Origin of the sequence: Paenibacillus sp. XY044, assembly GCF_002257645.1 — a bacterium.
In the GTDB taxonomy this organism is placed as follows: Bacteria; Bacillota; Bacilli; order Paenibacillales; family Paenibacillaceae; genus Paenibacillus_AQ.
The window spans coordinates 172,343-230,013 of the sequence record NZ_NQMO01000001.1 but is presented as its reverse complement, the minus strand read 5'-3'; the positions used below and the strand labels follow the sequence as shown (position 1 = coordinate 230,013).

Below are 57,671 nucleotides of genomic sequence, written 5' to 3'. Positions count from 1 at the left end.
TTCGCTCCCGCCGTCTTCGCACCTGCTGTCGCGCCAGAAATGTTTTGAAATATCAGGCTCATCTTTGTTTTCACCTCCTTTCGCGCGCAGTACTACATTCATGTACCCTGTTGAAAAGAAGCTCTGGTTGAAAAGAATCACTACTTGCTGCCCAGCAATTTGTTGAGAATGACAGCGCTCGTTTTCTGGTCTGTTTTGCTCATCGAATCCAAAATGCTTGACCGTGTCGAATCTGCGACGGCGCCCAGAATCGTCAGTACTTTCTCCGGACTGATCTTGTACATCGCCAGCAGCAGATTGGCCGCGCTATCCGCGTTCATCGACCCGAACGTCTGGCTGATTTGAGCCTTGTCGAGCCCGGTTGACGTTGGTGTCGTCTGCGCGGCGCTGTCCTTGTTCACCCTGGACTGAAGCGCCGCGATCGCCAAATCGCTGGATGACACGGAATCCTTCATCTTCAGCGTGATATCCGCCGCCATTTTCGGATCCATCTTAGCGAGGATGTTCATTCTACTATCCGCATCCATGGCGTTCAGCAGCTGAACGACCTCCTCCGTAGTCATGTTCTGCAGTATCGGCGCCGCTTTGCTCGGGCTCATACCGGCGTACATTTTCGCCAAATTCTTAACCTGCTTCTCATAATCATCAGCCGTGTTTCCGGCCTGCGCATCCGCAGCCTGCGAGCTGCTTTCCTGCAGCTGATCGATTTGCGTCTGCAGCGAATTGATTTTGCTGTCCTGCTGCTGCTGGTCTTCCTTGGCCTTCTGAAGATCCGCTTCCTTGGCGGCCAGTTGGCTTTTCAGCTCCTTGATCGTTGCGGTCGCACTCTCCACCTGTGCTTTGGTTTTGTCCAGCTTGGCCGCTTTTGGATCCTTGACCGGATCCGGGACCCAATTTTTCACAACCGGAATTTTGTTGGCAACGCCGAGCACTTCGTTCCGCACATTGGTGTTCAGCAGCATCAGAAGCACGCCCAGAAGCACCACCGTAAAGATGATTGGTATGACAAAAAACAAAAACCGTTCAAATCCCCCTGTTGATTCTTTCTCTAGTTCTTCAAAATCTGTTCGTGCCACAGTTGTTCCACCCCCCAGCCAGCAGCTCTATATCCACTTTCGCTCATCTCGCCCTTGCGCTCATGGCGAACCGCACGGTCGCCATCTCGTCAAGCTCGTTCTGCTCATGCAGGAGCGCCTGCTGCTGAAATGCCGTCTTTGCTTTGTCCCGTGCTTTTAACCAAACGTTTTCATCCAGCATCTTTGTGGACAAATGATTCTGCTGCATCTGAACCTTCATATTGGCTCTGTTCACTTCCACATGCTTCATCCGGATGCATTGGTCCAAATATTCGACATACGCCTGAATTTCCTGAATCATGGAGACGGGGACGCACTGACCGGCGGCTTCCTGAAGCTGCTTGGCCATGTTCTCCCGGATGTCCAGCAGTTCCCCCAGTGATTTTTCTTCCGCCTGGAGCTTGCCGATGGCGCTGGACAGCATCCATTCCGCTTGGGTACGTTCGTTGCTTTTGAGGTCGACAATTTTTTGGAACGCGTACTGAAATCTCATCCCTTAAGTTCATCTCCTTGAAAATTCGGAAATCAAACGTTCTTGAACCTGGTCCAACGTCACTTTTTCGTCTACACGCTGCTTGGTAAAATCCCAGATGGCCTGGATGGAATCGATGGCTTCATCGATCTGTTCGTTTGAGCCTTTTTGGTAAGCGCCGATGTTGATCAGGTCCTCGGATTCTTTATATACGGCCATCAGCCGCTTCAAATTATCCGCAGCGTCCGTCTGCTCTCGCGGCGCGATATCCTTCATCACCCGGCTGATACTGGCCAGCACGTCGATCGCGGGAAAATGACCCTTGTTCGCGATACCCCGGTTCAGCACGATGTGCCCGTCCAGGATTCCCCGCACCGCATCCGCGATCGGCTCGTTCATGTCGTCTCCGTCGACGAGCACGGTGTAGAAGGCGGTAATGGAACCCTGCGGCCCCGTTCCCGCCCGTTCGAGCAGCTTCGGCAGGCTCGCGAACACCGACGGCGTATAACCGCGCATCGCCGGCGGTTCGCCAATCGCCAGGCCTACTTCCCGCTGCGCCATCGCATAGCGAGTCACGGAATCCATCATCAGCATGACGTTCATGCCCCGGTCCCGGAAATATTCAGCGATGGTCGTCGCGATCAGCGCTCCCTTGATCCGGATGAGCGCAGGCTGGTCGGAGGTGGCCACGATGACCACCGAGCGCTGCAGCCCCTCGGGACCCAGGTCCCGCTCGATAAAATCGAGCACTTCCCGTCCCCGCTCGCCGATCAGTGCGATGACGTTGACATCCGCCGCGGTGTTGCGTGCGATCATGCCCATCAGCGTACTTTTCCCAACACCGGATCCTGCGAAGATCCCGACCCGCTGCCCTTTGCCGATGGTTAACAGGCCGTCGATCGCCCGAACACCGATGCTGATCGGCTCAAGTACCCTCGGCCGATTCAGCGGGTTAGGCGGCGTGTTATACGTCGAGCTGTGCGGCATTCGGGTCGGAATCAGCGAGCCGTCGAGCGGCTGCCCCAAACCGTCCAGAACCTTGCCAAGCAGCTCGGAGCCTACCTGAACGCTAAGCGGCTTGCCCGTGCCGACCACATCGCAACCCGGTCCGATCGACTGCAGCTCACCAAGCGGCATGAGCAGAACCTTATTGTCGCGAAAGCCAACAACTTCCGCCTGCAGCGGCTTGGCGCCTTTGCTCGGATAAATGTAGCAGACGTCCCCGACGCTGGCGTCCGGCCCTTCCGACTCGACCATCAGTCCGATGACCTGGGTGACTTTTCCGTTGATCCGGACCGGATCGATGTTCCGCAAATGCTCCATATACCGTCCGCTGTCAAGCACCTTCATCTTGGTCTCTCCGTTCCCCTTCATCCAGAGCGATGCGTATCAGCTCTTTTTTGATTTCGGTCAGCTGCGTTTCCACGCGCGCGTCGACGCTGCCGAAAGAAGAGCGGATGACGCAGCCATGGTCATGGACCGTGGCATCCGGCAAAATTTGCAGCTCCGCTTGCGAATCGATCGCAACGCTCAGTTCCTCCCGGGCGGCCTGGACAAAAGCGAAGTGCTCGGGCGCCACGCAGAGCGTAATCACACCCTGCTCCCGTTTGCGGGATAAGTTCTTCCGAATCAGATCAATGGCATAATCCTGATCTACGGTCAGCTGCTTGTCGATCACCTTCTCGGCGATGGCACAGCTTAGATCAACAAGGAAGGGCTCCGCCTCCTGAATGATCTGCTCCTTGATCATATAGGCATGCCGTAATACAGACTGGGCTTCAGCCATCATTTCCTGAAGCTTGGCCTGCAGGTCCGCCTCCGCTTTCTCGGCGCCCTCCCGGTATCCTTCCGCATAGCCTTCCGACTTCACCGCTTCGATCAGGTGCTCGTCCTGCTCTCTGCGTTCTTGCCACCAGGCGTTGATCTTCTCCTCGTTCTCGGCCAGAATCCGCTGCGCCTCCTCCGATGCCTCGCGGATATGACTCTCCGCGAACTCCTTGGCATCCTGCAGCATCTCCTGGCTGAGCCGTTTGCTCTCTTCATCCGCCTGGGCACGGATCTCTTCAATCTGGACCTCATCCGCTTCCGCAGCCTGCTCCGGCTGTGCATAATGCTTTGCCAGCTCCAGCCGCTTGAGGGCTTCCACCGGCACGTACTGCGAAGATTTAATCAAATTAGACAATGATGTCATCTCCTCCGCCGCGGGCGATGATGATCTCCCCGGCTTCTTCCAGTCTGCGGATCGTGCCTACGATGCGGGTCTGAGCTTCTTCGACGTCACGCAGCCGCACAGGCCCCATATACTCCATCTCTTCCTTGAAGGTTTCGGCCATCCGCTTGGACATGTTGCGGAAAATGACGTCCCGCACTTCTTCGCTCGCCACCTTGAGGGCAAGCTGCAGGTCCGCATTCTCGATGTCGCGGATGATCCGCTGAATGGAGCGGTTGTCGACGTTGACGATATCTTCGAACACGAACATTCTCTTCTTGATTTCTTCGGCGAGCTCCGGATCCTGAATTTCGAGCGAATCGAGGATCGTGCGCTCCGTTCCCCGGTCGACCCCGTTCAGAATCTGGACGATCGATTCGATGCCGCCGGCATTCGTGTAATCCTGCGTCACGGTTGCCGACAATTTCTGCTCCAGCACGCGCTCCACCTGGGCGATGACTTCAGGCGACGTGCTGTCCATGACCGCGATTCTTCTGGCCACATCCGCCTGCTTCTCCTGCGGCAGGGAGGACAGGATCGCCGCCGCCTGCTCAAATTGCAGGTAAGACAGCACCAAGGCGATCGTCTGGGCATTTTCGTTCTGTATAAAGTTCAAAATCTGGTTCGGATCCGCTTTGCGGGCAAAATCGAACGGGCGTACTTGCAGCGTCGCCGTCAGGCGGTTGATGACCTCAAGCGCCTTCTGCGAGCCGAGCGCCTTTTCAAGGATTTCCTTGGCGTAGTTGATGCCGCCCTGAGAAATATATTCCTGAGCCAGACAGATTTGATGGAACTCGGACATGATCAGGTCCTTTTCCACACTGTCCACTTTGCGTACATTGGCGATTTCCAGCGTCAGCTGCTCGATTTCGTCGTCACGCAAATGCTTGAAAATTTGTGCGGACACTTCCGGTCCCAGCGTAATGAGCAGGATGGCCGCCTTCTGGCGCCCGCTCAGTACCTGGCTGTTTGCTTTTGCCATAAATCCACCCCCTATTCATCGGCGAGCCATGTACGCAGCAGGTTGACGAATTCATCCGGCTTTCTCTTCGCCAGCGTCTCCAGCTGTTTCCGCACCTGACTTTCGTTCGTCACGCTCTCCAGATTAATGGAAGGAAACTCTGCCGCAGGCGGCAGCGGAAGATCTTCTTCGATTTCCTCTCTGTTTTTGCGGCGGCGGTAAATCAGGTAACCTCCACCCGCAAGAAGCGCGAGCGCGGCCAGGCCGATTCCCCACAGCATGCCTTTGGAAAGCTTGATTCCACTCGGCTGGGTAACATTACCACTGAAAGGTTGTGAATAGACCGAAACTTTTTTAGCCAAATCAGCGTCTGTATATGTAATACCGGAATCGGCAAGCGATGCCCTTACGATATTCACCAAGATATTCTGAATGGCATCTCTGGTTTGTTGATCTACACTGGTTTGACCTGTTGGTGGTTCAACAGCTACGTTTATGGTTAAATCTTTTACGGTATAGGGACTGGCGACAATGTCTTTGGTAATATGGTTAACCTCGTAATTGATCGTCTTGGACAAATCCTCGGAAGTTACATCTCCTGTAGACGAGTTACTTGGATACCCCGGCACCTGGGTCTGACCCGTGCCAGCCACTCCGCTATCCGGACTGCTCTTACCCGTATAATTCTTCGAAATTTCCTGGACGCTGATTTCGATGCCTTTCATGTTTTCGGTATCTACCGGTGTCACCATGTTTTCCTTGCTCTGAACTTTGTCGAAATTCAGCTTGGAAACGACAAGGACATCGACTTTATTCGGTCCCATGAACTGGCTCAGAAATTCTTTAACGTTCTGGCGCACTTCGCTTTCGAACTTTTTCTGAAGCGCGAAATTTTCTTCGACGGACGAGGACAGCGTTCCTGAACCGCCTTGTGCCGACGACAGCAGCTCCGTGTTGCCTTCCGATTCGGTGATGGTGATATTCTCCACCGGTAAATTCGGTACGGCGGTCTTAACCAAGTTGAAGTACCCGTCGATCGTTTGCTGGCTTGGATGATAGCCCGGCTTAAAGGTAAGCACGACAGAGGCGCTTGCTTTCTCCTGGTCTTCTTCGCTTGCAAACACACTTTCCTTCGGCAGGTTTACCAGGACTTTAGCCTTATTTATCCCATTCATGCTGGTAAGCAGCTGCTCGACCTCGCCGTTCAATGCGTTGTTGTATTTGACATTAAACTCGCTGTCGGTTGTGCCGATCGACGATGATTGATCGAATGTTTTGAATCCGATGGATCCGTTCTGAATGAGTCCCTGCGAGCCGACATCGACCTTGATGCGGGCTGCCTGCGTGCTTGGTACCGATATGGATTGTCCGTCAGGACTCAATTTATACGGAATGTTGTTCGTCTCGAGGTAGCTCATGATTCCCGCAGAGTCGCTGGCGTTCAGATCCTTGAAAGCCACTTCATACTCCGTTTTGGAAAACTGCATGGTCAACACGACAATGGCGATGATGATAAAAGCAATCGTAGAAATGAATAAAATTTTCTGTTTTTTGCTGAATTGATTCCAGTACTGAACGACTTTGTCCTTATACTGGACGATTCTTTCGTTCACAACGTCACCCACCCCACCCGAAAACTTAGCAAAAATCTATGAATGAATAGGTTCAGGCGATCCGCCATATCCTTTGTTCACTCTTATATCTGCAGCCTTTAAATTTGCGTCCGCATGATCTCTTGGTACGCTTCGATCGCTTTATTCCGAATTTGTGTCGTCAATTCCAGGCTGAGAAGCGCTTTTTGCGAAGAAATCATCACCTGGTCTACGTCGACTTGTCCGAGCATGTATTGATTGCTCATTTCTTCGGCGGCTTTCTCCTGCCCGGCTACCTGATTCAGCGCATTATCCAAATAGGATCCGAAATCACTGAGAGATTGGGCTGGCGTCTTGCTTGCACTAGAAGCGCTTTGTTTCATTTCGAGCGGTTGGATCGTTTGTGTCGAAAACATCGAGTTTTGAATCATCAATGTCCCTCCTTACCTGCTTTTAATTGTACGAACTAGGATTAACGACCTATTTCCAAGGCCTTGGTGATCATCGCTTTCGAGGAATTCAGCGCAGTGACGTTCGCTTCGTACGATCTAGTAGCCGAAATCATATCAATCATTTCTTTGGCGATATCCACGTTAGGCATGTACACGTACCCTTCCGCATCAGCATCCGGATGAGTCGGGTTGTATACCGGCTTCAGCGGCGTCTGATCCTCCTGGATTGCGGCCACTTTCACTCCCTGTCCTGCATTTTGTCCGTTCATTTGTGCTTTCAGCATAGTTGAGAAGTCCGATTCATTCTGCGAAAGCACGACCATTTTGCGCCGGTACGGCACCGCTTTGCCATCCACCACCGATGCTCTCGTCGTTTCCGCATTCGCAATGTTGGATGAAATGACGTCCATCCGCAAACGCTGTGCCGTCAGTGCCGAGGCGCTGATCCCAAAGCTGCTGTTCATGTTCATCCGCGATTATCTCCCTTCAATAGCTGTCCGCATCATTTTGATCTGGTCGTTCATCTGCTGGATATAGGCATTGTACTGAAGCTGATTATCAGCCAGTGCGGACATCTCCCGGTCAATATCCACATTGTTCATATTGTTGTTCATGGCTGTCGATTGGTCCTCCGTTACAACTGGATCCGGGACCGAATTCGTAGGACCTATGACGAAGTGCCGGGGATCGGTGACCCTGCCGCGAAGCTGAGGCGCAGATCCATTTATTTCCTGCTGAAGCAGGCTTTCAAACGACACTTCGGACCGCTTGAAATAAGGCGTATCGACATTGGCAATGTTGTTCGCAATGACCCTCTGGCGCGTGTTTGCCGCCTGAAGTCCGCCTTCCAAGCGTTGAAAGCTGACGCTGTTCAGCAAATCCATTCCGCATCCCCCTTATTTTCCATAACTTTACTGTTTCGCCTCGGGGAACTTTCTTCCCAATTTCACTTTTTTTCGACAAAAGTCCTTAGAAATATTGCTTGTTCTAGGTCTAAAGTAGAAAAAATTACTATATTGTCGTATATCCTAAGTTTCTTAAAGATTGGGACATATTACAATAAGAAAAAAGCCCTATCTTTTCCCAGAAAGAAGGTCTTTGTTCTTAATTTCTCTGAAAACTTTGCTAAATCTTTGCAGGATAAGGGTTTATGGGCTTACATAGGACAGGGCTGATGTCACAATTCGATAAAAACTCAAGCGGAGTAGTCCTAGAATTTCAGATTTGCGAAAGTGTCGCAAAATAACGTCTCTTGTGTATACGCTTACCAGAATCGCTCCCCTTGTCGGCTTGGTATTCATTGCGATATCTGGACTGTCTTTCCTTTCTCCGGTCATCTTCTCTGACCACAACAAAAAGACATGCCCGGAGGATGTTCATCCTTCTGACATGTCCACGAAACGACAATTTTGTCGGTTTATAATATATATTGGCTCAAATCGCGATCCTGGGCGATGTCGGCCAGCTTCTCGCGCACGTATTCCGGCGTAATGATCATGTTCTCTAGAGTCAGCTCTGGAGCCTCAAACGACAAATCCTCGAGCAGCTTTTCCAGAATCGTATGCAGTCTGCGCGCGCCGATATTCTCGGTGTTCTGGTTAACGGTCGCGGCAATTTTGGCGATTTCCCGGATCGCTTCCGGATCGAATTTGACCTCGATGTCCTCGGTTTTGAGCAATTCCGTATACTGCTTGGTCAAAGCGTTCTTCGGCTCGGTCAGAATCGACACGAAGTCGTCGAGAGTCAGGCTGCTCAGCTCCACGCGGATTGGGAAGCGGCCCTGAAGCTCGGGAATGAGGTCGGACGGTTTCGCGATATGGAATGCACCCGCTGCGATAAAGAGGATAAAATCCGTCTTTACCGGTCCGTATTTAGTCATGACCGTCGATCCTTCCACGATCGGGAGAATATCCCTTTGGACACCTTCACGGGACACGTCAGGCCCCGTACCTTTGCCCTGGCTGGCAACTTTATCAATTTCGTCGATAAAGATAATACCCGACTGCTCGGCACGAAGAACCGAATCGGCGATAACGTCGTCCATATCGATCAGCTTCGTCGCTTCCTCCTGCGTCAGCACCTTGCGCGCTTCCCGGATCGGCAGCTTCCGCTTCTTCGTCCGGCGGGGCAGAAGGCTGCCGAACATTTCCTGCATGTTCATGCCCATCTGGTCATTCCCTTGCCCGGCCAGCATATCCATCATCGTCGGCGAGTTGTCTTCAACGTCGATTTCGATCATGTCATCTTCTAGGCTGCCGGACTGGAGCTTAAACTTCACCTGGCGCCGGCGTTCGGCCACGGTGCTGTCCTGCTCCTTATCCTCCTCGGTTTCTTGCGCATTCTGGTTGCCGTTGCCGAACAGCATTTCAAACGGGTTGCGCTGCGCCTTGTTTTTACCGGCAGGCGGAACGAGAATTTGCACGATTCGGTCGTTGGCGAGCTCTTCCGCCCGGTCCTTTACTTTCTCCGTCCGCTCCGCTTTGACCATGCGGATGGACGTTTCGATCAAATCGCGGACCATGGATTCCACGTCGCGGCCGACGTATCCCACTTCCGTAAATTTGGTGGCTTCGATCTTCACGAAAGGCGCATTGACCAGTTTCGCCAAACGTCTGGCGATTTCGGTCTTGCCCACCCCCGTCGGACCGATCATCAGGATGTTCTTCGGGACGATTTCGTCCCGAACGTCCTCCGGAAGCCGATTGCGGCGGTAACGGTTTCGTAGTGCGACGGCGACGGATTTCTTCGCCTGCTTCTGGCCTACAATGTATTTATCCAGTTCGGCCACGATTTGTCTTGGCGTCATACTTTGGTTATCCATATGCATTCCTCCACCCTTACAACTCTTCCACAATGATATTTCCGTTGGTGTATATGCAGATTTCCGAAGCAATTTGCAAAGCTTCCCGCGCGATATCCTTCGCTTCCAAGTCTTGGGCGTGACGCTTCAGCGCCCGTCCGGCAGAGAGTGCAAAATTGCCTCCTGAGCCAATCGCCAGCACGTCGTCGTCCGGCTCGATAATTTCACCGCCCCCGGAAATGAGCAGCATGCCGGTTTTATCCATAACGATCATGAGTGCCTCAAGCTTGCGGAGAACGCGGTCCTGGCGCCAGTCCTTGGCGAGTTCCACGGCGGCACGCTGCAAATTGCCGTGATGCTCCTCCAGTTTGTTCTCGAATTTTTCAAAAAGGGTGATGGCATCCGCCACAGAGCCTGCAAAGCCGGCAACAACCTGGCCTCTGTACAGGCGGCGCACCTTTTTGGCGGTCTGCTTCATAATGACATTTTCACCGAAGGTCACCTGGCCGTCACCGGCGATCGCCGCTTTTCCGTTATGGCGTACAGCGCAAATGGTTGTCGCATGAAAAGATAAATCCATACCTACAGACCTCCTAATCTATACTTCCTGATGTTCAGTTGCTAGTTCGGCTTCCCGGATGAACGCGGCAATCGTCTCCAAAGCCCGATTGGCCAGCGCCTCGTTCTTTTCTTTTTTGTTACGGATTTTCTTCTCCAGTTTCGGCAGCAGGCCGAAGTTGGCGTTCATCGGCTGGAAGTGCTCCGAATCTGCAGTCGTAATATAGTGAGCCATGCTGCCAAGTGTGCTTGTGTCAGGGAACACGACAAGGTCCTGGCCAAGCGCCTTTCTCGCAGCATTGATGCCCGCTATAAGCCCGGAAGCGGCAGATTCCACATATCCCTCTACCCCCGTCATTTGACCGGCAAAAAACAGGTTCTCATTCGTTTTCAGCTGATAGGTCGGTTGGAGCAGCTTCGGCGAGTTGATGAATGTGTTCCGGTGCATGACGCCGTAGCGCACATATTCCGCATTTTCCAGTCCCGGAATCATGGAGAATACGCGCTTCTGCTCGCCCCATTTGAGGTGGGTTTGGAAGCCGACCAGATTGTACAGCGTGCCTGCAGCATTATCTTGGCGCAGCTGCACAACCGCATGAGGAAGTTCGCCCGTATGCGGGTTCACCAGCCCCACCGGCTTCATCGGCCCGAACAGCGCCGTTTGCTTGCCCCGTTTCATCATGACCTCGATCGGCATGCATCCTTCGAAGTACACTTCCTTCTCAAACTCTTTCAACTGCGCGACTTCCGCATTGACCAGCGCGTCATAGAACGCGTTGAACTCCTCTTCGGTCATCGGACAGTTTAAGTAAGCCGCTTCGCCTTTATCGTAGCGGGAAGCCAGGTATACTTTGCTCATATCGATGGAGTCTTTCTCTACGATTGGAGCTGCCGCGTCATAGAAGTAGAAATACTCTTCGCCCATGAGCGCTTTAATCTCTGCGGAGAGCGCAGGCGAAGTCAGCGGGCCTGTGGCGATGACGACGATCCCTTCTTCTGGTATATGCTGAATTTCTTCATTTACGACTTCAATCAGCGGATGGTTATGGAGCGTGCTCGTAATATCCCCGGAAAAACCATCGCGGTCCACCGCCAGAGCTCCTCCGGCAGGAACCGCATTTTTGTCGGCGGACTTCAGGATCAGCGAATCCAGCATCCGCATTTCTTCTTTGATGACGCCGACTGCGTTACTGAGCCCGTTGGCACGCAGCGAATTGGTGCAGACGAGTTCGGCGAATTTGTCCGTATGGTGCGCTGGCGTCTTCACAACCGGACGCATTTCGTATAACTTCACGGGAACCCCCCGGCTCGCGATCTGCCAGGCAGCCTCGCTGCCTGCCAGACCTGCTCCGATGACGGTTACCTGCTGTACTTCTGTCAACTTCATTACCCCCTGCTGTTTACAGTTACAAGATTTCTTCGTTGTCTTCGTTATCTTCCAGGGGCTCGGTATGATCGCATGCCGTGCATTGGAGCCGTACTCCCTGTTTGTTGCGCTTCTCGACCATCAGGGAGCCGCATTTCGGACAAGGCTTCGGCGACGGCTTATCCCAGGATACGAAATCGCATTCCGGATAGCGGTCGCAGCCGTGGAAAATCCGCCCCTTCTTGCTTCGGCGTTCGACCACGTGCCCTTCCTTACATTTCGGACAAGTGACTCCGATATCCTTGACGATCGGCTTCGTGTTCCGGCATTCCGGAAATCCGGAGCAGGCGAGGAATTTGCCGAACCGACCCAATTTGTATACCATCGGTCTGCCGCATTTGTCGCAAATTTCGTCGGACACCTCGTCCTCGATTTCGATTTCCTTCATTTCTTCCTCGGCCACTTCCAAGCGCTTTTCAAAGGAAGAATAAAATTCGGCCAACACCTTGACCCAATCCTCAGAGCCTTCCTCGACATGGTCGAGGTCGTCTTCCATGTGGGCCGTAAATTCCACATCGAGAATTTCCGGGAAAAACTGTTCCATTTGCTCAATGATCAATTCACCCAACTCGGTTGGAATGAACTTTTTTTCTTCGATCGCCACGTAACCGCGCTTTTGGATCGTCTCCAGCGTCGGCGCATACGTACTTGGCCGTCCGATCCCGAGCTCCTCCATCGCCCGGACCAACCGGGCTTCGGTATAGCGCGGAGGCGGCTGCGTGAAGTGCTGCTTCGGTTCGATATCTTCCTTCTTCAGCTTATCACCCACGGTCAGCGCAGGCAAAAACTTCTCTTCTTCCGTTGTGCCGTCGTCGTTGCCTTCCACATATACCTTCATAAAGCCCTGGAAGCGGACTTTCGAACCGGTTGCGCGGAATACGGCAGGCCCGGCGGCGATATCGACGGAAAGCGTATCCAGTATGGCAGAAGCCATCTGACTGGCAACGAAACGTTCCCAAACGAGCTTGTAAAGACGGTATTGATCACGGCTCATGAACGCCTTCACCGAGTCGGGATCGCGCATAACCGAAGTCGGCCGGATCGCTTCGTGGGCATCCTGGGCATTCGCCGATTTTTTGGAATACTCCCGCGGAGATTCGGGGACAAATGTATCGCCGTACTTCCCGCTAATAAATTCCTTTGCTTCCTCCTGGGCCGATCCGGCAATCCGGGTGGAATCCGTACGCATATAAGTGATGAGACCGACGGTCCCTTCTTTCCCAAGCTCTACGCCTTCGTACAGCTGCTGGGCGACGGACATCGTTTTCGCGGCACGGAAATTAAGCTTCCGGGCAGCTTCCTGCTGCAGGGAGCTTGTTGTAAACGGAGGCGAAGGATGCCGCTGGCGTTCCTTCTCCTTCACTTCGCTGACTTTAAAGGTGGCCCCTTTAATGGCCGCGAGCACTTCGTTCACTTCATCCTCGCGCGACAGTTCTTTCTTCTGGCCGTTCAGCTGCTGGAATTTCGCTTCAAAAACGGAATCTCCTTTAGCGAGCTGGGCCGTGATGGACCAGTACTCTTCCGGTATGAACGCGTTGATTTCGTTTTCCCGGTCGATGATGATCTTGACCGCCACCGATTGGACACGGCCCGCGGACAGACCCTTCTTCACCTTTTTCCACAAAAGCGGACTGATCTTGTAACCGACGAGCCGGTCCAGAATGCGTCTGGCCTGCTGGGCGTTGACCAGGTCCATATTGATTTTGCGCGGCGTTTTAAATGCGTCCTTGACTGCCTGTTTCGTAATTTCGTTAAACACGACGCGGCAGCTCTCCGTATCGTCCAACTCCAAGGCATGGGCAAGATGCCAGGCAATCGCTTCACCCTCACGATCGGGGTCGGCTGCGAGATAAACCTTTTTTACTTTTTTGCTGGCGTCCTTTAATTCCTTTAATACGGAGCCCTTTCCGCGAATCGTAATATATTTCGGATTAAAATCATTTTCGACCTCAACCCCGATTTGGCTCTTCGGAAGATCACGAACGTGACCCATCGAAGCCTTTACGATAAACTTGCTGCCTAAATATTTGCCGATCGTTTTCGCTTTGGCCGGCGATTCCACGATGACAAGTGAGTCAGCCATAGGTTCATCCCCCTTTCCGAACAATTCTGTGAATCGTCGTCAATAAACTCTTGTTATATAAGCTTGTATATAGCACCAGATAATTGGGTAATCTGCTTTTTTATGATTAAAGATAACAGAACTGAATGCAAATGTCCAAAATCCCATCCGGTTCGCTGCAGCAGCTCATCCAATGTGGACGGCCCTTGTTCCAATATATGGTATATCGCAAGCTCATCCATTGTCAAATGATCTGCAGACTGCCGCGTGTCCTCTAACATCTGACGCTCCCTATTGTATGTATCTTCAAACCCTTTTTGCAACCATGAATCATATTCCTCGATCACGTCTTCGGCATTCAGCACCATTTTGGCGCCTTGTTTAATCAAATTCAGCGCCCCCCGGCTCTTGGGCGAAGTGACCGGCCCAGGTACTGCAAACACATCCCTGCCGGTTTCAAGGGCAAGGTCCGCCGTTATCAAAGATCCGCTGCGCGAATCCGCTTCGACGACCAGCGTCCCGAGCGTCAAGCCGGCGATGATGCGGTTGCGCTGAGGAAACAAACCGGGATGCGATTTGGTCCCCGAAGGGTATTCCGTCAGAATGAGTCCACTCTGGGCTATACGCTCATACAGTCCTCTATTCTCTGGCGGATAGATCACCCCGTGTCCGGTTCCCATCACCGCGATCGTGCTTCCGCCACAGGCAAGAGCGGCTTCATGGCAGACACTGTCGATGCCTCTGGCCATGCCGCTGACGATCGTGAATCCAGCCGAGCTGATGCCCTCCGCCAGCTCCTGGCCGACCTTGCGGCCATAGGCCGTCGGTAAACGTGTCCCGACCATGGCGAGACCGGGCGTTTGCAGCAATCCACGTTTTCCGGTACAGTACAATACCCATGGCGGCTCTGCAATCTCCTTCAAATACGGAGGATAATCCTCATCCAAAAAAGTCAGGATGCCAGAGCCTCCCTCAAGCTTACGGGATTTCAGTTCTTCGATCAAATCGGGTGTGATCCGTTCAGATAAAAGCTTCGCCTTTTCCTCCGAAAAACCTGCTTCCTCCCAATCTCTACTATTATAATAAAGCATGTCTCCGGAGAACATACCCTGCCCGCGCAGCCTGGCAATGCTCTTCCTTCCGACCCCTTCCGTCTCGTGCAGTGCGATCAGCAGCCATCGTTCGTCCTTCATGCGATTCCCGCCCCTCCTTATATTTTCCAGTTTCCCTGTGTTAAAAACACAAAAAAGCAACCCTTTATTCCCCGGATGGAGAAATAAAAGGTTGCTTACCTTTGAACCGTAAATGACGGCCGGTTTAATTAGTGAGTCGTGCACTTTTCCAGCAGGCCGCGCTCTTCCAGAACGCTTACCAGCGTAGAGCCCATTTCCGAAGGCGTCGGAGCGACTTTGATGCCGCACTCTTCGAGCTTGGCGATCTTTTCTTTCGCCGTACCCTTACCGCCGGAGATAATGGCGCCCGCATGTCCCATGCGTTTGCCCGGAGGCGCGGTAACGCCGCCGATAAAGCCGACGACCGGCTTGGTCATGTTGGCACGGATCCATTCCGCTGCCTCTTCTTCCGCCGTACCGCCGATTTCGCCGATCATAATGACGGCATAGGTGTTCGTATCGTCGTTAAAACGGCTCAAAATATCGATGAATTCCGAGCCTTTCACCGGGTCACCGCCAATGCCTACCGCGGAGGACTGGCCGATGCCGCGGGTCGTCAATTGATGAACCGCTTCATAAGTCAGCGTTCCGCTGCGGGATACGACGCCTACATGGCCCGGTGTATGGATGTAGCCCGGCATAATGCCGATTTTACATTCGCCTGGAGTGATGACCCCTGGGCAGTTCGGTCCGATCAGAACGGTCTTCTTGCCTTCCATATAGCGGGACACTTTCACCATGTCCAGCACCGGAATGCCTTCCGTAATACAGATGACCAGGTCCATCTCCGCATCGACGGCTTCCATGATGGAATCGGCCGCAAATGCCGGCGGAACGTAGATAACGCTCGCGGTCGCGCCAGTCGCTTCCTTGGCTTCTACGACCGTGTTAAATACGGGCAGGCTGACCGTTTGGCCGTTCTCCAGCGTAATGTCAACCTTGGTGCCGCCTTTGCCCGGAGACGTTCCTCCGACCATTTGCGTGCCGTAGTCAAGGGCGCCTTTCGCATGGAAAAGGGCGGTTTTGCCGGTGATGCCCTGTGTGATTACTTTTGTATTTTTATCGACCAAAATACTCACGTTTGTTCACATCCCCTATCGTATTTTACAGATTCTATTTTACGAGTGAGACAATTTTTTGGGCGCCGTCAGCCATAGAGTCGGCAGGCACGATGTTCAGGCCGGATTCAGCCAGAATTTTCTTGCCCAGATCCACGTTGGTTCCTTCAAGACGCACAACAAGAGGCCGGGTCAGGCCGAGCTGCTTGGCAGCTTCAACCACACCCTCGGCGATCACGTCACAGCGCATGATTCCGCCGAAGATGTTGACGAAAATACCTTTGACCTGCTCATCCGACAGGATGATCTTGAACGCCTCGGTAACCTTCTCCTTCGTGGCACCGCCCCCTACGTCGAGGAAGTTGGCCGGGTCTCCGCCGTAGTACTTGATAATATCCATCGTTGCCATGGCAAGGCCTGCGCCGTTGACCATACAGCCGATGTTGCCGTCGAGAGCTATGTAGCTCAGGTCGTATTTGGAAGCTTCGATTTCTTTCTCATTCTCTTCGTCCAAGTCGCGAAGCTCTTGAATGTCTTTGTGCCGGAACAGTGCGTTGGAATCAAAGTTCAGCTTGGCATCGAGAGCCATGACGTTGCCGTCACCCGTTACAACCAGAGGGTTGATTTCCGCGATGGAGCAGTCTTTGTCTACAAAGGCGTTGTACAGCGCGATCATAAACTGAACTGTTTTGTTGACCAGCTCGTTAGGGATGTTGATGGCATAGGCCAGTCTGCGTGCTTGGAACACCTGCAGGCCTACGGCCGGATCCACCACTTCTTTGAAAATTTTCTCAGGCGTAGCAGCGGCAACCTCTTCGATTTCCGTTCCGCCTTCTTCTGATGCCATCATCACGACACGTCCGGTAGCGCGGTCAACGACGACGCCGACGTAATATTCCTTGCGGATATCGCAGCCCTCTTCGATCAGAAGCCGTTTGACTTCTTTACCTTCCGGGCCTGTCTGATGCGTTACGAGCACTTTGCCGAGGATTTCCTCAGCGTAAGTACGAACCTCGTCCAGGTTCTTGGCCACTTTGACGCCGCCGGCTTTACCGCGGCCGCCTGCATGGATTTGCGCTTTGACAACCGTTACTTGGCTGCCCAGGGATTTAGCGGCTTCAACCGCTTCTTCCACGGTGTAGGCCACCTTTCCGTTCGGGACGGCAACGCCATACTGCTTTAACACTTGTTTTCCTTGATATTCATGGATATTCATTTACGGTATCCTCCTATCAACATGACTGCTACAAGGCGGGTTCTGATATCTCTTGGAAAATAATATAAACCCAAGCTATTGTAACATGTTTTTAAAACGCTTACCTTAAGAAACTGCGTTTCCATCGACAGCTTTTTGATATCGGTTTAATCCGTTTGAGAGAATATTTGGAATTTGATGGTAAAATACGCCCGCAAAGTACGTCTTACATCCGATATTTTTCCATGCGGCCCCGCTGAACATTTATAATTCTATGACCTAAAAAAAGAGCGACGGATTTGCAGATGCGTTTCTGCAAAAATCGCTCTGATCTTCACAATTTACCCTCATGCTCCTCGTTGCTGTGATGGACGCGGTTCAACAGCGTCTTGAACTGGCCCAGTAAATGCCCGAATTCATTCTCGTTCAGGCACAGCTCCTGCTGCATGGCAGTTGGAACGTTTAGCGCCTTCTCCTTGAGCATGTTCCCTTCGTCCGTCAATGTGATGATGACCTTCCGTTCGTCCTGGGCAGAGCGCTCACGGTGAATGAGGCCTGCGGCCTGCAGTCTCTTCAGCAGCGGCGTCAAGGTCCCGGAATCCAGGAAAAGAGCCTCCCCAAGCTCCTTCACGGTACACTGCCCCCGCTCCCAAAGCACAAGCAGGACCAAATACTGGGAATATGTCACACCGAGCTTCTCCAAATGGGGCTGGTACAGCTTGGTGATTTCACGCGAACATGCATAGATGGTAAAGCACAGCTGATTTTCCAGCTGCAGCTGCGGATTCATTTCACTTGGTTTCATCACTTTCGTCTTCACCTGCCTTCTTGTCATAATATTATCATAATTTTGTCACATTATCATGGTAATTGCGCCATATCTTTTGTGGGGACAATTGATGTCATACAATTCCATTGTATACTTTTAAATTTTAAACAACAAATCAATTGTTAATCACAACATAACTAACTTATCGATACATCCTGCACCTATGCCCTCCTTCTTGACTTTTGCCGCCTGCAGACCTACAATTTTTGTAAATCAAAGCGAAAATAAGGAAGCACCTTTTTTCCGTCAATAACGGTGATGAGTTCTAATTTTTAGAGAATCCGCCGGGGAATAGGGGTGCTTTATTGTATGTATGGAAAAATGCACAGTACATGTTTATACGGAATTGACGGAGTCATCATTCAGGTGGAGGTCGACATTTCCAACGGCCTGCCGCAGACGAGCATTATCGGACTTCCAGACTCCGCCATCCGGGAAGCGATCGAGCGCGTTCGCGCCGGCATCAAAAATTGCGGCTTCTCCTTCCCGCTTCAGCGCGTCACGATTAATCTTGCGCCGGCTGACCTGAAGAAGGAAGGTTCCGCTTTTGACCTGGCCATTGCCTTGGGCATTCTCGTGACGAGCGGACAGCTCCTGCTTCCGCAAGACGAGAAACTGCTACTCATCGGCGAAATGGCACTCGACGGCAGCCTGAGGCCCGTTAACGGCGTTCTGTCCATGGTGGACAGGGCGAAGCGCGAGGGATTCACCGCCGTTCTGCTGCCGGAAGCGAATGCCGAAGAGGCTGGCTTAATTGAACATATGAATATTTATGCCATCCGGCATTTGAACGAGCTGCGTGAGCTCGCCGCAGAACAATCGGCTGCAGACGCTCCTGGCAAAAACCAGCCCCTTAGGATTCAAAGCTTATCCCCGCTGCTGCGAGAATCGGTTTCCTCCGCTGCTTCCATACCGGAGCATTCTCCTATGGAAGATTATGCTGACGTGCTAGGCCAGCTCCATGTCAAAAGGGCGCTCACGATCGCTGCCGCCGGCATGCACAACATTATGCTGATCGGACCGCCCGGAACCGGCAAAACAATGCTCATTAAGCGTTTGCCGACCATCCTGCCCTTCATGACGGAGCAGGAAGCGCTCGAAACGACCAAAATATTCAGTGCGGCCGGAAAATTGAAGGAACCCGGATCCGGCCTGATCCGCAGACGTCCTTTTCGCTCCCCACACCATACGATCTCTTCCGGAGGTTTGATCGGTGGAGGAACGATACCTAAGCCGGGAGAGGTCAGCCTGGCCCACCGGGGCATCCTGTTTCTGGACGAGCTGCCGGAATTCAACCGGCAGGTGCTAGAAGTGCTCCGGCAGCCGCTTGAGGACAAGACAGTGACGATCAGCAGGGCGCGTGCCGTGCACACCTTCCCGGCACACTTCATGCTGGCAGCTTCGATGAATCCGTGTCCGTGCGGATACCTGGGTAGCGATCACCCGGAGCATCAATGCACGTGCAGCTTCAGCCGGATCGCCCAATACCGTGCCAAAATTTCCGGTCCGCTGCTCGACCGGATCGATCTTCAGGTCGAAGTCCCCCGTCCCAAGGAATGGTCTACGGATGCACCGAGCCTATCTTCGGCCGACATGCGCAGTCAGGTACTCGAAGCCCATGCCCGTCAGCAAAAACGATACGGCAGCGGTTATGGCAGCTGGAACAGCGAGCTGACCGGCGGTGCGCTCCGCCGCTTTGCCAGGCTCGATTCGGCTTCAGCCGATATGCTCCATCAAACGATTGAGACGCTGGGCCTCAGCATGCGGGCATATGACCGCATCCTGAAGCTGGCCCGGACGATCGCCGACCTGGACGGCGTGGAGAATATCGCCTTCAACCATGTGGCGGAAGCGATCCAATACCGGAATCTGGACCGGCCCCAGATCACGGTGTTGGGGTGAATGGAATGCAAATTTGCGATATAACCCTATTAAAGTGATTCACGGTTTAAATACATAATTATGTGTAAAATCCTCGTCAATAAAATTAAGTTTGTTTGGGTCTTGGTCTTGTACCATGGTTTAGTACTCCTTGAGTTCAATATACCCTTTTGTCGTTGGCCCATTCGCCATCCTGCATCACGAGCAACGGACCGAAATGCGAAATACGTAATCACGGTTGGAGAAAATCCGAATGACGCATTCCCTGCGTCTAATTTCTTTGTGGAGGGCTTTTTATGGCGTTTGTCATGCACACTCGGGTGCGTACCACGGTAGGTTGAGCCAAGACCCGCCGCATCGTCAAGGTGTTCTCCAAGAACGATTTGGAGAACTTTGCTCCGTACAGTTCTTCTTTCACTCGACGAAATACGGCATACTCAACGCAAGTTTCCCTACCCATGCGGTAGGTATAACTATCTAACCTACAAAAGAGGAACGCTGAGCTCTACCAGCAGCTAGATGCTCAGCCACAGACGTTATTAGGGGATATGAGGCGCCTTTTTGAAATCATCAGAAGAGACAGAGACACCGGGGCTCACAAACAAAAAAACTGCCATTAAAGGCAGATTTTTTTCGTCATGACCAAAGCCATGTAACTGCACAATACACGCTCCTCTACGCTGTCGTCCCACTTGATTTTTACATGTTATTAGTAGCTTTATTGTGCTCTTCGATATACTTTAAAACTTCGATAATTAAATCCTTATCTCTTTCATAACCCAATCTTCTCTCCAGGATATGATTATAAGAAAAATACGTTTTACTGAAACTTAGTCAAGTACCTGGCAGGTACAAAATCGGCGAGCCAAACACCATTATTGGCAAGATAAAACTTCACATTATCCTGAACGGCTCGTTGAGTATCAACCTGAAGTATAACAAGTTCTCCTCTTCTCTTACCTGCTAAGCTTGCGAACTCAACTCCTTCAGATAAATGTACATATTTTCTACCCATTGGCTTTATTCCTTCAGACAAGATCACAGCAGCAACCTTTGCGTTCGTCCCATGAAGAAGAATTGATGGTGGAATGGCTTCTTTGTACTCTAATCTCCCTGAACTATGACCATAATTGGCTCTTATGTACCCATTAACAATTTCATATCTTTGCTTCGGACAATGATCTACAACTTGCTTGATATCTGACTCACTTACTGCAGACCATCTTTTCTCAGATTTTATTCCGTTAATCAGATCCCGGATGTCACAATAGCCTTCATGATCTAATTCAATCCCGAATTGTTCAGGAGTATGTCTGAGTATTTTACTCATAAATTTGCTTAAGCTTTCTTCCTGTTTACTGTTAAGCATTTTGTCTCCCTCCCTTCTTCTTTCCTAATAAAATATTTGTTCTAAGTATCTTTTTTTCTATTCTCTAATGCGATCCATGAATAATACAAAATCCAAAATATTGATGGAAATATACCTACTGCAATAAATCGTTTATCTTCTGGAAGCGAAAATATAAACACAATTGAGATGGGTAACACATCACATGCTTTTTGTCATCTCTTTAGTCATGTCTCTCCTTTACTTTCGCTGTGAATATACTAAGAACAATAGTAAGTATCACGTATGTCCAAAATCCATGTATCTCAAATCCATTAAGGTATTTGTCTAGAAGCCAAAGTTTAATTGGTGTCAGTACTATCGAGGCAATTATTAAAGCTGGTGTGGTTAAACACCCGATCCCTACAGTGATCAACATAACCGATAGTACCATGGCTAAACTGAATAAAAGACTAATGATGAACATGAGAAGAGATGCAATTACTAAAGTTTTAGTGTCTGTGATCGAAATATATTGATTAAAGTACTGATTGCCTACCCAGAACACCAAAAAAGTCACAAGAAAATTCAAAATATTCCTCATGATACCTCCCATGAATCGTCTTTTTATAGTTCATATTACCATCATATTCAGGAAAATAATTACTTTTTTTAAGGGCCATTTTTGACTCTATAATGATTATAGCTGTAATAATATCTCTATGCTCAAGAAGGTCCTGCAATCCTCCAAAGTACCAAACTTGAAAGGAATCCTCCAAAAGGACTTTTACCTTTATTTTTCCGTCAATTGAGTGGATCGAGCCAGCCTCTGTGAAAATTGGATAATAAAAAAACTTCCAATAACATGCTATTGGAAGTTTTTTATGCCGGGATCGTCCTAGAACGCTCCCTGAATATGATCCATCGCGGCAATGCTCAAATCGCGTCCCAACTTCACGGCAACGACGTCAAAGCGAATCTCTCGATCCTCCAGCCGCTGTGCGTGAAGATAAACCTCGGCCGTGCTGCGGACCTGGCGGATTTTGCGGAAATTAACGGACTCCGCTGCTGTGCCGAAAGAGGTGCCGGTGGTCCGGCTGCGCACCTCCACAAAGACTATGACGCCGCCATCCTCAGCGATCACGTCCAGTTCGCCACTGCGGCAGCGCCAGTTCCGGTCCCGGATGCGATAGCCTTTAGACAGCAGCAGGTCCGCCGCTGCCTGTTCAGCTGCTGCTCCTTTTTGACGGCGGTTATCCTTGGCTCTTCCTTCCCGTCCGTTCATTCAAATGGCCTTTCCCGAGCGAGCCGATCCGCCCGGTAAATATAACTGAGGACCTCGGCGACAAGGTGATACAGTTCCGGCGGGATTTGCTGGTCCAGGTCCAGCTTGGAGAGGACCTCCACCAACGCGGCGTCCTCCTGAACGGGAACCCCGTGTTCCTTGGCCGTCTCGAGAATTGTATCCGCCACTTTCCCCCGGCCTTTGGCAACCACTACCGGGGCTTCGTTGTCACCGGGTGCGTATTTGAGGGCGACGGCTTTTTTTAAAATTGGGGACGGCTCCTGCGGCTTGCTGCTCATACCCTCATATCCACCCCCTTGTAGCTCTGTGGCACGTAATCCGACACGCGGTGTCCGCTCATGGCCGGATTCGAACCAGCTGGCGGCTCGACCGCCAGGGACGGGAGCGGACCGGCTTTAAGCGTTAGAAGCTGGTAGCCGATGAAGGATAGGGCATCCGCGATTTCAGACCGTCTGTCCTCCACCAGGGACTGAGCCCATTCCTGATCATTATGAACCTTCAGACTGACGATTCGGTCGACGATCTGGACGTCGATCAGCGTCTGTCCGAGATGCTTCATCTGAAGATCAAACCACAAACGGCAGTTGGAAGCGTCCAGTTCCCCCTTGGGACCACGCCTGGACTGAACATGAACCGACGCCGTCTCCTGGCCATCCGGTCCGTTCAGCGGCAAAAACAAGGTGACCTGGGCGAACGGGGCCGTCCGGTCCGTGTTCAGGAGCAGCTGCTGGCCGGTCAGCTGCGAGATGACCTGCTGCGCCGCTTCCTTCAAAGCCGGCGGCGCAGTGTCGTCCTGGACGAGCTGAAGGAGGAGTCCCTTCAGCGTGTCGCGCTGCCCGGTTTCCTGCAGCGCCTGCTCCATGCGCGCAGCGGGCTCAGCCAGCTGCTCCGGCCGGACCGCGTGTTGCGCCGGGCCGGGATGCTGCTGCTGAACCGCATGCGGCCGGACGGTCAGCTCCGCACCGTCCGCGGCTTGGGGAGCGGGCTGCGCAGCGGCGGCCACTGCCGCGCTGGCCGCTCCCGGTGCAGGCCCCGGCTGTGCCGGGCCTGCTTCTGCCGCTGCACCCTGGCCTGCGGCCGGTGCAGCCATGGGCTGCCGCGCGTTCCCCGCCGCGGCATCGGGCCCCTGCGCGGGCTGCTGCAGCGCCGCGCGCACGCCTTGCTGCTCGTGCTCCGCACCGAGCAGCTTCAAGAGACGCCCCACCCACGGCTCCGCGCCGTGGGACAGGGGCGTCTTGGGCGAAGGCCCCGTGCCCGCGGGGCCTTCGCCTCCCTGCGCCGCGTGCTGCGGCGCAGGCTCCGCGGCCGGCGCGGCGAAGCCGCCGGCCGTGGGCCCGCCCACCGGCTCAGCCGGGGCGGGCGTTGGTGCGGCGGCACCCGTTAGTGGTGCCGCGCGCAGCTGCGGCAGCAGCGCCTGCACCCTTGCGACCAGCGGCTGAAGTGCCTCCGCTGGATGGGACCCCGCTGCAGCCGTGCCGGCAGCGGATGATCCGTCAGCCGCGCGCCCCGCTGACTTCCCGGCATCTCCCATTTGCTCGGGGCTCCTTGGGTTGCGAGCAGCAGCTGCTGGCTCAGACTTCGGAGCTGCCATACTGCCCGCTCCTGGCTGCACACCCGCTCCAGGTATTGAACCCGGCGGCTGCTGTCCCAAAACCGGTGGCGTATTGACAGCCTGACCACTCTTGGCGGCGGTGCCCGCTTCTTCCGAACCCGCTGCAGCCTGCGCTGCGAACGCATTCAGCTGTTCCTCCAGCGCATGAAGCAGCTGGTGCACCGGCGGGCCGAATACCGCCTGCTGCAGCCCGCGGATGCTTTCGCCCGTCAGCGGAAGTCCGCGCTGATTGGCAATCGCCGTGGCGCTAAGCCACTGCTCCGTGCTGACCCCAGCAGGTTTCAACGTCAGCGCGTCCTTGAAGAAGGCTGCGTTTTCTTTCGTTACATATACGCCCGAAGACCGCAGCGCCTCCAGCATAGCCCGGTTCTCCGGCGTATCCGGCAGTTCGAGCGACTGCAGCACATCTGCGAGCGTCATCGGGGTCCCGGTCCCATAGGGGGAACCCTGCATCGGTTTCAATACCGGGAGGCCACCGCCATTGTCCGGCTGTACCTGCAGTACCGCCGCCTGGCCGGGCTGCAGCGGCGTTTCCAGCGCCGCTCGCACTTTTACGCCTTGGATCTGCAGGACAGCCTCCTGGCCGTCTTCGGAGACGCTCAGCACGACGCCGCGGACGACCTGGCCTTCCTTCAAATCCAGCTGCTTGGTCTCGCCCGCTTTGGTATCCCCCATCATACCGCGCAGCAGTGAACCGATATTCAAGTCCCTCTCCCCCTTTCGTATTGCTTCGCTTATTTATTTATCGGCTGAAAGAGTCGCGGGCTGTAGCCCGTCTATCCGTGATGCGATCTTTGTTACATGAGTTAGAATTCTTATTACCCAAAGGTGTCCCTCTCCTGCAACGTCGGCATAAATGCATAGTTCTTCTGGTTTTAGAAACTTGAACATCATCACAGCAGCTTGCAATTCCAAGTGAAAGAAGTCTTTTCCCGGAACAGCGTTTCGCTTTCAACTAAGGTTGGACTGTTTTTTGGTAAGCTTGGTCTGTTCATCATCGACGTGAGATGATGATCGGCAAGGAAAAATACACTATCAATAGTCCACACAATCAGCCTAGCCTTTCCGGTAAAAACTAGCAGTAGTCGGCGAAACTTCGCACCTGCCTGACAAAAAAACAGCAGCCCTAGAACAGGGTCTGCTGCACGACTTCCATGTTTTTCAAGAAGCTCCGGCGGTGCATCGGCGTAGGTCCCAGAGCCGCCAGCTGCTCGCGGTGCAGCTTGGTTGCGTAGCCCTTATGGATGGCGATCCCGTACTCGGGATATTTCGCCTCCCATTCCCCTTCACACAGCCGGTCCCGGCTCACCTTGGCCACGATCGAAGCCGCGGCGATCGATTGGCTGTTTGCGTCCCCCTTGATGATCGCCAGCTGCGGAACGGTCACATCCACACGCTCCGCATCCACCAGCAGAAAATCCGGGGCGATCGTCAGGCCAAGCACCGCTTTTTTCATGGCCAGGCGGGCCGCCTGCTTAATGTTGATCTCATCGATCGTGCGGGCATCCACATACCCGACGCTCATGGCAAGCGCCTGCTCCATAATAACATCGTATAGAAGGTCCCGTTTTTTGGCGCTCAATTTTTTCGAATCGTCGACGCCCTCCAGAACGAGTCCTTCCGGCAGTATTACCGCCGCCGCCACCACGTCGCCAAACAAACAGCCTCTTCCAACCTCGTCGACACCCGCTATGTACCGATAATCTTTTTCTATGTATTCGCGCTCATATTTTAGCAGGTCCCTCGAGGACTGCTCGATTTCTTCCGCATCCATGCTGTCTTTCCTCCTCCGTACTGCAGCTGCCAGAAGGTTTCTGCCGCTCATTCCCATGGCAAATCTACCAAACTCGCAATCTATCTTTTTTATTGTACTATGTTCGGGCTGCGGATTCCAACGAAAGACGGCATCTCGAGCGCTTCCAAAATTGGGGTGTGACTTCCTGCATGTTAGAAGCTGCCACAAATTTGGGCGAAAATAGATGCACTTTTGCATTTATTTATTCTGTCTTTGGTAAAACACAATAAATAGATGCATTTACGGGTGACTTTGTCCTAGTCACAAGATAACTCCGTTCCCTAAATCTTAGCGAAAACTTCTACTCTATTTAGACCCGCAAATCCTGCTGGCAAGCGAGCCCGACGGCTCGTCATTTCAGTCCTCATGCAGTAAAAGAACCATGCCCTTAGCACCGATCCTCTAACCCGCGCACAAAAAATAGCTGCATCAATGCAGCTATTGCGTTCTTTCCCGCTATTTACGCTCTCATTATTCTCCCAGACATTACTCCCAAACTGCCGTGTGTCCTAACAAAGGCAATTCGGCCCCTGTTGACATCAAAGTACCTGAAAAGGATACTGTCAGCCACCGGAACACCCGATCCGGAAAGCCTTCCCCGTTCCAGAACTGCCCGCAATCTCAAGGACTTCCATCGCTCCCTAAACCGGCTCACTCAGCAGGGATAAAAACTGTCTCGTCCGCTCCTGCGCCGGCTGGTTTAACACCTCATCCGGGCTTCCCTGCTCCATAATCGTTCCTTCGTCCATAAACACGATCCGGTCCGCCACCTGGCTCGCGAATTTCATCTCATGGGTTACGATAGCCATCGTCATGCCTTCCACAGCCAGCTCTTTAATGACTTTCAACACTTCGCCGACCAGCTCAGGGTCCAGGGCGGACGTCGGTTCATCGAATAAAAGCAGCTCCGGACCGATGCCCATTGCCCGGGCAATACCGACCCGCTGCTGCTGTCCCCCGGACAATTGATGCGGATAGGAATCCGCTTTACCGGCAAGTCCTACCTTGCCCAAAAGCTCAAGCGACCTGGCCTTGGCCTCGGCTCTGCTCTTTTTCTGCACGATGACTTGCGCCTCCATTACGTTCTGCAGGGCCGTCATATGGGGAAACAGATTATACGATTGGAAAACCATGCCGGTTTTCCGCCGGAAAGCCAGGATGTCCCCCCTGCCCGGCTTGGAGCCCGCTCTGAACGACAAGGCGGAATCACCGATCCGCAGCGTGCCTTCCGTCGGGATTTCCAGCAGGTTGATGCACCGGAGCAGCGTCGTTTTTCCCGAGCCGGAAGGCCCGATGATGACGGTCACTTGACCTTTTTCGATCGACAGGTCGATTCCCTTGAGCACTTCGTTGCTGCCAAAGCTTAATCTCAGATGGTTGACTTCAATCAAGTTGCATCCCTCGTTTCGCTATCTTGCGGCATAACGGTCAAACCGGTGTTCGAGTTGATGCTGAAGCACCGACAGGACGGTACTGAAGATCAGGTAGATCAAGGCAACTTCGCAGTACAACAGCAAAGGTTCGTACACAACCGCCGTAATTTGCTGCCCCTTTTGGAACAGCTCCGTCAGCGTTACCGTCGCCGCCAGCGACGTATCCTTCAGCAGGCTGATAAAAGAGTTGGCCAGCGGTGGCAGCGATACCCTTGCCGCCTGCGGCAAAACAATCCGGCGCAGCGCCTGGGAACGGGTCATCCCGACCGAATACGCAGCCTCCCATTGTCCCTTGGCGATGGACTGGATCGCGGCACGCATAATTTCGGAACCGTAAGCACCGACGCTGATCGAGAACCCGATGACCGCAGCGGTGAATGCGTCGATGACGACGCCGATGCTTGGAAGCCCGTAGAAAATAATAAACAGCTGGACGAGCAGCGGAGTCCCCCGGATGATCCATACATAGAACCAGGCGATCCGCTGGAGAATGCTCCAGCGTGACAGGCGGGCCAGCGCGGTAAGGAACGCCAGCACGAAACCGAGAATGAAGGAAATGATGGTCAGGGGAATGGTGAACTTGATCCCCGCCATAAGCAGCGGCACAAAGGAGTCGATAAATATATCGACGAGATGGGCGGTTCTGTCATTCATCGGTTAGCCCCCTTCTGTCGCTTATTTCGATACGTCCGTACCAAAGTATTTTTGGGAAATGTCGAGGTACGTTCCATCTTTCTTCATGTCGGCCAGCGCCTTGTTGATGGCGTCCCGCAGCTCATTGTTGTTTTTGTTCATCAGCACGGCGCTGGTGCTGCCCGTATCGGTTTCATCCACCACCTTGATCGGTGCGTCGGGACGTCTCGTTTTGAAGTCGAGATAGGACAGTTTGTCGTTCACTGTGGCATCAATGCGCCCGGACAGCAGCAAATCGATCGCTTGGTTGAAGCCGTCAATCTGAACGATCGTAGCACCGTTGTCCTTGGCAATCTGGTTCAGATTGCTTGTCAGCGACTGCCCGGCTTTTTTGCCCTTGAGGTCAGCCAGCTTCTTAATGTCCTGATTATTGTCTTTCACGATCAGGACCGCTTTAGAGACGATATAGGGGTCCGAAAAGTCGTATTTGGCCTTCCGTTCCGCATTAATGGATACTTCGTTCATCACCACATCGAAACGCTTTGCGTCCAGGCCGGCGATCATGCCATCCCATTTGGTTTCAATAAACTCCGGCTTCACGCCGAGCCTTTTGGCAATTTCCCGGCCCAGGTCGACGTCAAAGCCGGTCAGCGTTCCTTTATCATCATGAAAGGTAAAAGGTGCATACGTTCCTTCGGTGCCAATGCGAAGCTTACCGTTCGCCTTGATGGTCTCAAGCAGGTTTTTACCCGCCTGGGCGCCCCCGGTTTGCCCCTCCTGCGGTTTCGTTCCCGTATTTCCGCCGCAAGCCGTAGTCACGGCCAGCATCAACGTCATCACGATTGCCCAAAATATCCGCCAGCTTCTCACATTTTTCCTCCTCTAACCGTTTTCACCTATTTTGCCACCAGGCTGTATTTTCATGCGCGGCCGCCCCTCTTGCGTTCATCGATCCCGGCAAAAAAAAGCCCATGACCCAAGGTCATGAGCTTTTCTATGCTCTATTCTCTATTGCTGTACTATTTCGAAATGTCGATAAATCCTTCCCCAAATACATCCCGAACGTCATGGATCGTAATAAACGCCTGCTTGTCCGCCACCTTGACGATTTTTTTCAGGACTGGCACCTCCTGCTTGCTGATAACGATATACAGCACTTCCTTGGCCGACTTACTGTAATAGCCGTACCCTTTAAACACGGTGACTCCCCGGTCCATGATCCGGTTGACCTTTTCTGCAATCTCAGCATGCTGCTCCGATACGATCATCACCGCCTTCTTCGGGTTCAAGCCCTCGATGATGAATTCCATCACCTTGGTGCCGACGAACAGCATAATGATCGTCAGCATCAGGCTTTCCGCGCCAATGATGAAGTAGGAGGAGAACGCGACGATCAGATCAAAAAACAGCAGGGCGTAGCTGATGTTCCAATCCCAATATTTATGCGCAATCCGTGCCAAAATGACCGTGCCGGCGGTCGTACCCCCGGCCCTGACGATCAGCCCGATGCCGACACCGGCAAATACGCCGCCAAAAATGGCATTGACGATCGGTTCGTTCGACGCCAGTGTCCAGTTTTCGGTCAGATGGAGGAACAAGGAGTTAAACACGACGGCAACGATGGTGTATACCGTCGTCATTTTGTCCAAAAACTTATAACCCACGATCAGCAGGATGGCGTTCAAAATCAAGTTGACCAATCCCGGCGACCATGCAAACAAATAGTAGAGAATGATCGTAATCCCGGTAACGCCGCCTTCGCCCAAGTCGTGGGGGATGACAAATAAATTGATATCGAGCGCGAAAATAAACGCCCCAGCGATGATCGTCATGATTTCCATCACTCTTTTTTTCATATGCGCGGCCTTCCTCTCCCATAAATCAACACACAAAAAGCCCAGTACCTATAACGGAACTGGGCTTGTTCGTTCACTATGATACTGTACATCTCGCTTTGATACACGCTGGACACTTGGATCGCATCCGGCGTTCTTTTCCGATTAGTAAGGGGCCTCCATCGAGAACCGGCCCATTTTGCCGGCGCGCAGTTCCCGCAGCAGCGTCTTCGACGCTTTCTCGAGATCCACCCGGCCGCCGCTCATCAAGCAGCCGCGCTTGCGCCCCACCGCTTCCATGATGGCGACGATTTCGTCGCTGTCGTCCGAGTTATGGGGCATGTCCGCATCGATCTCGAAGCGCTCCCGGAACGCGTCCCAGTAATACTGAACCAGGTATTTGACCGCAAAAAAGGCGACATCCTCCGCGTTCAGGATCTCTTCCTTGATCGCGCCGGTTACCGCCAGGCGGTAGCCAACGTTCTCGTCCTCGAATTTAGGCCATAAAATCCCCGGGGTATCCAGGAGCTCGATTTCTCCGCCTACCTTAATCCACTGCTGGCCTTTCGTCACGCCCGGCCGGTCCCCTGTGGCAGCAATACTGCGCCCGGCAAGCCGGTTGATCAGCGTCGACTTGCCCACGTTCGGGATCCCGACGATCAGCGCACGGATCGCCCGCGGGTTCATCCCCTTAGCGATTTGGCGGTCGATCTTTTCCTTCAGGAGCAGCTTCAGCTGTCCAGGAATCTCTTTCACGCCCGTGCCTGTAGCCGCATCGACCGGAAATGCCGTATGGCCTTCCTCTTTAAAATAATCCTGCCACTGCTTCGTTACCGAAGGGTCTGCCAAATCCGCCTTGTTCATAATGATCAGCCGGGGCTTCCCCTGCAAAATCTCGTCAATCATCGGATTGCGGCTGGACAGCGGAAGACGCGAATCGATCAGCTCGATCACGACGTCAATCAGCTTTAATTTATCCTGTATTTGGCGGCGCGCTTTGGTCATATGACCTGGAAACCATTGAATCGTCACCGTCATCACCTCATTCTCTTGTCCGCAAACAGCCTCATTCCATGTCCATTAATGGTTGATCAGATGGATGTCCTTCACCGGCCAGAAGATGAGATCTGCCCGTCCGACGATATCCCCGAGCGGCACATAACCGATCATCCGGCTGTCCGTACTGTCGGAGCGGTTATCCCCCATCACGAACACATGCCCTTCGGGAACCTTGCCATCCGGAAAAGCGCTGTTTGGAAAATCTTTGTCATTATACATCTGGCCCACTTTATGGCTTGAATCGATGGCACCCTGTATGTAGGTTTCATTGACTTTTTTGCCGTTCACTGTAACCGTGTCGCCTTCCACTTTGACGGTATCGCCTGCGACGGCGATCACGCGCTTGATAAAATCCTTGCCTTCGGATGGAACATGGAACACGATAACCTCTCCACGGTGCGGAGCCCGGATGTCGTACAGAATTTCATTGACGATCAACCGCTCGCCTGTATGAAAGTTTGGCTGCATGGAGGGTCCGTCCACAATAAACGGTTTGAAGAGAAGCCAGCGGATCAGTGCCACCAAAATCAGGGCAATGATGATCGCTTTCAGCCATTCTACGACTTCATTCTTCCCTTTTTTAGGTGGTCTATGATCGTCTTCCTTCAGTTCCACCGCATCGCTCTGAATGTCCTGCTGCATATATCCACCGCCCTCTCCTAGTTTTGCCGAAAAGAAAAGCTCCCATTACGGAGCCGTGTATGCTTTCTTTAGATCAGCGAAGCGAAAAGCCGATTCGGTGATTGCCAGAAAAGCCTCCGCTTATCGCGGTCTGTCATTTTGGATCGTTCGTCTATTGACGCCTTTTTAATCCTAAAACGAAAAGGGCTTGAAATCAAGCCCTTTAACGTTGTTCGCTGATTAACGGCGAATTTCTTTAATTCTTGCTGCTTTACCGCGCAGTTCACGAAGATAGTACAGTTTGGCGCGACGCACTTTACCGTAACGAGCCACTTCGATTTTCTCGATTTTTGGCGAGTTGATTGGGAAAGTTCTTTCCACACCAACACCGTAAGAGATTTTACGCACTGTAAAAGTCTCTGCGATGCCGCCACCGCGACGCTTAATCACAACACCTTCGAACAACTGGATACGCTCGCGGGATCCCTCGATAACCTTAACGTGCACTTTCAAAGTGTCGCCAGGACGAAAGCTAGGGATATCGGTGCGAAGCTGTTCTTTGGTAATCTCTTGTAGGATGTTCATTTAGGACTCCTCCTTCCGTACAGGTGTTCTTGCCTCTTCCGGAAAACCCTCTGTTTTCCTTCATCATCCGCAGCGGACCACCGTATTCCACACAACAGCATTTATTTTAGCATATTTGTTTCATCCTTTGCAACTATAAATCTTTCAGTTTTTGCGCTGGCCGCCCTACTGAAAAACGACTCACAGGATGGCTCTCCTAAACAACGATCACTTCACTCCGAAAAATAGACTGCCCAAATTGTAAAAAACTTCTTGCCAAAATCGAAATAGACGTTAAAATAAATTTATCATTAAAATAATTTTAACGTTAATAAAAACTGAACGGAGATGTCCTTCATGAGCGAAACGGTATTAATCCAGCAAAATCAAGGTGTACGCAGGCTGGCCAAACAGAGATATTATCTATTGTTGATTACCGCTAAGATCATTTCAAGATTCGGGGATTCCGTGGATTCCATCGCCTACAGCTGGATGGTCTACCTGCTTACCGGCTCCGAGCTGTTAATGGGAACGCTGTACGCCATTAACTTCGTTCCAGGCATCGCTTTCAGCATGTTTACCGGTGTCCTGGTCGACCGCTGGTCGAAGAAAAAGGTCGTAATCGTGACGAATGCCGGCCGGGGTATAACGGTAACCGTTACGGCGCTGCTCTATTTCATAGGAGACTTGCAGCCGTGGCACCTTTTTATCTTTACATTCATCAACTCTACGCTCGAATGCTTCTCTACGCCGGCGGAGATGTCCCTCGTTCCCCGCATTCTGCCCAAAGAGCTGCTGCTCAGCGGCAATTCGCTGACCTCGTCCGCGTCCCGCACCGCTGAACTTGCCGGGCTGGCTGCAGCCGGCGGCCTGATCGCCATGCTCGGCATTTCCGGAGCGATGCTGATCGACGCTTTGTCCTTCCTGCTGGCCGCTCTGATGTACGTCTGGATCCGCATCGACCGGGATCAAGAGCAACATGACGATGCAGGCCATTCTCAGGCGGATGAAACGCCATCCTACTGGAGCCAGTTTAAAACCGGCCTAAAGTTCGTTAAGGGCCACAAAATGATGATGATGACCATGCTTTCGGCCGCGTTCGTGAATCTGTGCCTGACGCCCAAAAACGTGCTTGAGCCCGTTTATGTCAAAGAAGTACTACACTCGGGCCCATACGGCCTCAGTTTGATCGGCATCGCCCTGATTACCGGCATGATTATCAGCGGCCTGTGGATCAGCCAGAAAGGCTCCGCTTACCGCAAAAGCAGTCTGATCGTATTCGGATTTTTACTGCTTGGGGTCACGTACAGCCTTCTCTACGTACCCGCGCTCCTTCGGGAATATCCTCTCTATGCCGCGGCCGCCTTTTGCTTCGGCATGGGATTCGCCATTTCGTTTATCAACACGCCGGTGTCCACCTATATGATGGAAGTCACCCCGAAAGCGATGCTTGGCCGGGTCGGGGCGCTGTCGAACACGATCTGCACCTGTGCTATTCCCGTCGGAAGCCTGCTTGCCGGTTGGGCCGGAGCATTTGTCGGGGTCCATGTGCTGTACCTGGTATTTGGGCTGCTGATGCTCATTCCGGGGGCCTATCTCTGGGGTCAGAAAGGGTTTATGAAAATCTAGAGCGAAGGAAACATTTTGTGCTAGGGAGCCATCTCGGCTTATAATGGAAATAAACGATCCGGAAAACAAGATACGGGAAATGTAGAGGTGCACAACATTGGAGACCAAAGAACTGAGCACGATCGAGGAGATCCGGATTTATTCCGATCCATACCGTTTGAAAATATTAAGCTGCTTCCAGAAAGCCGACCAGCCAATGACGATCAAGGATGTTGCCGACAAGCTCGGCGAAGTTCCGGCCAAAGTCTATTACCACGCTAAGAAGCTCGAGAGCATCGGGCTGATCGTCCTCGTGAACACCAAGCAGATCAACGGGATCACGGCCAAATATTATCAGGCCTTCAAAGGATCCGTGCGGATTAAGCGCAGCAAGGACATTGATGAAGCGGCCCAGAAAATCTTCCGGTCCGAAACGCAAAAGCTGCTGGAGGATTTGTATGAGGAGAGCAAGCGAAAGTTTCTCAAGGCCCAGAACCAGGAGGAGCCTGCCGGGAACCTGTTCCACTCGGAGATCTATTTGACGGAAGAGGATGCCAAAGCGTTTTTTGATCAATTGACGGAGTTCTTGGAAAAGCACACCGAGCGCCAGCACCCGGATCAGAAGCTGTACGACGTATTTACCACGATTGCCAAACTGGACGAATAGCCGCATATATGCAACCCAAACCAGCCCCCGGCCGCTTTGCCGGGGGCTGGTTTCGCTCAAGGCGGCGAAGAACGTCGATACGCCGGCGCAGCCCTTCCAATCAGAGGAGGTTTTACAGGAGCTGCCTAGCGGTATACTCATCCTCCTGGGCCACGTACAGGTCGTATTGAGTCATTCCCCTACCAGTAAAGGTGTCCCGGCCGGTCGGCTGGCTCACGATGCGCGAACGATGGCGGATGCCTCCGTTCAGCAGTCTGGACTTGGCCCTCGTATAGCTGTCTGCATTGAAAGATGTGAAGATCAGGATCCGCTCCTTTGGAAAAAAGAACCGCCAAATCGCTTTTGCCGGATTCATGCATCATCCTCCTCTTCGGGTCAGCTACTTCAGTACTTTTTTGCCGATATTATATCCTTTCCACGTCCGAAATCCAAGTTTGGCATAAAAATCCACATATTCCGTCCAATCGATCACCAGATGCTTCATCCCTCTGGCCGTCAGCTCCGCGACCCCGTCCTGAACGATCGCCAGCCCGTAGCCCTTCCCGCGGAACCGGTCGTCCACGCCGAGCGGTCCGATGCCGCCAAGCGGCTCACCGAACAGAGGCGCCCAGTAAGTATTCTGGGCAATCAGCGGAGATTCGCCGTCATTCACGCGGCAGAAGCCGATCATTTCATCTCCCATGAACAGGCCGACGAATTCACGTCCCTGCCCTCCCCGTTCCCAGTAGCACTGCGCTTCGTAATACCAGCGTCCCGGGAAGCATCGCTTGAAGAAACGGAGCATCTCTTCGCGGTCACCCGGCGTAAGCAGCCGCGAGAAGGCGCCGTCCCGATATGCGGGCCGTTTGAGGCCATCGCCCAAGGTTTCGTTCACCAGGTCGAACACCTCGTACAGGTATTCGTACCCGCGGCGCGCAAACCATGACTTAACCTCCGGCAGTGCCAGCGGCACCCCGGGAAAATAGTGCCACGGGTCACGCCCGATGCTGGCCGATACCGCCCCCGCTTCGCGCAAGGCGTTCTCTGCATGGCTGAGCAGCCCCGAGCCAATGCCCTGCCCCTGGACGTCGTGGCGGACGACGATAGCCTGAATCCATCCGCCTCCATCACCCAGCTGCATTTCGCGTGCCGGCTCCTGCCACTTCTTGGCGATCACGTAGCCAAGCAGCTTCCCCTCCCCGTCAACGGCCAGACCGGAAGCGGGGCCATACACGTTCATATCTTCAAAAGTATTTTGCTTCATCAGTTCCGCGCGCATCGGAAAATGACCGCCCAGTTCTCCGTTCCACAGATCACACATAGCGTCAAGCCATTCGGCATCCATCGGAATGATCTTCATGATAACTCCTCCTTCTACAATGGATAGTAAGTGCAAACGAGTCCTGATAAAATCATGTCCATCGACGTGCTTCACGGAAGACAGACTCGTTTCGCTGCTGCTTTTTTTTGCGGGATAAGGATGTTTCAGCAAAGGAATCAAATGTTTCAATATAAAATATTACTACATAATAATTATATTTATTGTGTTATAAAATTTCAATCCAGAATATTTAGGTTTGTGCCTAATAGAAAAATCGCCGGATCCGAGCAGATGCTCTGAACCCAGCGATTTCGTTCCTTACGATCCTTTTCAGATCTCTTTTTTTCAGGAGATCATTATACTCTTTTCAGGAAATCAACGATGGTCAGCAGGCCAAGATCGAAGTTTTCCAAGTTAAAGTGCTCGTTAGGCGCATGCAGGTTTTCGTCGGGAAGGCCAAAGCCCATGCATACGACCGGAGCCGCCAGCACACGGGAGAACGTCTCCACGATCGGGATGGAGCCGCCGTCTCTCGTAAATACGGGACGCGTGCCGTATACTTCCTCGTAGGCTTCTGCCGCTTTTTGCAAAATCGGCGTGGACGGATCGATCGTAAACGCATTGCCCTTCTCGTACTGGATGACGGTAGCTTTGGCGCCTGTCGGTACGTGGCTGTAGATATGCTTTTCGATTTTGTCCAAAATGTCCTGCGGGTCCTGATGGCCCACCAGACGGCACGTGATCTTTGCATGGGCTTCCTTCGGAATGACCGTTTTGCTGCCTTCGCCCTGGAACCCTCCATAGACGCCGTTCAGCTCAAGCGTCGGGCGGGCGCCCGTTCTCTCGGCAAACGTGTATCCTTCTTCCCCGTACAGCTCGTCAAGCCCAAGATCGCGCTTCAGCTTGTTCTCATCACCCGACTGCTTCGCAAACTCCGCATGGTCTGCCTCCGTAAGCCCCGGAACACTTTCATAGAAGCCTTCCACAGCTACGCGGCCCTTGGCATCATGCAGGGAATCGAGCAGGCTGACCATTGCATGCAGCGCATTCGGCACGCCGCCGCCGTAGCTTCCGGAGTGCAGATCCGTATTGGCCGTGTTGATCCGAACTTCCAGCGAGCAGAGTCCGCGAAGCCCGGTGCAGATCGCCGGTTTTCCTTTTTCCAGCAGGGATGTATCCGAGATCAGAACCGCATCGGCTTTCAGCAGCTCCTGCTGTTCTTCCAGAAATTTCGGAAGGTTCGGGCTGCCGACTTCCTCCTCGCCCTCTACGCAAAACTTGATGTTGACCGGAAGCTGCTTCTCCTGCTGCAGAATAGCTTCCACCGCTTTAATATGTAAAAAGATCTGCCCCTTGTCGTCCGTTGCGCCTCTGGCGTACAGCTTGCCGTCGCGTTCCGCCGGCTCGAATGGAGGCGTATCCCATAAGTTCAGCGGGTCTACCGGCTGGACGTCATAGTGCCCATAGACGAGAACCGTCGGCTGGCCCGGTGCATGCAGATGATCCGCATAGACGATCGGATGTCCGCTTGTTTCTTGAATCTTGACGTTCTCAAGGCCCGCCTTTTTCAGCGTCTCCGCCAGCCATTCCGCTGCACGTTTGACGTCCGGCTTATGCTCGGATAATGCGGAAATGCTCGGAATGGACAACCATTCCTTCAATTCGTTCAAATGCTGATCGCGATGGGTTTGAAAATAAGCTTTATAATCCATAGTATCCTCCTGTCATCATCCATTTCAATGGGCATGCGTTTCATGAACTTCATGCTTAAACAACCTTATATCCAGACTAACGCATCTGACGCTAAAAAACCACTCCCTCGCAGAACCCAGGGGTCGTGGTTTTACAGCTCGGTTATTCAAGTCCGGCATCGGTATCCTTCATTCTGCGGAGCTTCTCCAGCGTCTTGCGGTCCTGGTCGGTCAGCTCCACCTCATCCAGCAGATCCGGCCGCCGCTGGAGCGTCCGCTGCAGTGCCTGCTCCCGGCGCCAAGCCTCGATGTTCGCGTGATGCCCGCTCAGAAGCATGTCCGGCACTTTCCAGCCCCGGAACTCCACCGGGCGGGTATAGTGCGGGTACTCCAGCAGACCGGTGCTGAAAGAGTCCGTTACGGCAGACGTTTCGTTGCCCAGCACGCCAGGCAGCAGCCGGGAGACCGCATCGATCACGACCGCCGCCGGAAGTTCGCCCCCGGTCAGCACATAGTCGCCGATCGACAGCTCATCGGTGATGAGGTGCTCGCGAATCCGCTCATCGTATCCCTCGTAATGGCCGCAAATGAAGATCAAATGCTCTTCCTTCGCGAGTTCCTCCGCTTTTTTCTGCGAAAAGGTTTCCCCTTGCGGACACATCAGGATGACTCTTGGCTTGGCCTGATGCCCCGCTTTCTCCAGCAAATCCTCGACAGCCGCGAAGATCGGCTCCGGCTTCAGTACCATTCCTCCGCCTCCGCCATACGGCGTATCGTCGACCGTACCGTGCTTGTTCCCGGAATAATCCCGGAAATTGACGGTATGGAGCGAGATGATTCCTTTCTCCTGGGCTTTGCCGAGAATGCTTGTCCGGAAAACCCCATCCAGCATTTCCGGGAACAGGGTCAGCACATCCACTCTCATTAGTCCAGCAGTCCTTCCATAATATGAACGAGTATTTTTTGCTTCGGAATGTCTACGTCAAGGACGACATCATCAATGACGGGGATGAGGATGCTCTTGCCGCCCTTCGGCTGGACCACCCATACGTCGTTCGCACCGGGCGTTAAAATTTCGGTCACGACCCCAAGTTCCTTGTCTTCATCAGTCACGACGGTACAGCCGATAATTTCGTGGAAGTAATACTCGTCTTCCGGCAGCTCCACGAGATGTTCTTTGCTTACCTTCAGCATGCTGCCTTTCAATTTCTCCACATCGTTAATATTGTCGTAACCGTCCAATTTAATGATGTACATATTTTTATGAAGGCGCGAGGAAAGGACGGTCACTTCGAACGGCTTGCCCCCGTCCTCCGGAATGACCATCAGCTCGCTGCCCTTGGCAAAACGGACCTCGGGGAAATCCGTGTACGACAGCACTTTGATTTCGCCCCTGATGCCGTGGGTGTTGACGATTTTGCCAACCTTATAAAGTGTATCCGGCATGTTCTCCTCCTAGCGAATGGCGCTTCGGCGCGCTTGTATTGCACGTATCTATTGTTTAATCTTCAGCATGCACGAAAAAGGGCTAGGACATGCATCCTAACCCCCTTTCGTATATCTTTAAGATATGATATCCACGGTCACGCGTTTATCCATTTTGACTGCTGCAGAAGTTACGACTGTTCGAAGCGCTTTGGCGATCCGGCCCTGCTTGCCGATGACCTTCCCTACATCCTCGGGATGCACGGTGAGTTCATAGACAATCAGGTGATCCTTCTCTACCGTCTTCACAGCCACCTCTTCAGGATGATCCACCAAAGCCTTAGCAATAACACCAACTAATTCTTCCATAGATAACCCTCACGATCAGTCATTATTTCTGCTGCTTGAGCTCATGGAACTTCTTAAGCACGCCTGCTTTGCTCAGCAGGTTGCGGACTGTGTCGGATGCTTGCGCACCGTTTTGCAGCCACGCCAGTGCTTTATCTTCATCGATTCTTACGTCAGCCGGTTGGTTGACCGGATTGTAGTAACCGATTTCTTCGATAAAACGGCCGTCACGTGGGGAACGGGAATCCGATACCACGATACGGTAGAAAGGAGCTTTATGAGCACCCATGCGTTTCAGACGAATACGTACTGCCACGAAATTCACCTCCTTCAATAAAATAAGTCTTGGGGACAGCCCCTTCATCCATAGTGGAGAGGCGGCTGTCTATATTGAAATGCAGTTATTAACGGAAAGGAAACTTCATGCCGCCTTTGCCGGCTAATCCTTTCAGCTGCTTTAAAGCCTTGCCCTTCGGACCCTTCGGACCCATCATATCCGAGAACTGCTTCATCATCCGGCGCATCTCGTCAAACTGCTTGATCAGCCGGTTAACCTCAGCGAGCGATGTGCCGCTGCCGGTCGCAATCCGCTTACGGCGGTTGTGATTGATGATATCCGGATTCTGTTTCTCTGCCTTCGTCATCGAGAAGACGATGGCCTCAATGCGGCCCATCTGCTTCTCGTCGACCTTCAAATCCTTGGTCTGCTTCAGCTTGCCCATCCCCGGGATCATGTCCATGATCTGGTCGATCGGGCCGAGCTTCTTCACCTGCTCCATCTGCTCCAGGAAATCGTCGAACGTAAACTCGGCGTTACGCATTTTACGTTCCATTTCCTTGGCTTTCTCCGTGTCGATATTCGACTGGGCTTTCTCGATCAGCGAGAGCATGTCGCCCATGCCGAGGATCCGGGAAGCCATCCGTTCCGGATGGAAAGGCTCCAGCGCATCGATCTTCTCGCCGAGCGCCGCAAACTTGATCGGGCAGCCGGTTACGGCCTTAACGGAAAGCGCGGCACCACCGCGGGTATCGCCGTCGAGCTTGGTCAGCACGACGCCCGTCAGGTCCAACTGTTTGTTGAAGTGATCCGCAACGTTGACGGCATCCTGGCCTGTCATCGCGTCCACGACCAGCAGCACCTCATCCGGCTTAACCTCGCTGTGAATTTGGCGGAGCTCTTCCATCAGCTCCTCATCGATATGCAGTCGGCCCGCCGTATCGATGATCAGATAATCGTTACCGTTATCTTTGGCTTGCTGATAAGCCTGCTTCGCGATTTCCACCGGGCTTGTCTTGTCCCCGAGCGTGAATACCGGAACGCCGATCTGGTCACCCAATACCTGAAGCTGCTTGATCGCTGCAGGGCGGTAGATATCGCCGGCCGCCATCAGCGGACGGTGGTTCTGCTTCTGCAGCATCTTCGCCAGCTTGCCGGAGGTCGTCGTCTTACCGGCCCCTTGCAAACCTACCATCATAATGACGGTCGGAGGCTTGTTCGCCTTCGCCAGCTTCGCTTGGCTTCCGCCCATCAGTTCGGTCAGTTCTTTATTTACGATGTCAATGATGACCATGCCCGGCGTGAAGCTCTCCATCACTTCGGTACCAATGGCCTTCTCTTTCACCTTGGCGACGAAATCCTTGACTACCTTAAAGTTAACGTCGGCCTCCAGGAGCGCAAGACGCACCTCGCGCATCGCTTCGTTAACGTCATCCTCGGATACCTTGCCTTTGCCGCGCAGCTTGCTGAACACGTTCTGCAGTCGGCTGGTCAATCCTTCAAATGCCATGAACCGCCACCTCCTTCTAACGCTTTATTCCAATTGCTGCAATTGATTTACGATATGATATATTTTCATTTTATCGGATTCAGACATGCTGCTGGATTCCATAATGCCCCGAAGTTGTTCGAGCTCGCGGCTCCGCTGCTCATGCTTCTGCAGCAGCCCCAGCTTCTCCTCGTACATATCCAGCACCTGCTCAGCCCGCTTGATGTGTTCATAAACGGCCTGGCGGCTGATGTCGAACTCAGCTGCAATCTCCCCAAGGGAGAAATCGTCATGAAAGTAATATTTAAGGAACGTCTGCTGCTTCTCAGTCAACAGCTGTTCGTAGAAATCAAACAAAAGATTGATTCGATTCGTCTTCTCGAGCCGATTCTCCTGACTCACTGAGGGACACTCCCTTCGTCAAGGAAAAACACTTTACAGTTCATTAACGTTCCTTATCATACAGAAAACAAAGAAAGATGTCAAGCAAATATCCTTGTCATCTTCAAATCTTTCTGATTTCTATCTTTACGACCATGGAAGCAGGTAGACCAGCACTGCAAAGAAATGCATCACACTGCCGCCCAGCACGAACAAATGCCAGATCGCATGGTGGTACGGAAAGCCCCGCCATACGTAAAAAATGGTACCCAGCGTGTACAGAATCCCGCCGGCAGCCAGCAGCCAAATGCCTCCGGAAGCTACGGCAGCCGTCAGCGGCCCCCAAGCAACCACGACCAGCCACCCCATAATAATGTAGAAAATCGTAGACATGAACAGAAAACGCTTCGTAAAAAACGCCTTAAACACGCAGCCGAGCAGCGCAATCCCCCAAACGATTGCGAACAGCGACCACCCAAGCGGTCCCCGGATCGCAACCAGCATAAACGGCGTATACGAGCCGGCAATGAACAAGTAAATCGAGGAATGGTCAAAAATTTCGAATAAATCCTTGACCTTACCTTCCTTGAAGCTGTGAACCAAGGTGGAGTTGATGTACAGAATCAGCATCGTCGCCCCGTAGATCGAAAAGCTGACGATGTGCCATGCCGTTCCCTTCATGGAGGAAAACACGATCAGCAGCACCAATGCGGCAATGCTGAGCAGCGCCCCGATGCCGTGGGTAATGGCGTTCGCCACTTCTTCCTTGCGGGTGTAAGTGTGTGTATTAGCCATAAACAACCCTTTCATCTTTCCTATTATTTTCACCATTATAACCTCCAAGCCGCCCGCATTTCCAGTTTCCCCAGGGCTCATCCAGGAAAGCGAGGCTCACATATGACTGACATCCTATCCATGACGGCCAGGCTCTTTTCCCATTTCGGCTGCACTTAGTCCTTTCATCCAATTCTATAAAGCTATCAAAGCATATATTGTAAGCGACTGGTTGAAAGGAGGTATGTAATCTTTGGCAATGATCATTTATCCGAAAACGATGAACTGGAAGTACATGAAGCAGCGGCCGCAGCAGCTCATGACGCAGCTCGGAGCCAGGGGTCACCTCGTATTCTTTGAAAACCTGGCGCCGCTGGACCGTGAATTCATAGAAGTGGAACCGAACGTGTTCTTGTTCACCGACCATCACGCATTTATGAAGAAGCTGAAGAAGCTTCGCGAGAGTCACCCGGTCGTGGGCTGGACCACTTGGGCCAAGCAGCGCACCCGCCTGACTTCCCTCTACCGCCCGAATGCCATCATTTACGACTGCTGCGATGAGTTTCCGCACTGGGCCAAGTATGAAGTGAAGATGGTGGACGCTTCCGATCATTTGGTCTGCACGGCTGAAACCATTCGCACGCGCCTGCAACTGGCCTATCCTGATAAACCGGTTACGCTGATCCCGAACGGAGCCGATGCTTCCTTTTTTGATCCCGGCCTATCGGAACGCCCCCATGACCTTCCGCAGGGGAAAGTCGCCGCCTATATCGGCGCGTGGGCCTACTGGCTCGACCACGATCTGTTCGCGAAAATGGCGTCGCGCTATCCGGACGTGCATTTCGTGTCCATCGGTGCCGCCTACGGCGATATCCCTGATTACGCGCGGCTTCCGAACGTTCATGTGCTGGGCGAGAAGCCTCACACCGAGCTCAAAAAATACCTTAAGCATGTCGACGTCGCTTTAATCCCGTTTCAGTATCACCCCATTACCCTGGCAACCAATCCTGTAAAAGCTTATGAATACATGGCGTCCGGTGTGCCTGTACTGTCGACGGCGCTTCCGGAATGCATTCATATGGAGCCCCATGTCACCACGGCGACGACGCATGACGATTTTATCGCCAAACTGGGCCGGATGCTGGCTGAGCCAGACTCCCCGGAGAAGCGGCAGGCACGGATCGAATATGCGCGGAGCAACCGCTGGGAAGACCGAGGTGGAGCCGCGCATCAGGTCATCATTGACACCCTGCGGCGCAAGACACTGCAGTAGGTTTATGAAAGGAGGCTGTTTAGCATTGAAGATTGGAGCATGCGGTTATTACGGCATGGGAAACTTCGGTGACGATCTGTTTCTGAGAACGCTGCAGCAGGTATTCGAAGGCCATGTCGTGTACCCGTGGACCAGCCGTCTCGATCCAGAGCAAACCGACCGTGTCATTATCGGAGGCGGGGACTTGATCACCCCGTATTCGTTTAACCCTTATTATTTTCCGGATGCGCTCAAGGACCATCCCAAATGGCTGTACGGCGTCGGCGTCGTGGACAACTACCCGGCATCCAGCTGGCCCGCGGAACAGGTTGCCAAATACAGAGCTTATATCCGCACGGCGCAAATGGCCGTATTTCGGGACAGCCGTTCGGCTGATATTGCCGAAAGAGCCGGCTTTCATCAGCATGTTCAGCAGGCTCACGACATTGTATTTGCCTACAGGGAACCTTCCTACCCGGTCAAACGATTCTCCAGCCGGCCGACCATCGGGATGTGCCTGTTTGCTTACCCCTCGTTCCCGCTTGAAAATATGCTGCAGCTGTCGCTCCACCTGATCCGGCAGGGTTACCACCTTGTGCTCATCCCCGTGATCAACCACCCTACCAATATTTACTCTGACCTTGCGGTCTGCCAGCGAATGCTTTCCCGGATCAAGGAGGCCCTCCCGGGGGCATCCGCCGAAACGCTGCCCATGCTGATGGAATTGGATCTGACGTACAGCTATATCCAATCGGTCGATTACTTGATCACCTACAAGCTCCACCCCGCCCTGGCCGCGCTGCGCGCCGGAAAACCGGTGTTCGCCCTGAGCCAGATGCGCAAGGTCGAGAGCCTGCTCGATGCGTTCGGTATGAAAAAGTACTACTGCGATTTCAAACTGCCTTACGAGGAACTGCAAAGCCGAGTCGATGCGTTTCTGAAGGAAAGCCCGAAGGAAGTGAAACTGCAGGAGAAAGCGATCCGCCGGGCGGAGCGGGAAAGCCTGCATCAGCTTCATCGGCTTAAGGAGGAAATGGAGTCTTATCGATAATGTCTCCCTTGCAGGAAAACAACCGCCATTTAATTTAAGGAGGAGAATGGGTGCCATGACGTTTTTCTGGAATCATAAGCACTGGAAAATCCGGATCAGACAGCTGCATGATCAGATTTTGCATCTTAGCCATGAGCTGCATCACGTGAAGGATGATGTTCATCAGATTGAAGCGAAGCTGAATGAGCATTTGTGGGAATGGAAAGAGGTCAAGGCGGAAATCAGACGGCTCGCCAGACGGATCGAGGAACTGGAGTCGCTGGCGGACCGCGTTGCGAGACTGGAAGAAGAAGTCATGACGGGCATCACGGACAATCCTGAGCTGCACGCCTACTTCATCAGCAAGGTCGGCAGCGACGTACGGGTGGATACGGCCAGCACTTCCCTGCATGGCGTCGTGCTGACGGTAGCAGAAGATGCGGTCGAACTCCGAGAAAGCGGTGGCGATCTTCTGATCATTCCGTTCAGCCGGATTACTTCGGTCCAGTAACCTATGAAAATATAAGCAAATCGAAAGGAGAACGACCATGGATTTCAAAGATTTGGTTCGCGGCTTCACGGGCTCGGAGGTGGAAGTCATGACTCCCGGCGACATGATCACCGGCACACTCATCTCGGTAAACGACGCTTCGCTGATGCTGAAGGTTCCGCCGGTCATGTACGGTCCTCCGGGCGACGTGGCCATCGTGCCGCTGCGGTCGGTCGAGTTTGTCAGAGTGCTGACGGGTTAACAAAGGTACCGGGCAAAGGTACCGGGCACCGGCTCTTGACGGTGACCCTCAAGGCCGGTAAGTCCGATTGCTTTATATGACAGAAAAAGATGCGGCAAGGCCAAGATCATGCGCTTGGCGCATTCAAAAAAAGAAGGATGGCATAATGCCATCCTTCTTTTTTTTCTTTGCGCGTCCCTGCTAACGTGGATCAAAGCTGCGTTTCATCCTGCGCTTCGCCTTCCAACTCCTGCTCCTGGATCAGGCCGGCGAACAGCGCATGCACAAACTGCTGGGAATCAAACGGCTGCAGGTCCCCCACCTTCTCGCCAAGGCCAACCAGCTTCACCGGAAGGTTGAGCTCCTGACGGATCGCCACTACGATGCCGCCCTTGGCTGTGCCGTCGAGCTTCGTCAGAACAAGACCCGTGACCCCGCTCTTCTCCCCGAACAGCTTGGCCTGGCTGAGAGCGTTCTGGCCGGTTGTCGCGTCGAGCACCATCAGCACCTCATGCGGAGCGCCGGGAATTTCCCGCTGAATGACGCGGAAAATTTTGTTCAGCTCTTCCATCAGGTTGGTTTTGTTCTGCAGGCGTCCCGCCGTGTCGCAGATCAGCACATCCGCCTGGCGCTGCTTGGCGGCCTGAACCGCGTCAAACATGACCGCGGCCGGGTCGGAGCCGGCATGCTGTTTGATGACCTCTACGCCTGCGCGTTCGCCCCACACTTCGAGCTGCTCGATCGCCCCGGCACGGAAGGTATCGCCGGCGGCAAGAAGCACCTTTTTGCCTTCCTGCTTAAAGCGGTGGGCGAGCTTGCCGATCGTCGTCGTCTTGCCGACGCCGTTGACCCCGACAAACAGGATAACGGTAATGCCGTCTTCGTTCATCCGGAGCGCATTGTCGTCATCGCCGCGCAGCAGCTCCATCAATTTCTGCGAAAGGATCGGCTGCAGCTCCACCGCGTTTTCGATCCGCTGCTTCTTCACTTCGGCGCGCAGATCTTCAATCAGCTCCATGACCGTGTTCACGCCGACATCGGCACCGATCAGAATTTCCTCGAGCTCCTCATAGAACTCCTCGTCGATCTTTTTTCGGCGCGTCATCAGGTCGGTGACCCGCTCCACGAATCCTTTGCGCGTTTTTTCCAATCCGTCCCGGAACTGCTTCGTTACGGACTCGGTTTTGTTTGAAATGCTCTCTCTCAGCTTTCTGAAAAAGCTCATAGGTCTCCTCCATCTCTTGGGGTTGATTATGCTTAGGCAATTTCCGCTTCTTCGTCTTCCAGCCGCACGGACACCAGCTTCGATACGCCGCCCTCTTCCATGGTGACCCCGTACAGAACGTCGGCTTCTTCCATCGTTCCCTTGCGGTGGGTCACGACGATAAACTGGGTCTGTTCGGAAAACTCACGGAGATACTGCGCGAACCGTGTTACGTTCGCCTCGTCGAGCGCCGCTTCGACCTCGTCCAGTACGCAGAACGGCACCGGCTTGACCTGCAAAATCGCAAACAGCAGCGCCATCGCCGTCAGCGCCCTTTCCCCGCCGGAGAGCAGCTGCAGGTTCTGCAGCTTTTTGCCCGGGGGCTGGGCCACAATGTCGATGCCGGTCTCGAGCAGATGCTCCGGATCCAGCAGCACCAGATCCGCCCGGCCTCCGCCGAACAGCTTCACGAAGACAGTGCCGAACTCGCGGCGGATGGCATCAAAGGTATGCTTGAACCGCTTCGACATTTCGTCGTCCATTTCGCGGATGACCTCGTAGAGCGTCGTCTTCGCTTCCACCAGGTCCTGCTTCTGTTCATTCAGGAATTCGTACCGCTCGTTTACCCGTTGGTATTCCTCGATCGCGCCGAGGTTGACGTCGCCCAGCGCGGTGATGCCCCGCTTGAGCTCGCGCACCTCGGTCTGAACGGCAGGCACGTCCTCTGGAATCGGATAACGCTGCTTGGCCAGCTCGTAGCTCAGCTCATAATCTTCGCTGAGTTTCTTGAGGATGTTCTCCAGCTCCACATCAAGCCGGTTCACACCGATTTCGGTCTGGCGCAGCTGATCCTCCACCGCCTTAAGGCGCGTCCGCTGCTCTTTCGTCTCGCTTTCTTCCAGCTCCAGCTTCTTTGACAGCTGCGTCCGGGCCGCCCGCTTGAAGTCCAACTGCTCGGATGTCTGTTCTTTCTTGAGCCGGTACCGGTTCAAATCTTCGATCTGCTGGATGGATTCCTTCGTGTTGGTCTCCAGATCCGCTTCGATCGAAGCGAGCAGCGTCTTCGTTTGGCGCAGCTCTTTATCATGCGAATTGAATTCGCTTTGCATTCGCTTCAACTGCTCCTCCAAGGAGAAGCATTCCTGATCCAGCTTGCCTTCCCTCACCTTGAGCTGGGTCAGCTGGCTCTGCAGCTCCTCCTTCGCCGATTCACTCGCCTTGCGGGCGAATTCGGCAGCATGGATGGCCTGATGCGTCGCCTTTTCTTCTTCCTCCAGCTCGGCCAGCTTCTTCACGGCATTTGCCCGGGCTTCCTCGAGCTGCTTGTTCTCCTCGTTAAAGCCGGTCTTCTCCTGATCAGCCACTTCCGCCTGCTCCAGCACGTGCCGGAGCTCATGCTCCAGCTGCTTCAGGTCGCTGGACAAGCGCTGCTCCTCGATCCGCTTCTCGTCGCCGGACTGGCGCAGCTCGTCCAGCTTGGTCTGCGTTTCCGTCAGCTGAACCTTGACCTCCTGAATGCTCTGGCGGAGCTTGCGCAGCTGGACCTCCGTATCGGCAATTTCCTGATCGAGCTGGTCGAGCTGGCGCTTACGGCCGAGCAGGCTGCTGTTTTTCTTATGCTGGCTGCCGCCCGTCATCGAACCGCCGGCATTGACGACGTCGCCTTCCAGCGTGACAACCCTGTAGCGGTATTGGCATCTGGCGGCAATCCGGTTCGCCACTTCCAGGCTCTCCGCGATAATGACGTTGCCGAGCAGGCTGCCGACGACCGGAGCATACCGGCCTTCGAACTGCACCAGGTCGGCCCCGATGCCGACGAAACCTTCCACGCCTTCCACCATCGAGCGGTCACCGGCCGATATGTTGCGGGGGCGGATGACTTCCAACGGCAGGAAGGTCGCGCGGCCGAGCTGCCGCTGCTTCAGGAAAGAGATCGCCTGGCGCGAGACCGCTTCATTATCCATGACGATGTGCTGAAGGGAAGCGCCGAGCGCGGTTTCCATCGCCAGCTCCAGCTTCTCAGGCACGCGGATGAGCTCGGCCACGGCCCCGTGCACACCGGACAGGATGGAGCGCCGGGACGCTTTCAGCACTTCCTTGACGCCCAGCATAAAGCCGTCAAAATCATCGGCCATCTCCTTCATCGTATCCCGGCGGGATACCTGCGCTTCGCGCTTTTGCTCCCATTTGCGGAGCGTTCCCTGGCTCTCGTCCAGAAGCCGCTGCAGCGATTGATACCGCTCGCTCTCGCTTATGTATCCGCCGCGCAGCTCGCGGATCTCCCCGCCCAGCTTCTCGATGGCCGTATCCAGCTGCTGCTTGCGCTTCTGCAGATCCTCCTTCTGGGTTTCCCACTTGCCGGTCTCCTCCGCGGCACGGTTCATCCGGCGGGACAGCGCCTCCTGCTGCTGATCCGTATAGCGGATCTCGTTGCGGGTCTGCGCCATTTGGTTCATCAGCTCCAGCAGCGTCCCTTTTAACGTTTCTTCCTGCTGCTGGCTGATGCCTCCGGTCACGCCGGCCAGTTTCGATTCCTCGGCCGACAGCTGATCCCGGAGCGCCTTCAGCTCCTCCCGCGAAGCTTCCAGCTTCGACTTCAGCAGGTCGATTTCCGCCCTGCGGTCCTCGAATCTCTCGTCCCCGGCCGTGAGCGACCCGGCCAGCTGCTCCCGGTTGGCTTCCAGGTTCCGCTTGCGTTCGCGGAGCACTTCCGCATAGCCCTCGCTTTTTTCATAAGCTTCGCTGTACTGAAGCAGGTCGCCCTGCAGGGTCTCCACTTCTTCCTCCAGCTTGCGGAGCTGGGCGCGATCGCTCTCAAGCTTGGCGTCATGCGCCGATACGACGGTGGACAGCTGAAGCTGTTCTTCCTGCAGCACGGCCAGCTTGGCGTTGGCTTCGCTCCAGGCGGCGTGGATCTGCTCGATCTGGTACACGTAGAGCGAAATTTCCTTATGCTTCAGCTGCTCCCGCAGCTGCTTGTAGTGAATCGCCTTCTCGGACTGCTCCTTCAGCGGGCCGATCTGATCCTCCAGCTCGACGACCAGATCATGGATCCGAACCAAATTCTGCTCGGTCTCATCCAGCTTGCGGACGGCGTCCTTTTTGCGAGATTTATATTTAACGATGCCCGATGCCTCTTCAAAAATACCTCTGCGGTCTTCGGACCGGGTGCTTAATATTTCCTCAATCCGGCCCTGACCGATAATGGAATATGCCTCTTTGCCGATGCCTGTATCCATGAACAGCTCCGTGATGTCCTTCAGGCGACAGGACTGCTTGTTGATAAAATATTCGCTGTCCCCGCTGCGGTGGACGCGGCGCGTCACGGTCACCTCGTTGAAATCGAGGGACAGGGCATGATCCTCATTATCCAGGGTCAGCGACACCTCGCCGAAATTGACGGCTTTGCGCGCATCGCTTCCCGCAAAGATAATATCCTCCATCTTGCCCCCGCGCAGCGACTTGGCGCTCTGTTCCCCGAGCACCCAGCGGATGCCGTCGGAAATGTTGCTCTTGCCGCTGCCGTTGGGACCGACGACAGCCGTAATCCCGCGGACAAATTCCATTTCCGTTTTATCGGCAAACGATTTGAAACCGGCTAATTCGATCCGTTTTAAAAACATATTCCCTCAATCACCTCTGAACCTAATAATACCACATCATCGCAGCTTGCGAGGACAAGCATATTCCCAATGAATAAAGAGCAAAAAGCAGTCTGAAGGCTCTTCCTGCCATCCACCCGAGAGGCGACTGCTCTTTGCTCTTTGTTTGTCCATGCTTTACAGGGAGCCGTTACCGGCCAGCTTCAACTGCTTCAGCGCTTCGGCCGCAGCCTGCTGCTCCGCTTCTTTCTTCGAGCGGCCCGATCCTCTTCCCACACGCTCATTCCCCATATACACCTCGGAGACAAACTCTCGTTCGTGCGCCGGACCGCGTTCCTCCACAATCCGGTACTCCAGAACACCCATGTTATGGTGCTGCGTCAGCTCCTGCAGCTCCGTCTTGAAATCGCTCATGTGCACCTTGCCGCCCTCTTCCAGGAGCGGAAATACGTAGCGATCCAGAAACGCACGCGCCGCTTCCAGGCCCTGATCGAGGTACAGCGCTCCCACAAACGATTCAAACACGTCCGCGAGCAGGGCAGGGCGGGTTCTCCCACCGGTCAGCTCTTCACCTTTTCCCAGCAGAACGTACTGCCCGAATTCCAGCTTCTCGGCAAATTTCACCAGCGACGGTTCACAGACGATCGCCGCACGCAGCTTGGTCAGCTCTCCTTCGGGTCGGTTCGGAAACAGGTTGTACAAATACTCGGAAACCGTCAGCTCCAGCACGGCGTCGCCCAAAAATTCCAGGCGCTCGTTATCCTGCTGCTGGCTGAAACGGTGCTCATTGACGTAGGAAGCGTGGGTAAAAGCCTGCTTCAACAGCAGCCGATTGTGAAATTGGATTTGAAGTTTCTGTTGTAACTGCTTCAGATCTCCACTCAACAAATCGTCCCCTTACTGCTCGAATTTCTTCAGGATTACAGTGGCGTTGTGGCCGCCGAATCCGAAAGAGTTAGACATGACAACGTCCAAATCAGCCTTTCGTGCAACGTTCGGAACATAATCCAGATCGCATTCCGGATCCGGGTTGTCCAAGTTAATGGTTGGCGCAATCATCTGGTTCTGCAGCGACAAGCCGCAAATGACCGCTTCAACGCCGCCAGCCGCTCCAAGCAGGTGGCCCGTCATCGATTTGGTCGAGCTTACCGCAACCTTGTATGCGTGGTCTCCCAGCGCTTTCTTGATCGCGATCGTCTCGGATCGGTCGCCTACCGGCGTCGATGTGCCGTGTGCGTTGATGTAGTCCACGTCCTCCGGCTGAATGTCCGCATCGCGCAACGCCATGGCCATACAGCGTGCCGGTCCGTCCGGATCCGGTTCGGTCATGTGGTGCGCATCGCCGCTCAGCCCGTAGCCGATCACTTCGGCGATAATGTTGGCTCCGCGTTTTTGCGCATGCTCCAGCGATTCCAGGACCAGAATCCCGGCACCTTCACCCATTACGAAACCGTCACGGCCGATGTCAAACGGACGGCTCGCTTTCTCCGGTTCATCATTGCGGGTGGACATGGCGCGCATCGCGCAGAAGCCAGCCATTCCCGTCGGCCGGATCGTCGCTTCGGCTCCGCCGCAGATCATCACGTCGGCATCGCCGCGCTGAATCAGCTTGTACGAGTCGCCAATGGCGTGCGATCCGGTCGCACACGCCGTCACCGGCGTCGTGTTCGGGCCTTTGGCACCCAGCATGATCGACAATTGGCCGGAGGCCATGTTCGCAATCATCATCGGAATGAAGAACGGGCTGACCCGTTTCGGTCCCTTCTCCAGCAAAACATTATGCTGATCTTCCCACGTGCCGAGACCGCCGATGCCGGAACCGATGGATACGCCCACCCGGTTTGCGTCGGAGTGCTTCTGAATATCCAGCCCGCTGTGCTCAAGGGCCGATTTGCCGGCGACAACGGCTAGCTGGACGAATCGGTCCATCTTGCGCGCTTCCTTCCGGTCCATAAACGCCTCGGGATCAAAATCTTTCACCGAAGCGGCAATCTGTGTTGGATAGTCGGTGACATCAAAGGATTCGATCTGGGACACACCGGATTTGCCTTCCATCAGGTTATTCCAGAAAGTGTCCAAATCGTGGCCCAAAGACGTGACAACGCCCATCCCGGTAACAACCACTCTGTGCATCAAATAAGTTCACCTCTATATAGACAGCATCTGCAAATTCAATCATCCTATTTGTAAAGCCGATTCACTTGGAAAATGAGGAGAAGTCCCGCCTGTAAGAGCAGTACGGGACTTAACAAATGACTTAGGTATGAGATTGTATGTAGTTTACAACTTCACCTACGGTCGTAATTTTCTCTGCATCTTCATCAGAGATTTCCAGATCGAATTCATCTTCCAATTCCATCACCAGTTCAACAACGTCGAGAGAATCAGCACCAAGATCATCTTTAAAAGATGCTTCCAGTGTAACCTCGGCTTCGTCTGCACCCAAGCGATCGACGACAATGCGTTTTACACGCTCCAATACATCGGACATCCGGTTCACCTCCTCTTTGGTATTATACGAGAAATGATTTCAAAATGCCATAGAAGCAAATGAAAACGGTTATCTCGCTGTTTTTCCTAGATTTGCTGTATTACATGTACATGCCGCCATCCACATGAAGCGTCTGCCCTGTCATGTAGGATGCCCCTTCCGTCGCTAGGAAAACCACGACTTTGGCAATTTCTTCAGGCTGTCCGAGGCGGGAGAGCGGAATGTCTTCCAGCATCTTCGCCCGAAGGTCCTCAGGCAGCTCGCGTGTCATATCGGTATCGATAAAACCTGGAGCGACACAGTTTACAGTGATGCCGCGCGAGGCAAGCTCACGCGCAGACGATTTGGTTAGGCCAATTACCCCCGCTTTGGCGGCGACGTAATTGGCCTGCCCGGCGTTGCCCAGAACGCCGACGACCGAAGAAATGTTGATGATCCGGCCGTAACGCTGCTTCATCATCGGGCGGCTGACCGCCTTCAAGCAGTTGAACACGCCCTTCAGATTCGTTTCGATCACCTGATCGAATTCTTCTTCTTTCATCCGCATCAGCAAATTATCTCGGGTAATCCCTGCATTATTTACCAAAATATCGATCTTACCCCAGGCTGCAACGACCTCTTTAACGAGATCCTCTGCCTGTCCGCTTTTACCAACATTGCCTTGGACGGTGATCGCCTCCACGCCAAGCGCACGGATTTGCTCCGCGACCTCCTTGGCGGCGGCCTCGCTGCCCGAATAGTTGACGGCTACGTTCGCTCCGGCCTCGGCCAGTGCAATCGCGATGCTGCGGCCAATGCCGCGGGAACCGCCGGTAACGAGTGCTGTCTGTCCCTGTAAAGGTTTAGACATGCCCATTCCTCCTTTCCTAGAGTATACCCAAAGTTTATTGCGTAATCATTGTTCAAGACTGGCCTTGAGCGTCTCCAGGCTGTCCAGGCTGCTAACGTTAATCAGCTTGACGGATTTATCCGTCTTTTTGATCAAACCGGTCAGGACGTTTCCGGGCCCGATCTCGACAAACGTATGCACCCCTTGGGAAACGAGGTAGGTCACCGTATCCTCCCACAGCACGGGTGAGTATACCTGCTCCACCAGCAGCCCGCGGATGTCCCCGGCAGACGCTGCCGGACGCGCCGTCACGTTCGCGATTACCGGAATGGCCGGTTCGTTAAAGTGAAGCGGCTGCAGCTTCTCGCCCAGCTTCTCGGCAGCCGATTTCATCAGCGAAGAATGGAATGGTCCGCTCACTTCGAGCGGAATCGCTCTTTTTCCGCCGGCTTCCTTCACGCGCTCGCCTACAAGGGCGACGCCCTCCTTCGAGCCGGAGACGACGATCTGCCCCGGGCAGTTCAGGTTGGCCAGCTCCACGAGATGCCCTCCGGCCGTGATGCTGCGGCACAGCTCGGCCAGCGCTTCACGCTCAGCGCCGAGCACGGCGGCCATGGCCCCTTGTCCGCCCGGAAGCGCCTGCTCCATAAATTCGCCGCGCGCCCTTACCGTTCCTACCGCATCCTCGAAGCTCAGCACGCCGGAGGCCACCAGGGCGCTGTACTCGCCCAAGCTGTGTCCGGCGACAAAGTCAGGAGTGATGCCTTGTTCGCGAACGGTTTCAAACGCGGCAACGCTGGCAGTCAGCAGCGCCGGCTGCGTATTGAAAGTCTTCTTCAGCTCGCTGTCCGGCCCCTCAAAAATCATATTCGTCATCGGGAATCCCAGCACCTCGTCCGCACTCTCGAAAATACGGCGGGAAGCGGGAACCGCGTCATAGAAATCTTTACCCATTCCGACGGATTGGGCCCCTTGTCCGGGAAACACAAACGCAACCTTTCCCATTGCTCAGGCTCCTCTCGTATGCTTCTTGATGCAAAGCTTCTATTCTATTCGCTTGAATAAGCCCAATTCATAACTTACAAAGCGATCCATTCATAATTCAAATAAGATGAATGAGATGAATGAGATGATTACCAAATCAGCACGGATGCGCCCCAGGTCAATCCCCCGCCGAAGCCAACCATCAGCACGCAGTCGCCTTCCTTCATCCGGCCTTCCTCTGCTGCTTCTACCAGCGCGAGCGGAATGGAGGCCGCCGACGTATTGGCGTACTTATCCACGTTGATGACGCATTTATCCGGCGACAGATCCAGACGCTCCATGGCGGATTGAATAATGCGGATGTTCGCTTGGTGCGGCACGAACAGGTCAATGTCTTCCTTCGTCTTGCCGGCCTTGCGCAGCACGTCTTCCGTGGCCGTATTCATGACGCGGACCGCAAATTTGAACACTTCACGTCCGTTCATATAAATATAGTGCTTCTTGCCTTCGAGGGTCTCCTGCGACGCCGGCAGTCTGGAACCGCCTGCTTCCAGCTTCAGAAGGGTACCGCCGGCGCCCTCGGCTCCGAGGTCGAAGGACTGAAATCCCCGGCCTTCGGGAACTTCGCCCAGGATGACGGCTCCTGCGCCGTCCCCGAACAGCACGCAGGTGTTGCGGTCGGTATAGTCCGTAATCCGCGACAGCGTGTCCGCACCGATAACCAAAGCATTGTTATACATGCCGGTCTTGATAAAGTTGCTTGCCGTCGCCAGGCCGTAGACGAAGCCCGAGCAGGCAGCGGACAGATCGAATGCGGCAGCTTGCTTGGCGCCGAGCTTGTCCTGCAGTATGCAGGCCGTGGACGGAAAGAACGTATCCGGGGTGATGGTTGCGACAATGATCAGGTCCAGCTCTTCAGCCGACATCCCGGCGGACTCCAACGCCTTCAGGGCCGCTTCATAACACAGGTCCGAAGTCGCTTGTTCCGGAGAAGCGATATGCCGCTCGCGGATCCCGGTTCGAGAGACGATCCATTCGTCGTTCGTCTCTACCATCTTTTCCAGATCGCTGTTGGTTAATATTTTCTCAGGAACGTATTTGCCTGTGCCGATGATGCCTACTGAACGTAATTTTTCCATTCTCTTGTCACTCACTTCCCGCTGATTTCCTTGGATATACTCTCAACCAGTTGATTCTGCAGTGCAACGCGGGCCTGACGGACCGCATTTTTGATGGCGTTGCCATCAGCCGAGCCGTGGCTCTTGACGACGAGTCCGCTCAGACCGAGGAGCGGCGCTCCCCCATGCTCCTTATAATCCAGCTTGCCTTTCAAATTGCGCAGCTGGGGCATGAGCAGGGCGGCGCCAAGCTTGCTGCGCATATTCTGGCTGAACTGCTCCCGCAGCAGCTTGAACATCGCTCCGGCCGTACCTTCCACGGCCTTCAGCAAAATGTTGCCGGCAAATCCGTCGCACACGAGGACGTCGCAGTTCCCGATCATAATATCCCGGGCCTCCACGTTGCCAATGAAGTTGATCGGAAGCTCCTGCAGCAGCGGGAACGCCAGCTTGGTGAGCTCGTTCCCCTTCCCTGCTTCAGTGCCTACGTTCAGCAGGCCGACCCGGGGGTTCTTCACGCCCATAACCTTCTCGCGATAAAGGCTGCCCATCAACGCATACTGCGCCAAATGCTCAGGCTTAGCGTCCATATTCGCGCCAAGATCCAGAGCCAGGACGCCGGCTTCGTCAAGAGTCGGGATAATCGGGGCCAGAGCCGGACGCTCAATTCCTTCCATCCGTCCGACAACGAGCAGCCCGGTCGTCATCAAAGCTCCCGTATTGCCTGCCGAGATCATGGCTTCCGCCTGCTTCTCCTTCAGCATCCGTCCCGCCACGACCATGGAAGCATCCTTCTTGCGCCGGACGGCTTTGACCGGCTCATCCTCGGCTTCGATCACCTCACCCGCATGATGAACCGTCAAATTAGAGGGAATTGGCCCTCCGCTTTGCTTCAGAAGCGGCTGTAATCGCTGCTCGTCCCCGACAAGAATGATCTGCGTATCTTTCCATTCGGCGGCAGCGGCCAAAGCTCCTTCCACGTTGCATTCCGGCGCCTGGTCACCACCCATGGCATCAATGGCGATCCGCATACTGTACTCCTCCTTCACTGTTGTCCTCGCCCGTCGATCTGTATATCAGAAAGTTCCCCTGGAATACCATTTCCTCGCCCACATACGTGAACACCTCAACCTTGGCCTTGCCCTTCTGGCCGGGCATGGACCGGACGTAGGCTTTGGCGATGCATTTCTCTCCCAGATGAACCTGCCGCAAAAATCGGATGTCCGCCGATGCGGTCAAGGCGATCTCGTCGTTAATGAGAGCGACCGCCAGCGAGTTGGCCTGGGCGAACACATAGTGTCCGCGGGCGATATGGTTTCGGGAAAACACATGTTCCTCCCGGATTTCAAAAATGGAAATGCCGCTCTTATCCAGCTGCAAATCCACGACATCCCCGACAACCTCATCAAGCGACAAGGAGCGAACCTGATCATAGGAGTGTTCTGCCATCTGCTTCATACGTTCCCGCAGTTCCGGGATGCCTAACTCCATCCGGTCAAGCCGGATTGTCTGAATGCTGACCTTCAGCTCCCGCGTCAGTTCACGGTCAGTCACAAACGGGTTTTGTTCGATAATCTTCAAAAGCTGCTGATGTCGCTGCTTCTTAGGCAACCGTTCGATGTGAGGCACCTCCCTGTCATGTCTCGTCCGTCCATGAATGTGGAACACGAACAATCTATGAAGTTCGTCAATAGAATTCACAGGAAAAAAGAATCAATCCGGACAGTTTTCATTAGAACCTGGTACTAATGTAGTATAAAGCATGACGGGTCAAAAAGAAAGTGACAAAAAAAATAGCACCTCACCAAAGATGAAGTACTACTTGATTGTTTTTGGCATTACTGCGAAATGATTTCTCTTGATTTATACGTTCCGCACACTTTGCATACGTGGTGAGCAAGCTTCAATTCTCCGCATTGTTCACATTTCACCATGCCCGGCACTGCCAGTTTAAAGTGAGTACGACGCTTGTCACGACGTGTCTTGGACGTTCTCCGTTGAGGTACTGCCATGTTCCCACCTCCTTATTTCAATCAACCGGTTTCCCGTAGGTCCCGGAGGAATGCATTCATGCTCATTTGAAAAAGTCTTTTAGCGCTGCAAGCCGTGGGTCTACTACTTCATTGTTACAACTGCAGGCGCCTTCGTTCAAGTCTCTTCCGCACGTAGGGCACAGGCCTTTGCAGGATTCCTTGCACACCACGGTCATCGGAAGATTCAGGATAAAGGATTCCTCCACATAAGGGACGAGCTCCACAGTCTCGTTGTCCACATAAATGGTTTCATCGTCTTCGTCCTCAGCTTCCTCAGGCTGCTTCTTAAGCTTGAACTGCTCGTGGAATGGAATATCCAAATGTTCATGCACCGGTGTCAGACAGCGTGAACAGGACATGTCCAGCTGTACGGATAACTCGCCTTGAACATCCACTGTATCCGGACCGACATAAGAGGCTGTTAGTTCCGCCGTAAGCGGTCCATCCGCCTTCATGTCACCCAGTCCTTTAAGCAGCGGACTTACATCCACTTGCTGACGGAGCTGCAG

Annotated in this window: 60 protein-coding genes (2 of these 60 running past the window's edge); 7 read left to right on the top strand and 53 right to left on the bottom strand. The window is 53.7% G+C overall.

The genetic code is table 11. The features are described from left to right. The 18 genes from CJP46_RS01095 to CJP46_RS01010 form a co-directional block, all read right to left on the bottom strand. Positions 1-62, bottom strand: the start of a protein-coding gene (locus tag CJP46_RS01095) for a flagellar hook-length control protein FliK (RefSeq protein WP_094593770.1). The gene continues 1,399 nt to the left of window position 1, outside the view; only the first 62 of its 1,461 coding nucleotides appear in the window; the start codon lies at positions 60-62; its stop codon lies off the left edge, out of view. A gap of 78 nt (positions 63-140) precedes the next feature. Next, positions 141-1,076 carry a MotE family protein gene (locus CJP46_RS01090; protein ID WP_094593769.1) on the bottom strand — a complete coding sequence of 312 codons (936 nt, stop codon included), beginning with the start codon at positions 1,074-1,076 and terminating at the stop codon, positions 141-143. Between the two features lie 43 nt (positions 1,077-1,119). Further along, positions 1,120-1,569: a flagellar export protein FliJ gene (gene fliJ, locus CJP46_RS01085; RefSeq protein WP_094593768.1), complete on the bottom strand. Its 450-nt coding sequence runs from the start codon at positions 1,567-1,569 to the stop codon at positions 1,120-1,122. A 9-nt stretch (positions 1,570-1,578) separates the two neighbouring features. Further along, a complete protein-coding gene (fliI, locus tag CJP46_RS01080) occupies positions 1,579-2,898 on the bottom strand; it encodes a flagellar protein export ATPase FliI (RefSeq protein ID WP_094593767.1) in 1,320 nt (439 codons plus the stop codon). Continuing rightward, a complete protein-coding gene (locus CJP46_RS01075) occupies positions 2,885-3,730 on the bottom strand; it encodes a FliH/SctL family protein (protein ID WP_094593766.1) in 846 nt (281 codons plus the stop codon). The genes fliI and CJP46_RS01075 overlap by 14 nt, the downstream gene beginning before the upstream one ends. Next, positions 3,723-4,739, bottom strand: a complete 1,017-nt coding sequence (fliG, locus tag CJP46_RS01070) for a flagellar motor switch protein FliG (protein WP_094593765.1) — start codon at positions 4,737-4,739, stop codon at positions 3,723-3,725. Before fliG ends, CJP46_RS01075 begins: the two co-directional genes overlap by 8 nt. An 11-nt stretch (positions 4,740-4,750) precedes the next feature. After that, a complete protein-coding gene (fliF, locus tag CJP46_RS01065) occupies positions 4,751-6,331 on the bottom strand; it encodes a flagellar basal-body MS-ring/collar protein FliF (RefSeq protein WP_094593764.1) in 1,581 nt (526 codons plus the stop codon). Between the two features lie 98 nt (positions 6,332-6,429). After that, positions 6,430-6,741 (bottom strand): flagellar hook-basal body complex protein FliE, encoded by a 312-nt coding sequence (fliE, locus tag CJP46_RS01060; protein WP_094593763.1) that lies wholly within the window; start codon positions 6,739-6,741, stop codon positions 6,430-6,432. Between the two features lie 41 nt (positions 6,742-6,782). Next, positions 6,783-7,232, bottom strand: coding sequence for a flagellar basal body rod protein FlgC (gene flgC, locus CJP46_RS01055; protein ID WP_094593762.1), 450 nt, complete (start codon positions 7,230-7,232; stop codon positions 6,783-6,785). Between the two features lie 6 nt (positions 7,233-7,238). Next, entirely contained in the window at positions 7,239-7,646 is a 408-nt protein-coding gene (flgB, locus tag CJP46_RS01050; RefSeq protein WP_094593761.1) for a flagellar basal body rod protein FlgB, read from the bottom strand. A 533-nt stretch (positions 7,647-8,179) separates the two neighbouring features. Next, on the bottom strand, positions 8,180-9,583 hold the full coding sequence (hslU, locus tag CJP46_RS01045) for an ATP-dependent protease ATPase subunit HslU (RefSeq protein WP_094593760.1): 1,404 nt from the start codon (positions 9,581-9,583) through the stop codon (positions 8,180-8,182). Positions 9,584-9,599: 16 nt separating this feature from the next. Beyond that, a complete protein-coding gene (hslV, locus tag CJP46_RS01040; RefSeq protein ID WP_094593759.1) occupies positions 9,600-10,142 on the bottom strand; it encodes an ATP-dependent protease subunit HslV in 543 nt (180 codons plus the stop codon). Between the two features lie 18 nt (positions 10,143-10,160). Beyond that, the gene (gene trmFO, locus CJP46_RS01035) at positions 10,161-11,501 is read right to left on the bottom strand and encodes an FADH(2)-oxidizing methylenetetrahydrofolate--tRNA-(uracil(54)-C(5))-methyltransferase TrmFO (protein WP_094593758.1); all 1,341 of its coding nucleotides are present in this window, start codon (positions 11,499-11,501) and stop codon (positions 10,161-10,163) included. Positions 11,502-11,526: 25 nt separating this feature from the next. Beyond that, complete coding sequence (topA, locus tag CJP46_RS01030) at positions 11,527-13,629, bottom strand: type I DNA topoisomerase (protein WP_094593757.1); 2,103 nt, start codon at positions 13,627-13,629, stop codon at positions 11,527-11,529. Between the two features lie 53 nt (positions 13,630-13,682). Next, positions 13,683-14,801, bottom strand: a complete 1,119-nt coding sequence (dprA, locus tag CJP46_RS01025; protein ID WP_094593756.1) for a DNA-processing protein DprA — start codon at positions 14,799-14,801, stop codon at positions 13,683-13,685. 128 nt (positions 14,802-14,929) lie between these two features. Then, positions 14,930-15,859, bottom strand: coding sequence for a succinate--CoA ligase subunit alpha (gene sucD / locus CJP46_RS01020; RefSeq protein WP_094593755.1), 930 nt, complete (start codon positions 15,857-15,859; stop codon positions 14,930-14,932). Positions 15,860-15,893: 34 nt separating this feature from the next. Next, on the bottom strand, positions 15,894-17,054 hold the full coding sequence (gene sucC, locus CJP46_RS01015; RefSeq protein WP_094593754.1) for an ADP-forming succinate--CoA ligase subunit beta: 1,161 nt from the start codon (positions 17,052-17,054) through the stop codon (positions 15,894-15,896). Between the two features lie 313 nt (positions 17,055-17,367). Next, a complete protein-coding gene (locus CJP46_RS01010) occupies positions 17,368-17,838 on the bottom strand; it encodes a MarR family winged helix-turn-helix transcriptional regulator (protein ID WP_094593753.1) in 471 nt (156 codons plus the stop codon). Positions 17,839-18,171: 333 nt separating this feature from the next. Here CJP46_RS01010 and CJP46_RS01005 point away from each other — a divergent pair, with 333 nt between their 5' ends. After that, positions 18,172-19,764, top strand: a complete 1,593-nt coding sequence (locus CJP46_RS01005) for a YifB family Mg chelatase-like AAA ATPase (RefSeq protein ID WP_094593752.1) — start codon at positions 18,172-18,174, stop codon at positions 19,762-19,764. A gap of 799 nt (positions 19,765-20,563) precedes the next feature. Here CJP46_RS01005 and CJP46_RS01000 read toward each other — a convergent pair. The 13 genes from CJP46_RS01000 to rplS form a co-directional block, all read right to left on the bottom strand. Continuing rightward, positions 20,564-21,112, bottom strand: a complete 549-nt coding sequence (locus CJP46_RS01000; RefSeq protein ID WP_094593751.1) for an RNA 2'-phosphotransferase — start codon at positions 21,110-21,112, stop codon at positions 20,564-20,566. Positions 21,113-21,314: 202 nt separating this feature from the next. After that, positions 21,315-21,674 (bottom strand): phage holin family protein, encoded by a 360-nt coding sequence (locus CJP46_RS37475; protein WP_179280982.1) that lies wholly within the window; start codon positions 21,672-21,674, stop codon positions 21,315-21,317. A 294-nt stretch (positions 21,675-21,968) separates the two neighbouring features. Continuing rightward, complete coding sequence (locus CJP46_RS00990) at positions 21,969-22,355, bottom strand: YraN family protein (protein ID WP_094593749.1); 387 nt, start codon at positions 22,353-22,355, stop codon at positions 21,969-21,971. Further along, a complete protein-coding gene (locus tag CJP46_RS00985) occupies positions 22,352-22,654 on the bottom strand; it encodes an EscU/YscU/HrcU family type III secretion system export apparatus switch protein (RefSeq protein ID WP_094593748.1) in 303 nt (100 codons plus the stop codon). Before CJP46_RS00985 ends, CJP46_RS00990 begins: the two co-directional genes overlap by 4 nt. Then, the gene (locus tag CJP46_RS00980; protein WP_094593747.1) at positions 22,651-24,693 is read right to left on the bottom strand and encodes a hypothetical protein; all 2,043 of its coding nucleotides are present in this window, start codon (positions 24,691-24,693) and stop codon (positions 22,651-22,653) included. Before CJP46_RS00980 ends, CJP46_RS00985 begins: the two co-directional genes overlap by 4 nt. 421 nt (positions 24,694-25,114) lie before the next feature. Then, on the bottom strand, positions 25,115-25,813 hold the full coding sequence (locus CJP46_RS00975; RefSeq protein ID WP_094595008.1) for a ribonuclease HII: 699 nt from the start codon (positions 25,811-25,813) through the stop codon (positions 25,115-25,117). A gap of 611 nt (positions 25,814-26,424) precedes the next feature. Beyond that, on the bottom strand, positions 26,425-27,174 hold the full coding sequence (locus tag CJP46_RS00970) for an amino acid ABC transporter ATP-binding protein (RefSeq protein ID WP_094593746.1): 750 nt from the start codon (positions 27,172-27,174) through the stop codon (positions 26,425-26,427). 18 nt (positions 27,175-27,192) lie between these two features. Next, the gene (locus CJP46_RS00965) at positions 27,193-27,870 is read right to left on the bottom strand and encodes an amino acid ABC transporter permease (protein WP_094593745.1); all 678 of its coding nucleotides are present in this window, start codon (positions 27,868-27,870) and stop codon (positions 27,193-27,195) included. Positions 27,871-27,891: 21 nt separating this feature from the next. Further along, on the bottom strand, positions 27,892-28,686 hold the full coding sequence (locus CJP46_RS00960) for an amino acid ABC transporter substrate-binding protein (RefSeq protein WP_094595007.1): 795 nt from the start codon (positions 28,684-28,686) through the stop codon (positions 27,892-27,894). A gap of 182 nt (positions 28,687-28,868) precedes the next feature. Beyond that, the gene (locus CJP46_RS00955; RefSeq protein ID WP_094593744.1) at positions 28,869-29,705 is read right to left on the bottom strand and encodes a YitT family protein; all 837 of its coding nucleotides are present in this window, start codon (positions 29,703-29,705) and stop codon (positions 28,869-28,871) included. Between the two features lie 144 nt (positions 29,706-29,849). After that, positions 29,850-30,716, bottom strand: a complete 867-nt coding sequence (gene ylqF / locus CJP46_RS00950; protein WP_094595006.1) for a ribosome biogenesis GTPase YlqF — start codon at positions 30,714-30,716, stop codon at positions 29,850-29,852. Positions 30,717-30,764: 48 nt separating this feature from the next. Next, positions 30,765-31,385, bottom strand: coding sequence for a signal peptidase I (gene lepB / locus CJP46_RS00945; RefSeq protein ID WP_094593743.1), 621 nt, complete (start codon positions 31,383-31,385; stop codon positions 30,765-30,767). A gap of 219 nt (positions 31,386-31,604) precedes the next feature. Then, on the bottom strand, positions 31,605-31,949 hold the full coding sequence (gene rplS, locus CJP46_RS00940; RefSeq protein ID WP_076168209.1) for a 50S ribosomal protein L19: 345 nt from the start codon (positions 31,947-31,949) through the stop codon (positions 31,605-31,607). 336 nt (positions 31,950-32,285) lie between these two features. Between rplS and CJP46_RS00935 the strand changes: the two genes are divergently transcribed. Together CJP46_RS00935 and CJP46_RS00930 are read left to right on the top strand one after the other, a co-directional pair. After that, positions 32,286-33,557: an MFS transporter gene (locus CJP46_RS00935; RefSeq protein WP_094593742.1), complete on the top strand. Its 1,272-nt coding sequence runs from the start codon at positions 32,286-32,288 to the stop codon at positions 33,555-33,557. A 97-nt stretch (positions 33,558-33,654) separates the two neighbouring features. After that, entirely contained in the window at positions 33,655-34,203 is a 549-nt protein-coding gene (locus tag CJP46_RS00930; protein WP_094593741.1) for a helix-turn-helix domain-containing protein, read from the top strand. Between the two features lie 112 nt (positions 34,204-34,315). Here the strand turns inward: CJP46_RS00930 and CJP46_RS00925 are convergent, their stop codons facing one another. The 10 genes from CJP46_RS00925 to trhA all read right to left on the bottom strand — a co-directional run bounded on the left by CJP46_RS00925 (position 34,316) and on the right by trhA (position 41,909). Continuing rightward, on the bottom strand, positions 34,316-34,558 hold the full coding sequence (locus CJP46_RS00925) for a hypothetical protein (RefSeq protein ID WP_094593740.1): 243 nt from the start codon (positions 34,556-34,558) through the stop codon (positions 34,316-34,318). A gap of 24 nt (positions 34,559-34,582) precedes the next feature. Continuing rightward, complete coding sequence (locus CJP46_RS00920; protein ID WP_094593739.1) at positions 34,583-35,542, bottom strand: GNAT family N-acetyltransferase; 960 nt, start codon at positions 35,540-35,542, stop codon at positions 34,583-34,585. A 317-nt stretch (positions 35,543-35,859) separates the two neighbouring features. Further along, positions 35,860-37,215, bottom strand: coding sequence for a dipeptidase (locus tag CJP46_RS00915; RefSeq protein ID WP_094593738.1), 1,356 nt, complete (start codon positions 37,213-37,215; stop codon positions 35,860-35,862). A gap of 142 nt (positions 37,216-37,357) precedes the next feature. Further along, complete coding sequence (trmD, locus tag CJP46_RS00910; RefSeq protein WP_094593737.1) at positions 37,358-38,119, bottom strand: tRNA (guanosine(37)-N1)-methyltransferase TrmD; 762 nt, start codon at positions 38,117-38,119, stop codon at positions 37,358-37,360. Then, on the bottom strand, positions 38,119-38,640 hold the full coding sequence (rimM, locus tag CJP46_RS00905) for a ribosome maturation factor RimM (protein ID WP_094593736.1): 522 nt from the start codon (positions 38,638-38,640) through the stop codon (positions 38,119-38,121). Before rimM ends, trmD begins: the two co-directional genes overlap by 1 nt. 117 nt (positions 38,641-38,757) lie before the next feature. Next, positions 38,758-38,988 (bottom strand): KH domain-containing protein, encoded by a 231-nt coding sequence (locus tag CJP46_RS00900; RefSeq protein WP_076168224.1) that lies wholly within the window; start codon positions 38,986-38,988, stop codon positions 38,758-38,760. A 22-nt stretch (positions 38,989-39,010) separates the two neighbouring features. Next, a complete protein-coding gene (rpsP, locus tag CJP46_RS00895) occupies positions 39,011-39,283 on the bottom strand; it encodes a 30S ribosomal protein S16 (RefSeq protein ID WP_076168226.1) in 273 nt (90 codons plus the stop codon). A gap of 88 nt (positions 39,284-39,371) precedes the next feature. Then, positions 39,372-40,754 carry a signal recognition particle protein gene (gene ffh / locus CJP46_RS00890; protein ID WP_094593735.1) on the bottom strand — a complete coding sequence of 461 codons (1,383 nt, stop codon included), beginning with the start codon at positions 40,752-40,754 and terminating at the stop codon, positions 39,372-39,374. Between the two features lie 24 nt (positions 40,755-40,778). Further along, on the bottom strand, positions 40,779-41,135 hold the full coding sequence (locus tag CJP46_RS00885) for a putative DNA-binding protein (protein WP_094593734.1): 357 nt from the start codon (positions 41,133-41,135) through the stop codon (positions 40,779-40,781). A 126-nt stretch (positions 41,136-41,261) separates the two neighbouring features. Then, positions 41,262-41,909, bottom strand: coding sequence for a PAQR family membrane homeostasis protein TrhA (gene trhA / locus CJP46_RS00880; protein WP_094595005.1), 648 nt, complete (start codon positions 41,907-41,909; stop codon positions 41,262-41,264). 238 nt (positions 41,910-42,147) lie between these two features. On the opposite strand from trhA, the gene CJP46_RS00875 reads away from it, so the two are divergent. From CJP46_RS00875 to CJP46_RS00860, 4 genes are read left to right on the top strand one after another with little or no spacing between them, the layout of a single operon-like run. Then, positions 42,148-43,161 carry a glycosyltransferase gene (locus tag CJP46_RS00875; protein ID WP_256992236.1) on the top strand — a complete coding sequence of 338 codons (1,014 nt, stop codon included), beginning with the start codon at positions 42,148-42,150 and terminating at the stop codon, positions 43,159-43,161. Between the two features lie 25 nt (positions 43,162-43,186). Continuing rightward, the gene (locus CJP46_RS00870; protein WP_094593732.1) at positions 43,187-44,191 is read left to right on the top strand and encodes a polysaccharide pyruvyl transferase family protein; all 1,005 of its coding nucleotides are present in this window, start codon (positions 43,187-43,189) and stop codon (positions 44,189-44,191) included. A gap of 55 nt (positions 44,192-44,246) precedes the next feature. Then, entirely contained in the window at positions 44,247-44,681 is a 435-nt protein-coding gene (locus CJP46_RS00865) for a hypothetical protein (RefSeq protein ID WP_094593731.1), read from the top strand. Between the two features lie 37 nt (positions 44,682-44,718). Then, positions 44,719-44,922, top strand: coding sequence for a hypothetical protein (locus CJP46_RS00860; RefSeq protein WP_094593730.1), 204 nt, complete (start codon positions 44,719-44,721; stop codon positions 44,920-44,922). A 190-nt stretch (positions 44,923-45,112) separates the two neighbouring features. Here the strand turns inward: CJP46_RS00860 and ftsY are convergent, their stop codons facing one another. From ftsY to CJP46_RS00800, 12 genes are all read right to left on the bottom strand, one after another. Beyond that, on the bottom strand, positions 45,113-46,126 hold the full coding sequence (ftsY, locus tag CJP46_RS00855) for a signal recognition particle-docking protein FtsY (RefSeq protein ID WP_094593729.1): 1,014 nt from the start codon (positions 46,124-46,126) through the stop codon (positions 45,113-45,115). A gap of 32 nt (positions 46,127-46,158) precedes the next feature. Continuing rightward, positions 46,159-49,728, bottom strand: coding sequence for a chromosome segregation protein SMC (gene smc / locus CJP46_RS00850; protein ID WP_094593728.1), 3,570 nt, complete (start codon positions 49,726-49,728; stop codon positions 46,159-46,161). A gap of 156 nt (positions 49,729-49,884) precedes the next feature. Beyond that, entirely contained in the window at positions 49,885-50,592 is a 708-nt protein-coding gene (rnc, locus tag CJP46_RS00845) for a ribonuclease III (protein WP_094593727.1), read from the bottom strand. 12 nt (positions 50,593-50,604) lie between these two features. Continuing rightward, a complete protein-coding gene (gene fabF, locus CJP46_RS00840) occupies positions 50,605-51,843 on the bottom strand; it encodes a beta-ketoacyl-ACP synthase II (protein ID WP_094593726.1) in 1,239 nt (412 codons plus the stop codon). A gap of 121 nt (positions 51,844-51,964) precedes the next feature. Next, positions 51,965-52,198 (bottom strand): acyl carrier protein, encoded by a 234-nt coding sequence (gene acpP / locus CJP46_RS00835; RefSeq protein ID WP_019638123.1) that lies wholly within the window; start codon positions 52,196-52,198, stop codon positions 51,965-51,967. Between the two features lie 100 nt (positions 52,199-52,298). After that, positions 52,299-53,048, bottom strand: coding sequence for a 3-oxoacyl-ACP reductase FabG (gene fabG / locus CJP46_RS00830; protein ID WP_094593725.1), 750 nt, complete (start codon positions 53,046-53,048; stop codon positions 52,299-52,301). A gap of 45 nt (positions 53,049-53,093) precedes the next feature. Continuing rightward, positions 53,094-54,032, bottom strand: coding sequence for an ACP S-malonyltransferase (gene fabD / locus CJP46_RS00825; protein WP_094593724.1), 939 nt, complete (start codon positions 54,030-54,032; stop codon positions 53,094-53,096). Positions 54,033-54,160: 128 nt separating this feature from the next. Then, complete coding sequence (locus CJP46_RS00820; RefSeq protein ID WP_143812902.1) at positions 54,161-55,150, bottom strand: beta-ketoacyl-ACP synthase III; 990 nt, start codon at positions 55,148-55,150, stop codon at positions 54,161-54,163. An 11-nt stretch (positions 55,151-55,161) separates the two neighbouring features. Beyond that, positions 55,162-56,160, bottom strand: a complete 999-nt coding sequence (plsX, locus tag CJP46_RS00815) for a phosphate acyltransferase PlsX (protein ID WP_094593722.1) — start codon at positions 56,158-56,160, stop codon at positions 55,162-55,164. Then, positions 56,144-56,740 carry a transcription factor FapR gene (fapR, locus tag CJP46_RS00810; protein ID WP_094593721.1) on the bottom strand — a complete coding sequence of 199 codons (597 nt, stop codon included), beginning with the start codon at positions 56,738-56,740 and terminating at the stop codon, positions 56,144-56,146. Before fapR ends, plsX begins: the two co-directional genes overlap by 17 nt. A gap of 227 nt (positions 56,741-56,967) precedes the next feature. Then, positions 56,968-57,141, bottom strand: coding sequence for a 50S ribosomal protein L32 (rpmF, locus tag CJP46_RS00805; RefSeq protein ID WP_036645943.1), 174 nt, complete (start codon positions 57,139-57,141; stop codon positions 56,968-56,970). Between the two features lie 62 nt (positions 57,142-57,203). Further along, positions 57,204-57,671, bottom strand: partial view of a YceD family protein gene (locus CJP46_RS00800; RefSeq protein WP_094593720.1) — the 3' portion only. 42 nt of this gene lie beyond the right edge of the window; only the last 468 of its 510 coding nucleotides appear in the window; its start codon lies beyond the right edge, outside the window; it ends in the stop codon at positions 57,204-57,206.

Bases quoted from the DNA above. Each gene is read 5' to 3' on its own strand.
- fliJ (WP_094593768.1), bottom strand. From the start codon at position 1,569: ATGAGATTTCAGTACGCGTTCCAAAAAATTGTCGACCTCAAAAGCAAC.
- fliI (WP_094593767.1), bottom strand. From the start codon at position 2,898: ATGAAGGTGCTTGACAGCGGACGGTATATGGAGCATTTGCGGAACATC.
- fliG (WP_094593765.1), bottom strand. From the start codon at position 4,739: ATGGCAAAAGCAAACAGCCAGGTACTGAGCGGGCGCCAGAAGGCGGCC.
- fliE (WP_094593763.1), bottom strand. From the start codon at position 6,741: ATGATTCAAAACTCGATGTTTTCGACACAAACGATCCAACCGCTCGAA.
- flgC (WP_094593762.1), bottom strand. From the start codon at position 7,232: ATGAACATGAACAGCAGCTTTGGGATCAGCGCCTCGGCACTGACGGCA.
- flgB (WP_094593761.1), bottom strand. From the start codon at position 7,646: ATGGATTTGCTGAACAGCGTCAGCTTTCAACGCTTGGAAGGCGGACTT.
- hslU (WP_094593760.1), bottom strand. From the start codon at position 9,583: ATGGATAACCAAAGTATGACGCCAAGACAAATCGTGGCCGAACTGGAT.
- hslV (WP_094593759.1), bottom strand. From the start codon at position 10,142: ATGGATTTATCTTTTCATGCGACAACCATTTGCGCTGTACGCCATAAC.
- topA (WP_094593757.1), bottom strand. From the start codon at position 13,629: ATGGCTGACTCACTTGTCATCGTGGAATCGCCGGCCAAAGCGAAAACG.
- dprA (WP_094593756.1), bottom strand. From the start codon at position 14,801: ATGAAGGACGAACGATGGCTGCTGATCGCACTGCACGAGACGGAAGGG.
- sucC (WP_094593754.1), bottom strand. From the start codon at position 17,054: ATGAATATCCATGAATATCAAGGAAAACAAGTGTTAAAGCAGTATGGC.
- CJP46_RS01010 (WP_094593753.1), bottom strand. From the start codon at position 17,838: ATGAAACCAAGTGAAATGAATCCGCAGCTGCAGCTGGAAAATCAGCTG.
- CJP46_RS01005 (WP_094593752.1), top strand. From the start codon at position 18,172: ATGTATGGAAAAATGCACAGTACATGTTTATACGGAATTGACGGAGTC.
- CJP46_RS01000 (WP_094593751.1), bottom strand. From the start codon at position 21,112: ATGCTTAACAGTAAACAGGAAGAAAGCTTAAGCAAATTTATGAGTAAA.
- CJP46_RS37475 (WP_179280982.1), bottom strand. From the start codon at position 21,674: ATGAGGAATATTTTGAATTTTCTTGTGACTTTTTTGGTGTTCTGGGTA.
- CJP46_RS00990 (WP_094593749.1), bottom strand. From the start codon at position 22,355: ATGAACGGACGGGAAGGAAGAGCCAAGGATAACCGCCGTCAAAAAGGA.
- CJP46_RS00985 (WP_094593748.1), bottom strand. From the start codon at position 22,654: ATGAGCAGCAAGCCGCAGGAGCCGTCCCCAATTTTAAAAAAAGCCGTC.
- CJP46_RS00975 (WP_094595008.1), bottom strand. From the start codon at position 25,813: ATGAGCGGCAGAAACCTTCTGGCAGCTGCAGTACGGAGGAGGAAAGAC.
- CJP46_RS00965 (WP_094593745.1), bottom strand. From the start codon at position 27,870: ATGAATGACAGAACCGCCCATCTCGTCGATATATTTATCGACTCCTTT.
- CJP46_RS00960 (WP_094595007.1), bottom strand. From the start codon at position 28,686: ATGACGTTGATGCTGGCCGTGACTACGGCTTGCGGCGGAAATACGGGA.
- CJP46_RS00955 (WP_094593744.1), bottom strand. From the start codon at position 29,705: ATGAAAAAAAGAGTGATGGAAATCATGACGATCATCGCTGGGGCGTTT.
- lepB (WP_094593743.1), bottom strand. From the start codon at position 31,385: ATGCAGCAGGACATTCAGAGCGATGCGGTGGAACTGAAGGAAGACGAT.
- rplS (WP_076168209.1), bottom strand. From the start codon at position 31,949: ATGAACATCCTACAAGAGATTACCAAAGAACAGCTTCGCACCGATATC.
- CJP46_RS00935 (WP_094593742.1), top strand. From the start codon at position 32,286: ATGAGCGAAACGGTATTAATCCAGCAAAATCAAGGTGTACGCAGGCTG.
- CJP46_RS00925 (WP_094593740.1), bottom strand. From the start codon at position 34,558: ATGAATCCGGCAAAAGCGATTTGGCGGTTCTTTTTTCCAAAGGAGCGG.
- CJP46_RS00920 (WP_094593739.1), bottom strand. From the start codon at position 35,542: ATGAAGATCATTCCGATGGATGCCGAATGGCTTGACGCTATGTGTGAT.
- CJP46_RS00915 (WP_094593738.1), bottom strand. From the start codon at position 37,215: ATGGATTATAAAGCTTATTTTCAAACCCATCGCGATCAGCATTTGAAC.
- trmD (WP_094593737.1), bottom strand. From the start codon at position 38,119: ATGAGAGTGGATGTGCTGACCCTGTTCCCGGAAATGCTGGATGGGGTT.
- rimM (WP_094593736.1), bottom strand. From the start codon at position 38,640: ATGCCGGATACACTTTATAAGGTTGGCAAAATCGTCAACACCCACGGC.
- CJP46_RS00900 (WP_076168224.1), bottom strand. From the start codon at position 38,988: ATGGAAGAATTAGTTGGTGTTATTGCTAAGGCTTTGGTGGATCATCCT.
- ffh (WP_094593735.1), bottom strand. From the start codon at position 40,754: ATGGCATTTGAAGGATTGACCAGCCGACTGCAGAACGTGTTCAGCAAG.
- trhA (WP_094595005.1), bottom strand. From the start codon at position 41,909: ATGGCTAATACACACACTTACACCCGCAAGGAAGAAGTGGCGAACGCC.
- CJP46_RS00875 (WP_256992236.1), top strand. From the start codon at position 42,148: ATGATCATTTATCCGAAAACGATGAACTGGAAGTACATGAAGCAGCGG.
- CJP46_RS00865 (WP_094593731.1), top strand. From the start codon at position 44,247: ATGACGTTTTTCTGGAATCATAAGCACTGGAAAATCCGGATCAGACAG.
- CJP46_RS00860 (WP_094593730.1), top strand. From the start codon at position 44,719: ATGGATTTCAAAGATTTGGTTCGCGGCTTCACGGGCTCGGAGGTGGAA.
- ftsY (WP_094593729.1), bottom strand. From the start codon at position 46,126: ATGAGCTTTTTCAGAAAGCTGAGAGAGAGCATTTCAAACAAAACCGAG.
- smc (WP_094593728.1), bottom strand. From the start codon at position 49,728: ATGTTTTTAAAACGGATCGAATTAGCCGGTTTCAAATCGTTTGCCGAT.
- acpP (WP_019638123.1), bottom strand. From the start codon at position 52,198: ATGTCCGATGTATTGGAGCGTGTAAAACGCATTGTCGTCGATCGCTTG.
- fabG (WP_094593725.1), bottom strand. From the start codon at position 53,048: ATGTCTAAACCTTTACAGGGACAGACAGCACTCGTTACCGGCGGTTCC.
- fabD (WP_094593724.1), bottom strand. From the start codon at position 54,032: ATGGGAAAGGTTGCGTTTGTGTTTCCCGGACAAGGGGCCCAATCCGTC.
- CJP46_RS00820 (WP_143812902.1), bottom strand. From the start codon at position 55,150: ATGGAAAAATTACGTTCAGTAGGCATCATCGGCACAGGCAAATACGTT.
- plsX (WP_094593722.1), bottom strand. From the start codon at position 56,160: ATGCGGATCGCCATTGATGCCATGGGTGGTGACCAGGCGCCGGAATGC.
- rpmF (WP_036645943.1), bottom strand. From the start codon at position 57,141: ATGGCAGTACCTCAACGGAGAACGTCCAAGACACGTCGTGACAAGCGT.